Origin of the sequence: Butyricicoccus pullicaecorum (assembly GCF_002160355.1) — a bacterium.
Lineage (GTDB): Bacteria > Bacillota > Clostridia > Oscillospirales > Butyricicoccaceae > Butyricicoccus > Butyricicoccus pullicaecorum.
Window position 1 is genome coordinate 1 of the sequence record NZ_NFKK01000005.1, and the last position, 57,671, is coordinate 57,671.

The 57,671-nt window shown below is 50.2% G+C and carries 48 protein-coding genes and 3 pseudogenes (1 of these 51 running past the window's edge); 32 read left to right on the forward strand and 19 right to left on the reverse strand.

Annotation, left to right across the window (positions count from 1 at the left end):
* Positions 1-582: pseudogene (locus tag B5F17_RS05825) on the forward strand (pyruvate:ferredoxin (flavodoxin) oxidoreductase); the annotation flags it as partial.
* Positions 583-877: 295 nt separating this feature from the next.
* Here the strand turns inward: B5F17_RS05825 and B5F17_RS05830 are convergent.
* The 4 genes from B5F17_RS05830 to B5F17_RS05845 are packed head-to-tail and all read right to left on the reverse strand — an operon-like array spanning position 878 to position 3,043.
* Complete coding sequence (locus tag B5F17_RS05830; protein ID WP_087371763.1) at positions 878-1,282, reverse strand: DUF2871 domain-containing protein; 405 nt, start codon at positions 1,280-1,282, stop codon at positions 878-880.
* 12 nt (positions 1,283-1,294) lie between these two features.
* Positions 1,295-1,960 (reverse strand): hypothetical protein, encoded by a 666-nt coding sequence (locus B5F17_RS05835; RefSeq protein ID WP_087371766.1) that lies wholly within the window; start codon positions 1,958-1,960, stop codon positions 1,295-1,297.
* Positions 1,961-1,962: 2 nt separating this feature from the next.
* The gene (locus B5F17_RS05840; RefSeq protein ID WP_087371769.1) at positions 1,963-2,415 is read right to left on the reverse strand and encodes a hypothetical protein; all 453 of its coding nucleotides are present in this window, start codon (positions 2,413-2,415) and stop codon (positions 1,963-1,965) included.
* Positions 2,416-2,473: 58 nt separating this feature from the next.
* Entirely contained in the window at positions 2,474-3,043 is a 570-nt protein-coding gene (locus B5F17_RS05845; protein ID WP_087371772.1) for a TetR/AcrR family transcriptional regulator, read from the reverse strand.
* A 461-nt stretch (positions 3,044-3,504) separates the two neighbouring features.
* Between B5F17_RS05845 and B5F17_RS05850 the strand changes: the two genes are divergently transcribed.
* From B5F17_RS05850 to ade, 3 genes are all read left to right on the forward strand, one after another.
* The gene (locus B5F17_RS05850) at positions 3,505-6,114 is read left to right on the forward strand and encodes a polysaccharide lyase 8 family protein (protein ID WP_087371775.1); all 2,610 of its coding nucleotides are present in this window, start codon (positions 3,505-3,507) and stop codon (positions 6,112-6,114) included.
* A 452-nt stretch (positions 6,115-6,566) separates the two neighbouring features.
* The gene (locus B5F17_RS05855) at positions 6,567-7,946 is read left to right on the forward strand and encodes an NCS2 family permease (RefSeq protein WP_087371778.1); all 1,380 of its coding nucleotides are present in this window, start codon (positions 6,567-6,569) and stop codon (positions 7,944-7,946) included.
* Positions 7,947-7,970: 24 nt separating this feature from the next.
* Complete coding sequence (gene ade, locus B5F17_RS05860; protein WP_087371781.1) at positions 7,971-9,671, forward strand: adenine deaminase; 1,701 nt, start codon at positions 7,971-7,973, stop codon at positions 9,669-9,671.
* Positions 9,672-9,738: 67 nt separating this feature from the next.
* On the opposite strand, the gene B5F17_RS05865 is transcribed toward ade, so the two are convergent.
* From B5F17_RS05865 to B5F17_RS05885, 5 genes are all read right to left on the reverse strand, one after another.
* Positions 9,739-10,215: a GNAT family N-acetyltransferase gene (locus tag B5F17_RS05865; protein ID WP_016147044.1), complete on the reverse strand. Its 477-nt coding sequence runs from the start codon at positions 10,213-10,215 to the stop codon at positions 9,739-9,741.
* 117 nt (positions 10,216-10,332) lie between these two features.
* Entirely contained in the window at positions 10,333-12,192 is a 1,860-nt protein-coding gene (locus tag B5F17_RS05870; protein WP_162608094.1) for an S-layer homology domain-containing protein, read from the reverse strand.
* Between the two features lie 670 nt (positions 12,193-12,862).
* The gene (locus B5F17_RS05875; RefSeq protein WP_087371788.1) at positions 12,863-13,591 is read right to left on the reverse strand and encodes an ABC transporter permease; all 729 of its coding nucleotides are present in this window, start codon (positions 13,589-13,591) and stop codon (positions 12,863-12,865) included.
* A 3-nt stretch (positions 13,592-13,594) separates the two neighbouring features.
* The gene (locus B5F17_RS05880) at positions 13,595-14,344 is read right to left on the reverse strand and encodes an ABC transporter permease (RefSeq protein ID WP_087371791.1); all 750 of its coding nucleotides are present in this window, start codon (positions 14,342-14,344) and stop codon (positions 13,595-13,597) included.
* Positions 14,341-15,252, reverse strand: a complete 912-nt coding sequence (locus tag B5F17_RS05885) for an ABC transporter ATP-binding protein (RefSeq protein ID WP_087371792.1) — start codon at positions 15,250-15,252, stop codon at positions 14,341-14,343. Before B5F17_RS05885 ends, B5F17_RS05880 begins: the two co-directional genes overlap by 4 nt.
* A 154-nt stretch (positions 15,253-15,406) precedes the next feature.
* Between B5F17_RS05885 and B5F17_RS05890 the strand changes: the two genes are divergently transcribed.
* The 3 genes from B5F17_RS05890 (at position 15,407) to B5F17_RS05900 (ending at position 18,260) form a co-directional block, all read left to right on the forward strand.
* Complete coding sequence (locus B5F17_RS05890; RefSeq protein ID WP_087371796.1) at positions 15,407-16,093, forward strand: response regulator transcription factor; 687 nt, start codon at positions 15,407-15,409, stop codon at positions 16,091-16,093.
* Positions 16,090-17,322: a sensor histidine kinase gene (locus tag B5F17_RS05895; RefSeq protein ID WP_087371799.1), complete on the forward strand. Its 1,233-nt coding sequence runs from the start codon at positions 16,090-16,092 to the stop codon at positions 17,320-17,322. The genes B5F17_RS05890 and B5F17_RS05895 overlap by 4 nt, the downstream gene beginning before the upstream one ends.
* Before the next feature lie 314 nt (positions 17,323-17,636).
* On the forward strand, positions 17,637-18,260 hold the full coding sequence (locus B5F17_RS05900; protein WP_087371801.1) for a CatB-related O-acetyltransferase: 624 nt from the start codon (positions 17,637-17,639) through the stop codon (positions 18,258-18,260).
* A gap of 96 nt (positions 18,261-18,356) precedes the next feature.
* Here B5F17_RS05900 and B5F17_RS05905 read toward each other — a convergent pair whose 3' ends face one another.
* Together B5F17_RS05905 and B5F17_RS05910 are read right to left on the reverse strand one after the other, a co-directional pair.
* On the reverse strand, positions 18,357-18,740 hold the full coding sequence (locus tag B5F17_RS05905; protein ID WP_087371804.1) for a rhodanese-like domain-containing protein: 384 nt from the start codon (positions 18,738-18,740) through the stop codon (positions 18,357-18,359).
* Positions 18,737-19,270 (reverse strand): GDSL-type esterase/lipase family protein, encoded by a 534-nt coding sequence (locus tag B5F17_RS05910; RefSeq protein ID WP_087371808.1) that lies wholly within the window; start codon positions 19,268-19,270, stop codon positions 18,737-18,739. The genes B5F17_RS05905 and B5F17_RS05910 overlap by 4 nt, the downstream gene beginning before the upstream one ends.
* 476 nt (positions 19,271-19,746) lie before the next feature.
* Between B5F17_RS05910 and B5F17_RS05915 the strand changes: the two genes are divergently transcribed.
* The 4 genes from B5F17_RS05915 to B5F17_RS05930 all read left to right on the forward strand — a co-directional run bounded on the left by B5F17_RS05915 (position 19,747) and on the right by B5F17_RS05930 (position 31,442).
* Positions 19,747-22,827 carry a diguanylate cyclase domain-containing protein gene (locus B5F17_RS05915; RefSeq protein ID WP_087371811.1) on the forward strand — a complete coding sequence of 1,027 codons (3,081 nt, stop codon included), beginning with the start codon at positions 19,747-19,749 and terminating at the stop codon, positions 22,825-22,827.
* Positions 22,828-23,042: 215 nt separating this feature from the next.
* Positions 23,043-23,327, forward strand: a complete 285-nt coding sequence (locus B5F17_RS05920) for a zinc-ribbon domain-containing protein (RefSeq protein WP_087371814.1) — start codon at positions 23,043-23,045, stop codon at positions 23,325-23,327.
* A 31-nt stretch (positions 23,328-23,358) separates the two neighbouring features.
* Positions 23,359-27,798, forward strand: a complete 4,440-nt coding sequence (locus B5F17_RS05925) for an S-layer homology domain-containing protein (RefSeq protein WP_143287687.1) — start codon at positions 23,359-23,361, stop codon at positions 27,796-27,798.
* A gap of 116 nt (positions 27,799-27,914) precedes the next feature.
* Positions 27,915-31,442, forward strand: a complete 3,528-nt coding sequence (locus B5F17_RS05930; RefSeq protein WP_087371820.1) for an S-layer homology domain-containing protein — start codon at positions 27,915-27,917, stop codon at positions 31,440-31,442.
* A gap of 386 nt (positions 31,443-31,828) precedes the next feature.
* On the opposite strand, the gene B5F17_RS05935 is transcribed toward B5F17_RS05930, so the two are convergent.
* Entirely contained in the window at positions 31,829-32,287 is a 459-nt protein-coding gene (locus B5F17_RS05935; RefSeq protein WP_087371822.1) for an Rrf2 family transcriptional regulator, read from the reverse strand.
* A 172-nt stretch (positions 32,288-32,459) separates the two neighbouring features.
* Between B5F17_RS05935 and B5F17_RS14650 the strand changes: the two genes are divergently transcribed.
* Genes B5F17_RS14650 through B5F17_RS05945 form a run of 3 tightly spaced genes read left to right on the forward strand, consistent with a single transcriptional unit; the run spans position 32,460 to position 34,241 of the window.
* Positions 32,460-32,615 (forward strand): hypothetical protein, encoded by a 156-nt coding sequence (locus B5F17_RS14650; RefSeq protein ID WP_206396703.1) that lies wholly within the window; start codon positions 32,460-32,462, stop codon positions 32,613-32,615.
* 5 nt (positions 32,616-32,620) lie between these two features.
* A complete protein-coding gene (locus B5F17_RS05940; RefSeq protein ID WP_087371825.1) occupies positions 32,621-33,463 on the forward strand; it encodes a nitroreductase family protein in 843 nt (280 codons plus the stop codon).
* A gap of 16 nt (positions 33,464-33,479) precedes the next feature.
* Entirely contained in the window at positions 33,480-34,241 is a 762-nt protein-coding gene (locus tag B5F17_RS05945; RefSeq protein WP_087371828.1) for a 4Fe-4S binding protein, read from the forward strand.
* Positions 34,242-34,368: 127 nt separating this feature from the next.
* Here the strand turns inward: B5F17_RS05945 and B5F17_RS05950 are convergent, their stop codons facing one another.
* Entirely contained in the window at positions 34,369-35,406 is a 1,038-nt protein-coding gene (locus B5F17_RS05950) for an aldo/keto reductase (protein WP_087371830.1), read from the reverse strand.
* A 155-nt stretch (positions 35,407-35,561) separates the two neighbouring features.
* Here B5F17_RS05950 and B5F17_RS05955 point away from each other — a divergent pair, with 155 nt between their 5' ends.
* The 5 genes from B5F17_RS05955 (at position 35,562) to B5F17_RS05975 (ending at position 38,598) form a co-directional block, all read left to right on the forward strand.
* Positions 35,562-36,428 (forward strand): LysR family transcriptional regulator, encoded by an 867-nt coding sequence (locus tag B5F17_RS05955; RefSeq protein ID WP_087371833.1) that lies wholly within the window; start codon positions 35,562-35,564, stop codon positions 36,426-36,428.
* Between the two features lie 105 nt (positions 36,429-36,533).
* Positions 36,534-36,893 (forward strand): MerR family transcriptional regulator, encoded by a 360-nt coding sequence (locus tag B5F17_RS05960; RefSeq protein WP_087371836.1) that lies wholly within the window; start codon positions 36,534-36,536, stop codon positions 36,891-36,893.
* 5 nt (positions 36,894-36,898) lie between these two features.
* Entirely contained in the window at positions 36,899-37,273 is a 375-nt protein-coding gene (locus B5F17_RS05965) for an aldo/keto reductase (RefSeq protein ID WP_087371837.1), read from the forward strand.
* Positions 37,274-37,287: 14 nt separating this feature from the next.
* Positions 37,288-37,764, forward strand: coding sequence for a flavodoxin (locus tag B5F17_RS05970; protein ID WP_087371840.1), 477 nt, complete (start codon positions 37,288-37,290; stop codon positions 37,762-37,764).
* 87 nt (positions 37,765-37,851) lie between these two features.
* Positions 37,852-38,598 (forward strand): carboxymuconolactone decarboxylase family protein, encoded by a 747-nt coding sequence (locus tag B5F17_RS05975; protein WP_087371843.1) that lies wholly within the window; start codon positions 37,852-37,854, stop codon positions 38,596-38,598.
* Between the two features lie 17 nt (positions 38,599-38,615).
* Here B5F17_RS05975 and B5F17_RS05980 read toward each other — a convergent pair whose 3' ends face one another.
* From B5F17_RS05980 to B5F17_RS14655, 3 genes are all read right to left on the reverse strand, one after another.
* On the reverse strand, positions 38,616-39,047 hold the full coding sequence (locus B5F17_RS05980; protein ID WP_087371844.1) for a hypothetical protein: 432 nt from the start codon (positions 39,045-39,047) through the stop codon (positions 38,616-38,618).
* Between the two features lie 42 nt (positions 39,048-39,089).
* Positions 39,090-40,616 carry a hypothetical protein gene (locus B5F17_RS05985; protein ID WP_087371847.1) on the reverse strand — a complete coding sequence of 509 codons (1,527 nt, stop codon included), beginning with the start codon at positions 40,614-40,616 and terminating at the stop codon, positions 39,090-39,092.
* Positions 40,617-40,962: 346 nt separating this feature from the next.
* Complete coding sequence (locus tag B5F17_RS14655; RefSeq protein ID WP_143287688.1) at positions 40,963-41,301, reverse strand: hypothetical protein; 339 nt, start codon at positions 41,299-41,301, stop codon at positions 40,963-40,965.
* Positions 41,302-41,433: 132 nt separating this feature from the next.
* Here B5F17_RS14655 and B5F17_RS05990 point away from each other — a divergent pair, with 132 nt between their 5' ends.
* From B5F17_RS05990 to B5F17_RS14665, 8 genes and pseudogenes are all read left to right on the forward strand, one after another.
* The gene (locus B5F17_RS05990) at positions 41,434-45,774 is read left to right on the forward strand and encodes a LamG-like jellyroll fold domain-containing protein (protein ID WP_087371850.1); all 4,341 of its coding nucleotides are present in this window, start codon (positions 41,434-41,436) and stop codon (positions 45,772-45,774) included.
* A gap of 81 nt (positions 45,775-45,855) precedes the next feature.
* Positions 45,856-45,948, forward strand: a pseudogene (locus B5F17_RS15055) (ethanolamine utilization microcompartment protein EutL); the annotation flags it as partial.
* A gap of 327 nt (positions 45,949-46,275) precedes the next feature.
* The gene (gene licT, locus B5F17_RS05995; protein WP_242968707.1) at positions 46,276-47,112 is read left to right on the forward strand and encodes a BglG family transcription antiterminator LicT; all 837 of its coding nucleotides are present in this window, start codon (positions 46,276-46,278) and stop codon (positions 47,110-47,112) included.
* 93 nt (positions 47,113-47,205) lie between these two features.
* On the forward strand, positions 47,206-49,074 hold the full coding sequence (locus B5F17_RS06000) for a beta-glucoside-specific PTS transporter subunit IIABC (protein WP_087371855.1): 1,869 nt from the start codon (positions 47,206-47,208) through the stop codon (positions 49,072-49,074).
* 25 nt (positions 49,075-49,099) lie between these two features.
* Entirely contained in the window at positions 49,100-50,524 is a 1,425-nt protein-coding gene (locus B5F17_RS06005) for a glycoside hydrolase family 1 protein (RefSeq protein ID WP_087371858.1), read from the forward strand.
* A 233-nt stretch (positions 50,525-50,757) separates the two neighbouring features.
* Positions 50,758-51,159, forward strand: coding sequence for a hypothetical protein (locus B5F17_RS06010; RefSeq protein ID WP_087371861.1), 402 nt, complete (start codon positions 50,758-50,760; stop codon positions 51,157-51,159).
* Positions 51,160-51,225: 66 nt separating this feature from the next.
* Positions 51,226-51,417, forward strand: coding sequence for a hypothetical protein (locus tag B5F17_RS06015; protein ID WP_087371863.1), 192 nt, complete (start codon positions 51,226-51,228; stop codon positions 51,415-51,417).
* Positions 51,418-51,482: 65 nt separating this feature from the next.
* Positions 51,483-51,914: a hypothetical protein gene (locus B5F17_RS14665; RefSeq protein WP_143287689.1), complete on the forward strand. Its 432-nt coding sequence runs from the start codon at positions 51,483-51,485 to the stop codon at positions 51,912-51,914.
* Between the two features lie 202 nt (positions 51,915-52,116).
* On the opposite strand, the gene B5F17_RS06020 is transcribed toward B5F17_RS14665, so the two are convergent.
* Positions 52,117-52,656 carry a hypothetical protein gene (locus B5F17_RS06020; RefSeq protein WP_087371865.1) on the reverse strand — a complete coding sequence of 180 codons (540 nt, stop codon included), beginning with the start codon at positions 52,654-52,656 and terminating at the stop codon, positions 52,117-52,119.
* 192 nt (positions 52,657-52,848) lie between these two features.
* Here B5F17_RS06020 and B5F17_RS15220 point away from each other — a divergent pair, with 192 nt between their 5' ends.
* From B5F17_RS15220 to B5F17_RS06035, 4 genes and pseudogenes are all read left to right on the forward strand, one after another.
* On the forward strand, positions 52,849-52,971 hold the full coding sequence (locus B5F17_RS15220; protein WP_275532120.1) for a hypothetical protein: 123 nt from the start codon (positions 52,849-52,851) through the stop codon (positions 52,969-52,971).
* 30 nt (positions 52,972-53,001) lie between these two features.
* A complete protein-coding gene (locus B5F17_RS06025) occupies positions 53,002-53,238 on the forward strand; it encodes an ester cyclase (protein WP_242968708.1) in 237 nt (78 codons plus the stop codon).
* A gap of 484 nt (positions 53,239-53,722) precedes the next feature.
* Positions 53,723-54,511 (forward strand): annotated as a pseudogene (locus tag B5F17_RS06030) (ATP-binding cassette domain-containing protein); the annotation flags it as partial.
* On the forward strand, positions 54,508-55,245 hold the full coding sequence (locus tag B5F17_RS06035; RefSeq protein WP_087371873.1) for an ABC transporter permease: 738 nt from the start codon (positions 54,508-54,510) through the stop codon (positions 55,243-55,245). The pseudogene B5F17_RS06030 and the gene B5F17_RS06035, both read left to right, overlap by 4 nt.
* A gap of 107 nt (positions 55,246-55,352) precedes the next feature.
* On the opposite strand, the gene B5F17_RS06040 is transcribed toward B5F17_RS06035, so the two are convergent.
* Complete coding sequence (locus tag B5F17_RS06040; protein ID WP_087371875.1) at positions 55,353-56,210, reverse strand: AraC family transcriptional regulator; 858 nt, start codon at positions 56,208-56,210, stop codon at positions 55,353-55,355.
* Positions 56,211-56,306: 96 nt separating this feature from the next.
* A complete protein-coding gene (locus B5F17_RS15375; protein WP_087371879.1) occupies positions 56,307-57,239 on the reverse strand; it encodes a GNAT family N-acetyltransferase in 933 nt (310 codons plus the stop codon).
* 264 nt (positions 57,240-57,503) lie between these two features.
* On the opposite strand from B5F17_RS15375, the gene B5F17_RS06050 reads away from it, so the two are divergent.
* Positions 57,504-57,671, forward strand: partial view of a sensor histidine kinase gene (locus tag B5F17_RS06050; RefSeq protein ID WP_162608095.1) — the beginning only. Its footprint extends 1,557 nt past the window's final position; 168 of the gene's 1,725 nt are visible here — the first part of the coding sequence; it begins with the start codon at positions 57,504-57,506; the stop codon falls past the right edge of the window.

A 57,671-nucleotide genomic window follows, 5' to 3' on the forward strand; every position in this document is an offset into this window, starting at 1 on the left:
AACCAGGACGTCAACCTGCTCGTACTCGACACCGAGGTTTACTCGAACACCGGTGGTCAGTCGTCCAAGGCAACCCCGACCGCTGCAGTTGCGAAGTTCGCTTCTGGCGGTAAGCACATCGCCAAGAAGGATCTGGGCGCAATTTTCATGAACTACGGTTATGTTTACGTCGCTCAGGTTGCAATCGGCTACGACCAGGCACAGACCCTCAAGGCCATCCGTGAGGCTGAGTCCTACCCGGGTCCGTCCATCATCATCGCATATTGCCCGTGCCTCGAGCAGCACATCAAGGCTGGCATGAGCTGCACGCAGAGCGAGATGAAGAAGGCTGTTGAGTGCGGTTACTGGCAGACCTACCGCTACGATCCGCGCCGCACGGCTCAGGGCCTCAATCCGTTCCAGCTGGATTCTCCCGAACCGGACACCAGCAAGGTGATGGACTACCTGATGGGCGAGAACCGTTATGCATCGCTCAAGAACAACTTCCCGGATCGTGCAGATGCTCTGTACGAGAAGGCAGTTGCCGACATCGAAGCACGCTACAAGAAGTATCGTAAGCTGGCAGACGAGTCTGCTGACTGATCGGATGCACTCCCCAAATTTCGGCTATAAGGCGGTATCCCGTTGACGCGGCTTGCTATGCTCCGTGAAAACATCTCCTACTCTTCCAATGAAAAGCAACCCTCACCACTGCGTAGTATTTTGAATACTAACGGCAACGCAGTTTCTTCTTTTCAAATCAATAGCATACTGTGTTGAAGGTACCACCTTTTATGGCGAAGATCGCGTAAAGCAAAAGATCCCCCGGTGCAGATAATCTGCATCGGGGGATCGACTTTTTACCGGAAAACGGTAGAAAACATGGTAATATTTAATTTCACACCTTGCGCTTTATCTGAAGCAGTACAAGCACCAAAGAGATTCCGAGCAGGATGTGTCCAATGCCGGCCATACCGGAGATGGCTGCGCTTGCAGCAGGGGAGAGCTGCATGGCTAAAACCTGGGCAATACCGCGCACGGCGAGCATGATAACCGTCAGATTCAAACCGATGTGATAAACGGTCAGGATTCGTCCGGTTTTCGCATTTGTGAAAGAAAAGTTCTTTTCTAACACGAGAAGTAGCAGGAAAAATACCATGCCCAGCATAAAATAATGGGTATGCAAGAAAGCAAGTGTGGTTTTGGCAGTGAAACCGTTGAATTTGGTGAATTCTCGATAGAACACACCGCCAATCATTGCGAGAATCGCATATACCAATGCGGTATTGATGTATCGTTTCATAAAAGTCCTCCGTTACTTACATTCCTGCTTCATGGCGAAATATCCGATGAGTACCGTCCATACATAAGCGCAGGTTTTAGGGATCATCAGCATTCCGATCATCGGAATGGTATCTGCCCACAGAACAACCGGGATATAGAACGCAAAGCTCAATACGATCGTCAGCCACATCCAGCGAAATGCTCGATCGTTGTGCTGCTTTGCGCTGCGATAAAACAGGACGATAATCAGCAGACCAAGCAGAGCAAAGGGGATGTTACGATAAATACCCCAGGAGAGTGGCGCTTCAGCAGAGAGCCATTCGTTTTGCGGCATCATGCATAGGATGATACGCAGCGCAGATAGGAGGTAGACAGCAGCGGTCAGGTTGTTTTGACCATGTACTTGATAACGCTGCCGCCAGACATAGTAGAGCAGGACATAGAAAATAGTCATCGTGACCGATGTGATCCACTTGCCAAGGCCCAGAGCAACAGTGTAGTTCTCCAGACCAGTGGTGCACAGAGCCAGCGCACGTGGTACCAGATGAAAGGCATCACCAGCACCCAAGATTACAGCCATCCAGCCAAACAGACGAAACTGACGGTTTCCTTTGCTGCCGCGGATCATCAGACAGCCGATTGTAATGACTGATGTTAGATAGACAACGTCAAACAGGGTTTCCATAATTGCTTGCATGGTTAATTTCCTCCATTTTCTAATTTGCTGCCGGTTGCAGGTGCGGACAAAACTGCCTTAATGTAGTTTCGGCCAAACAGCAGCCCGGCCAGCAGCAGAGACGCACCAAGACCGGTGTAGAATACGGCGATAAAGCGATCGGGCGCGATGTCGCTTGTTCGCAGACCGATTCCTCCGCTCATCATGATTGCCATGATGAGAAATGCTTTTCGGTCAAAAAACTTGAGAAAGAAGTGTTTTTCTTCCACGTAAGTACCGATTCTGGTCGAATGTTTGTTGACCAGTCTTCCAAAGATAAATTTTTGAAAGACGGCAAAGACAACGACGGATAAGCACAGATTCAGCGCGGTCAAATAGGGTGGGTAGGCGAGCAGTCCAATGCGCAGGATGTTGAATCCCGCAGCGCTCCACACCAGACAGGCGAGGAGCAGGAGGGTGTTGCGTTTTACTTTCATTTGTATATCTCCTTTAAATGAACAATGTTCAATTTGGTGGATGAAAAATCCCACAGCTTTAGTGGGACGATTCATACAGGGTTCTGCGGGTGAGTTCCAATACCGTACTTGGGTCATAATCTTGCCGGAGCAAAGCGGACAGCATGAGTGAGAATAAAATATCCGCGAATTTCTCCGGCGTGAACGCATCGGTAAAGGTATCCGGACGGACGTTGGGGTCACGCTTCAAGACCGTGCATAGACCTTGTAAAATGTGCTGCCAGGTTTGCTGCATGCGTCGTTTTCCGTCCGACTTATCTTCTCGCATGAACCCCAGAGAATGCAGGGTGAAAAAGCCGGGGTATTGTTTGCAGCCGTACGCCATGCGCTCGTAGATCCAGACGATGCAAGCTAGCGTATCGTGGAAGATTGCGCCGTCATCCGGACGGTGGAAAATCTCGCACCACACGCTTTCAACGGTGGCAGAAACCAGATCGGATTTGGAGTCGAAGTAATTGTAAATTGATCCCACCGATACGCCGCAGGCGGATGCAACAGATCGGATATTGACCGCAGACCAGCCTTGCTGCCGAATCAATTCACGGCTGATTTTTAGAATTTCGTCTTTGGATGTCACAACAGTATTCATTCGATCACCTCAATATGAACAATGTTCATTATAAGCAGCACAGCACCTCTTGTCAAGCGTTCTGGGGCGTTCGGTGAGCATGCTCAGAGCGAAAATTTGGTAGAATAGAGCGGTCTGACTGGGCTGGAAAAGGTCTATTTTGTCCATTCAATAAAAGAAGACTGCATCCTTTTCTCACTTTTGGGAAATTGCTGCAAAGCACATGGTTTTGTGTCTGTTCGGCTGGAAAAATGTGTACATTTCGTGAAGATTTCAGATAAAATGTTGCAAAAACGACGAAAAGACAGTGGGGATATAAGATTATGAATTACTGACAAAAAATCAAAAGTAAATCTGTTTACTTTGCGAAAATAGAATTTTTAAGCGAGAAATAATATTGACAAATCGGTTTACTAATAGTAACCTGTACACATGCTGATTCGGTCAGTAAGGAAAGAGAAAGAAAGGTGTTTTGTGGGACTATGAAGAAACTGATTTCGAGCGTTTTGCTTTCGTCCATGCTGCTCAACGCCGGTATGGCACCCGCGCTGGCAGTCTCCAATTACAGCCAGACAGCAACCGCGAATGAAACCAAGAGCGCGGTAAATGCACAGGAAGCGGCCAATACGCTGATTCGCAATCATTGCCAGTATCTGGCCGGCAATGCAGAGATGAATCAGAATGCGGTCGTAAAGTCCAAGCTCAGCGCGATTGAGAAGAACGCTGAGAAGGCACTCGCGGCATACCAGGGCGTAAAGAATCCGTATGTGATGTTCTCGGGTGACGGTTATGACATGAGCGATGCCAAGACTGTGAACGCCACCCCGGTTACCTCTGATCCTTTCTACAAGAATGCGCAGTATCTCTACGATATGGCACTGGCGTACGCGACCAGCGGCACCAAGTATTACCAGGATGCAGCGCTCAAGCAGAAGCTCATCGATGCGCTCAAGGCATTCTATGAGGTCTATAACAAGCACACTTCCTATAAAAATGAAGAGGGTAAGCTGTTCGGCAACTGGTGGAACTGGGAAATCGGTGTACCGACCAAGATCACTTCGATTCTGGCACTGATGCAGAAGGATGTACAGGCAGCCGACGCCAATCTGATTGCAAACTACATCAAGGCGTTTGACAATCATCTGCGTAACGGTAAGAATGGCGACGTAGATTTGACCTCGGCTACCCATACCGGTACCAACCTCATCGATATCACGGCAAACCGTATGGTACAGGGTGCGCTGCTGGGCGATACCAAGCGAATCGAAAAGGCTGTCAGCGACATGATGACCGTCTTTAACACCATCGATCCTTACCACATCGTCAACAATAACACCGACGGTGTGTACGCGGACGGCTCGTTTATCCAGCACCATCGCGTTGCATATACTGGCTCGTACGGCAAGCTGCTCCTGCAAAAGGCAGTATCCTCGCTGTACGTGCTCAAGGGAACTCCGTGGCAGCCGCAGGATAAGGTTTCGACCATTGAGAACTGGATTTATAACAGCTTCCTGCCGCTTATCCACGAGGGCTATATGTCCGAGGTTGTAAAGGGACGTGCGGTATCGCGCAGCACGACCGGCTATGCGGATGCAGTCGGCGTCGTCGAGGCGATGACCCTGCTGACCACCTTCCTGTCCGAGAGCAACAGCAAGAAGATGCAGCAGCAGATCAAGTATGTGGTACAGTCCATGCCGGTCAAGTTCAACGAAGCGGGACTCAACCTGCCGGCAATCGAGCCCTACATGGCGATTATGAACGATGCGACCATCACGCCTGCAAATGCAGTCAAGCCGGGAAGTGTCGTATTCAATGCGATGGATCGTAACTTACAGCTCGGCGAAGAGTTCACCTTTGCACTGTCGCGCAGCTCCAACCGTATCGCAAAGTACGAGTACATGAGCGGCGAGAACCTCAAGCCTTGGTTCCAGGGCGACGGCGCGTTCTATCTGTACCTGTCCGGTGTTGACCAGACCAAGCAGTACGGCATTGACTATATGACGACCGTCAATCCCTATCGCCTGCCGGGTACGACCGTTCCGAATGAGGCACGCAAGACCATTATGGAGCTGTATGACGGCAGCCAGTTCTATCCCAAGTACACGGCAAGCAGCACCGAGCAGAATGATTACGTGTACTTCCCGGTTGGCACCAATACCTTCTCGGGCAGCGTATCGCTGAAGGCAGACGGTGTCAGCATGGCTGGCATGCAGCTGGGCGATGACAACGGCTATGTTGCAAAGCAGAAGGGCCTTCTGCCCGACGACTTTGTCGCTTATAAGAACGCAACCGGCAATAAGTCCTGGTTCCTGATGAACGATCAGATCGTCTTCCTGGGTTCGGGTATCGGCGACACGCAGAAGCGTGACGTGACGACTACCATTGACAACCGTATGTCGGCACCCGATGCCAAGATCACGGTCACGGCACAGGATAAGGCAGGCAAGGCGGTTGCCGTGAAGGAAGGCAAGTACAGCAACCTGCAGTGGCTGTGCTATCAGGATGAGTCGCTCAAGACCGGCGTGGGTTATTACTTCCCGCAGATCAAGGAAATCAAGATCGAGACCCCGACCATTACGGCAAATCAGAAGGATATCCGCAATGTGTCCAGCCAGACCGATAACATGATTACCGAAAAGTACTTCACCATGACCTATGAGCATGGAAAGAAGACCGATGATTCGTATAGCTACGTTCTGGTACCCAACGCAACCGCAGAGGAAATGAAGCAGTATGCAGCTGCGCCCTCGATCGAGATTGTAGAAAACTCCAAGACCATCCACGCAGTACGTGATACCAAGGACAACATCACGGCGATCAACTTCTTCGAGGCCGGCAAGACCGCAGGTGTACAGTCGTCCAAGCCGCTGTCTCTGCTGATGAAGCAGGCAGATGGCAAGACCACCATTGCACTGTCCGACCCGCTGTTTACGCAGGACACCATCAAGGTTGTTCTCGATCTGCCCAATGCAAAGGTTGTTACCAAGGATGACCGCATTCAGGCAGCTTGCACGAAGGATCAGGTAACCCTGACCTTTAACGCCAAGGAGTTCTATGGCGGCAGCGCAGAGATCACTTTACAGCAAGCCTAATCAACAAAATCCATGCAAATAAAGAAAAACGGAAAGCTACCTCCTCCTTTCAGACCTACCGTTTTTCACGCCGGTATCAATTTGTGATGCCGGCGTCTTTTTTTCATTTTTCCTGTCAAATTGCAGTTGATTGAAACAGTACAATGATAAATGTTTGAGGAGCAAAAACAGTAAATATGTAACCATTGTGTCTTGCGTGGAGACGGAAGAATGCTTTGTGGAAAATGCTGGAAAAGAATGGGAGAACGTAAAAAGTGGAAGTATAATATTGACAATTTAAGTGAAAGAGAATATGATAAAGGCATATAGAAGACCTTGTGAAAACTGAGGAAATAAACTTGGGAAATGGCTGCAAAAACAGTCCCGAAAGCGTATAACATCACCGTTGGGAACTGTCTTTGGCAGCTTTTATTTTTCAATACTTTTACCACAAGAAGAAAGAAGGGGATTGTATGACCAGTCTGTTGCAACGTGTATTTCACTTGCAGGAGCATCACACCGATGTCAAAACCGAGGTAGTTGCGGGAATTACGACCTTTATGACCATGGCGTATATTCTTGCAGTCAACCCGAACATCTTGGCGGCATCGGGTATGGATTCAGGAGCAGTCTTTACTGCAACGGCACTCTCTGCCTGCTTGGCAACCATTCTGATGGCGGTATTTTCAAACTATCCGTTTGTACTTGCACCCGGTATGGGCCTGAACGCATTTTTTGCCTATACCGTCGTCATGCAAATGGGCTATACCTGGCAGGTTGCGCTCGCAGCGGTCTTTGTAGAAGGCATTATTTTTATCGTGCTTTCGCTGACCAACATTCGTGAAGCAATTTTTAACTGTATTCCGCAGTCGCTAAAATTTGGTGTTACCTGTGGTATCGGTCTGTTCATTGCATTCATCGGCCTGCAAAATGCAAAGCTGGTCGTAGACGGATCGACGCTGGTTGCGATTTATCCGTTCAAGGCAGCGATTGCCGACGGCCGTATCTTCTCGGAAGGCATGGGCGCACTGTTGGCGCTGGTCGGTATTATCCTGACCGTCATTCTGCTGGTGCGCAAGGTGCCGGGTGCAATTCTGATCGGTATTCTGGCAACCTGGGGCATCGGTATCGTGTGCCAGCTGGTTGGACTGTATGTGCCCAACCCGGAACTGGGCATGTACTCGGTATTGCCCGACCTGTCCGCGGGATTCTCTATTCCTTCGATCTCGGCAACCTTCTTTAAGATGGACTTTACCGGACTGCTCAGCTTTAATTTTGTCACCATTATGCTGTCGTTCCTGTTTGTCGATCTGTTTGATACGCTGGGCACGCTGATCGGTGTTGCGTCCAAGGCAGATATGTTGGATGCAGAGGGCAAGCTGCCCAAGATCAAGGGCGCATTGCTCGCCGATGCAATCGGCACGACGGCAGGCGCTGTGCTGGGTACTTCGACGGTCACCACTTTTGTCGAGAGCTCTTCGGGTGTCGTTGCAGGCGGCCGCACCGGTCTGACCTCGGTCGTATCGGCACTGCTGTTTGGACTTTCGCTGTTCCTGTCGCCGATTTTTCTGGCGATTCCGTCTTTTGCAACCGCACCGGCTCTGGTCGTTGTCGGCTTTATGATGCTGGAAACCATCGTGAAGATCAATTTTGACGATATGAGCGAAGCGGTACCGGCGTTCATCGCAACGATTGCCATGCCGTTTATGTATTCGATCTCCGAGGGTATCTCGCTTGGTGTCATTTCGTATGTATTCATCAATCTGATTTCGGGCAAAGTGAAGGATAAGAAGATTCACTGGCTGATGTATGTGCTTGCGATCGTGTTTATTCTCAAGTATATCTTCGTGTAAGCGCAAAGAAAGGAAAGTTTGGTTATGGAGCATTGTCTGGTTGATGTAGCGCAGAATCAGATTCCAGCCCAGCTGATTTTGCGGAATGCAAAGATTGTGGATGTCTTTACAGGCAGCATTTATCCGGCAGACATTGCGATTGCCAATGGAAAGATTGCCGGAATCGGGCATTATGAAACAGGAGAGACCGTGATTGACTTACAGGGGCGGTATGTCAGTCCGGGACTCATTAACGCGCACTGCCACGTAGAGTCCTCTATGGCTGCACCGGGCTATTACTGCATGGAGGAACTGCGCTGGGGTGTCACGACGCTGATTACCGACCCGCATGAGATTGCCAACGTTGCCGGTACGGCAGGCATCCGGTATATGCTGGATGCAACCCGTGATCTGCCCATCAATTACTATGTGCAGATGCCGTCTTGCGTACCGGCGACCCCGTTTGAGCATGCAGGCTGCGTGCTGGATGCAGAGCAGATGCGCGAGATTGCGGATGAACCGGGCGTGCTGGGACTGGGGGAAGTCATGAACGTCCCGGGTGTCCTGTCGCACGATCAAGCGGTCTGTGAAAAGCTGGATTTGTTTGCCGGACGGCCGATTGACGGACATGCACCGGGACTCACCGGTGAAGCCTTGCAGGCATATGCAGCGGCGGGTATCCAGACCGACCATGAATCTTCTACGTGGGAGGAAGCGCGCGCCAAGCTGCGTGCGGGCATCGCTGTTCTGGTGCGTGAAGGCAGCGCGTGCAGGAACTTACAGGCCATCATTGAGGGTGTCGTTGCCGACGGCGCAAGCGTCTCGCGTATGGCGTTCTGCACCGATGATAAGCACCTAGCGGACATCCACAGAGAGGGCACGATTCGATGGTGCGTTAAGCAGGCGATCGCCTGCGGACTGCCAGCCATGTCGGCCTTGCAGATGGCGACCATTCACGCGGCGCAGATTTATGGACTGCCCAGAGTCGGTGCGATTGCACCGGGCTGGTGGGCGGATTTGGTCGTATGGGAGGACTTGGAATCGTGGATGCCGCATCAGGTATACCATCACGGTGCGCCGGTCGATCCCGATGAAGAAATTTCGGTGCAGCACCCGACACAGGCCTTGCGCGAGTCGGTGCACGTCGGTGCGCTTCCCGCACACCCCTTTGCATTGCCGCGTTACCCGGATGACATGCAGCCGGTCATGGAAATGGTGCCGCATGAGATATTGACCAACACGGCTTGGATGGCACAGGCAGAGGTGCCGCAGGCGCTTGCGCAGGGAACGCTGTGTAAGATTGCTGTACTGGAACGCCACCACGAGACTGGCAACATCGGTGTGGGACTGATTCGCGGATACGGCTTGCAGAATGGCGCGATTGCGACCACAGTCGCCCATGACTCGCACAATATGATTGTCGTGGGCACCAACGATGCCGACATGCTGGCGGCGGTGCAGGAGCTTACGCGCGTGCAGGGTGGATATACCATCGTGCGGCAGGGAAAGGTCGTGGACACGCTGCCGCTTCCGATTTGCGGCTTGATGTCCGAGGACACGCCCGATCATCTGACCGTTCGGTTGGAAGAGCTGAGTCAGAAAGCGCATGAAATGGGCGTATCAGAGACTGCCGACCCATTCATCACCCTGAGTTTTATGGCATTGCCGGTCATTCCGTCTCTGCGCATTACCGACATGGGCATGTTTGATGTCGAGCGCTTCCAGTTCATCGAGCGAGCCGAGTAACAAAAGAAGAAGCAAACAGCCCTTCGGGAGCGTATCCCGGAGGGCTGTTTTGTGTCCTGTGAGATTTTCAGTCGTCCAAGCGCTTGCGCAGGACGTTTTCCCGGATACCGTCGCGGTACAGATCATCGATCAGCGCGCATTTGCGGAAGCCGAACGAGGTATACAGCGCACGGGCACGGGGGTTAAAGTGGCTGACGCAGATGAAGATTTGACGCGCACCCATCTGGCGAGAAATGCGCTCAAACGCTTGCAGCAGGCTGTGACCGACACCCTGACCGCGCCATTGCTTTTTGACACCGAGCAGAGCCAGATACGGCCACGCACCGAACATGCCCTGCCATTCGCACTGCATCAGGCCGACGGCTTCGCCGGTATGTCGATAGGCGATGAGGACCGCACCGCGTGCCAGCGCATCGGACAGGATTGCGCGCAGCGTGCGTTCTTCGTCGGGCGCATAGTAGTGTTCATAGAGTGCGCTGTCGCGCAGAATTTCCAGATATTCTTCCAGTCGTTCGGGTTGTCCGGGTGCAATCTGTACGTCCATAGATGCAGCCTCCTCGATGAGTCGTTACCATTATCTTACCATGAATACCGGTCGGACACAATGAGCGCTTTGTACAACCACAAGCGTTCTTTTTTGACAAAAGGAGAAAGGGAGGAGTTAAGCATACTGCTCGGAGAACCGCATGAGCATCATTGCGGCCTGTGCGCGGGTGGTTTCGCCCAGCGGTGCCAGTGTGTCGCCCATACCGGTGATGACACCGCTGCCGACCGCCCACTGCATCGCCGGGATGGCATATTCGCTGACAGCCGAGACATCGGTATAAGAGAGGATGTTGGTATTCTCGCCTACGCTCACATCATAGCCCTGCTTCTGTGCGAAGCGGTAGAGCATGACGGCGAACTGTTCGCGGGTGATGGGGTCGCCGGTGCCGAAGGAACCGTTGCCGTAGCCGCCGACAATGCCCTCGCTGGAAGCCCAGCGGACAGCCTCGGCATACCACTGATCTGCGGGTACGTCGGCAAAGTCCATCGCGTAGTTCACAACCGGACTGCCAGCCATACGCCAGAGGATGGTGGCGATCATGGAACGGGAGGTGGTGAGATCGGGGGAGAAGGTCGTGTCGCTCGTGCCGGTCATCAGGCCGTTTTCATAGACGTACTGGACGGCCTCTGCGTACCAGGCATCCGCCGGGACATCGGAGAAATCCGCCTTCGGGGTCTCGTCCTCGATCGGCGCGAAAGATACCTCGATGGAAACGTCGCCCTTCGGCATCTGGAAGGTAAACTTGCCGTCGCCCTTGTCGTTCAGGTCGAGCTTGTCGCCGTCCTCGTCATAGACCGCGAGCTTGTCCAGCTGATAGCCGTCGTCCGGGGTGACGGTCACGGTGACCGTGTCGCCCTTTTCGGCCTTGGAGGGACTTACCTTGACCGAGCCGTTTTCGACATCGGACGGTGTTTCGATCTCATAGCGGTCGGAAGAGGTCGTCGTTGTGCTGCCGGCATCCGGATGGTGTGCGCCACCGCTGGAATCGCGGTCAAAGACTGCCTTGACGGTCACATCTCTCGCCGGCATGGTAAAGGTGTTGTTCGTAATGGTAATCTGACCGGAAACGACTTCAAAACGGTCAAAGTGATAGCCGCTGTTCGGCGTAGCGGTCAGGGTGATGGTCGTTCCTTCCGGAGCAGAAGTCTGGGAAGCGAACGCGGTGCCGTTGCCGTCGGTTTCCATCGTTATGGAGTAGGTAGGAATGGCGGTCACGGTCAATGTGGCGGCGTCACTTGTCACTTTACCTATATTGTTTTCCACAACACAACGGTATTGCGTGCCGTTCATGTCCATTGTGGTAGTCGCAATGGTATAGGTGGCGTTGGTTTCGCCTGTAATATCCGTCCAGCTGCTTCCGTTATCGGTACTTTGCTGCCACTGATAGGACAGGTTTTCGCCAGTGACCGCAACGGTAAAGGTGGCAGTGTTTCCCTCGGTCACAGTCTGGGCTGTCGGCTGGGTCGTGATGGCGGGAGCATAAACAACTTCGCCGCCCGCATCGCCTGTTAGAGTGCCGCCGCTCTCCACATTGATGGTGCCGTTGTTGGTTAGCTTGCCATTACTGTTAAGAGAGGAACCATCCGGGATGGTCAGGCTCTCGCCCTCGCCAATGGTGATGTCCTCCTGCAAGGTCACATCGCCGTACACAGTGCCGCTCTTGCCGTCAAAGACGATACCGCCGTTGCCATCACTACCTGCACTAACCTGAACTTCACTTGCTTGTGAAGCAATCAATATTTTACTGTCTCTGGTATCCACCACTGCGTTGCCGCTGACGGTCAGGCTGGAAGTACCGCTGTCACTGGGGTTAGTCCATCGATAGTAAATTCCTATACCGCCACTGCCGCCGGCGGTCAGTTTTCCATTATTCACCACAGCAGCAGCTTTGAACCCATCACCAGCGTGTAAATCAACTCCGTAATAATACGCAGCTAAAGTCTTAACATCCGCACCGTCTATGTTAAGGTTCACATTCTTTGAACCAATAAGCGTAATTCCTGAATCGTTCCTATCCACATTGACTTCTAAGCTGCCAGGACCTGAGATAGACAAGGAGGCATCGCCAGCCTTGGACACCACACGAATTCCGCCGGTTCCCGTTATGTTACTCGTTCCTTGGGATACTACTATTTTGAGAGAAACATCAGCAGACTGACTAAAAGCGATCACACTACCGGGATATGTGAAACCTCCTCCAACAGTCACATCTTGATAGTTAACAATCTTCGCCTGATTCAGCGTAAGGGTGACGCTGTCGGCGTCATAGGAAAACTGACCATTGGCAGGTTCCGTACCGTCAACTTTTGTCCAAGTTCCGTCTTGGTTTTCATAGCATCCGCTTTCTGTAATTAGCTGACCGCCTACATAGAGTTCAATTCCGTCTGCCGCCAGCGCCGTGACGGGCAGCAGGCCCAGGCAAAGGGCCAGGACGATCAAGAGACTCAATATTCGTTTTCGCATACAGTTTGTCCTCCTTTTGTCGTTTCTTTCGGATATGATTTGGATACACAATCCCCGGATGACCCGGCTTGCGCCGCGCCCGCAGATGGCTGTCCGCGTTCCGTATGGATTCTGGTATCATAGATTCCTCCTTTTCCTATTATTGCAACCGAAAACAGACAAATTTGCAAGTTTTGGAGGGCTATTCTGCCGCAATCTCACGCCGCTTGAGATACCGAAGCGCGAGGAAAACAAAAACAATACCGTAGATCAGCACAGAGAGCAGGAAGGGAACCGGGCTGAGCACCATCTGGGGGTTGTTGGCGCGCATGCCCAGACATAACAGCGAGTAGGGAAAGGCATAGCCCAGACCGCGTGCCGTGAACAAAAGACCGGCAATGCCGCCGATCAGAGCCAAGGCCACCGGCGGGGCAAAGGCACGGATGATGAGGCTCAAAAAGAGCTGTACCGCACAGACCGCGACCCCGCCCAGCGCACCATAGAGCAGCCACGAGAGCAGTTCGGGCGGTATGGGAGCAGAGAGCCCGGCGATTTTGCCGCTGAGCAGGAACAGCACCCCGATGCAGCCTTGTGCCAGTACCGACACCCCGGCAGCGAGAATCAGCTTTGCCGCATACAGATCGCGCACCGGTACCGGGGCGGTGAGAAAGCTGTTCCAGTTGTGGTCGGTGTGCTCGAGCCGCCATTGCCAGGAACAGAACACACCCAGCAGCGCAGGCAGAAAGAACATGGAGGAGAACAGCGTGTGCTGACTCCACAGACTGTACCATCCGTTTCCCAGCGCGTCCAGATTGCTTAAATAGTTCCCGGTTCCCAGAATTGCGGGAAAGATGGGCAGTACCAGAAAGGCCAGCCATACCGGGGAACGACGGCATTTTTGCAGTTCTGCATGCAGACAGCGAAGCAGCATGTCTTACACCTCCTTTTTGACAAACAGCGCCCGGCCTGCAATCAGGAATACCGCCATCCAAAGAAGCAGCAGCGCAACATCGGTCGCCGGAAGCGCATGCCAATAGAACCGGGTCACGCGTGTGACTTCGTTCCAGTCCATAAAAACCAGCGACAGTAAACCGTAGTATCCCCAAGGCACGCACCGAACCAGAGCCGGTGGAAACAGCATGGACAGGATGCCCAGAAAGCTGCCTGCAATGCCGCACACCAGCGCGGCGGCCTGATTGGCAAAGCGCAGAGATAACCCTTGCTGGAGCGCATAGACCATCATGGACACCGCCCAGGAGAGCAGGGTAAACAGTCCAAACCGACCCCAGGGAATCGCACCTTGAAAGCCCTGCGCGATGCCTACGCCCAGAAAGAGCGCCGAGCGGATGATGAGCAGGACGGCCAGTACCAGCGCACCCCAGACGAGCTTTGCGGTGTAGAGCTGACCGGGCGTGGCCATGGTTTCGAGCAGCTTCCATGTGCTGCCCTTGTGCTCGAGTTCACAGTTTCGGCTGGCCAGCGTGGCCACACTGAGCGGCAGGATGATGGCATCTACCGTGGACAGATTGTAGAGCAGAAGCATCCAGCCCCACTTGAGATCCTCGGCGTCCTGCCGGGAGAAATACGCCGTCATCCAAATGAACTGCACGGCCAGTATGGCGGCACAGATCAGCACGATGTTCCGGCGACGGCACTTGTAAAATTCCAGTTTCAGCAGCGTCATAAGCTCGCCGCCTTTCCGGTCAGGTCGAGGAAGATGTCCTCAAGGCTCTTTTGCCGTTCTTCCAGCCGGACGATTCCCAGACGGTTGCCAGCCAGAAAACCGGTCAGCTGGGCGGCGACTTCGTCGGACAGAATGGGCAGGATGAGATAACCGTTTTCTTCCTCGCAGGGCACCGACTGTTCGGCCAGCAGACGGCGCGCGATGGCGTTGTTGGTGGTACGGAGCGCCAGATGGTGACGGCTTCTGCCGTGCAGCGCTTCCAGAGAGTCCTGAAATACCAGTTCACCCTCGCGAATGATTGCAACATGGTTGGCCATCTGGTCGATTTCGCTCAAAAGGTGACTGGACACCACTACGGTCATGCCGAACCGGCCGGGCAGGTCACAGATAAGCTCGCGCATCTCCTGAATGCCCGCCGGGTCCAGTCCGTTTGTGGGTTCGTCCAGAATGAGCAGCTTGGGATAGCCCAGCAACGCAGCCGCTAACCCCAAACGCTGTTTCATACCCAGCGAGTAATGAGCGACTTTCTTTTCCCGCTGACCGTCCAGCCGGACGATTTGCAGGACTTCACGGATGTTTTTCTCGGGAATGCCGCGAAGCGTCTGGACGATGCGCAGATTTTCCTCGCCGGTCAGATGGCCGTAGTAGCTGGGACTCTCGATGAGACTGCCCACCTGACGCAGAACTGACAGACGGTTGCTGCTGTCCATATCCTTTCCCAGTACGCGGATGCTGCCCGCTGTCGGACGCACCAAACCTAAGATCATTTTGAGCGTCGTGGACTTTCCAGCACCGTTGGGGCCGAGAAAACCGTAGATGCTGCCCTCGGGGACATTCAGATTCAGATGGGATACCCGCAGGGCATTCCCGTATTGTTTGCACAGATCGTGCGTTTGGATAATGTTCATGACAAGACCTCCTTGCGCAATCTATCATAGCGCACCTGCCTTACACATCCATGAAGCCTACCTTACGATTACCTGAAATTTCAGACGGGGCGGCTGGACGATGGGCAGGCTTTTTTCTATAATGGAGACAGAACAAAGCAAAGGAGGCCGGGAAATGGCCTATCAGATATTGATTGTGGATGACGAGCCCGCACTTCAGCGCATGGTGCAGGAGATTTTGACCCGAGCGGGCTATGCGGTCATCGCAGCCCTGTCCTGCACACAGGCGATGGAGCGGTTTTGCACGACCAAACCGGATGCAGTACTGCTGGATGTGATGCTGCCGGACGGAGACGGGTTTTCGCTGCTGGGCAAGCTGCGGGAAATCCGGGATGTACCAGTGCTGTTCCTCTCGGCACGGGACGAGGACGAAGCACGGCTGCGGGGGCTTGGCCTCGGAGCGGACGACTACATCACCAAACCGTTTTTACCGCAGGAGCTTCTGCTGCGCCTGCGTGCCGTGCTGCGGCGGGTCTATCGGGAGAAACCCAGCACACCAAAACTGGGAGACACCGAGATCGACTGGGGAAAGGGAACCGTGCGACGGGACGGTGAGGAAATCGCACTCACGGCAAAGGAATTTGCCCTGCTGAAAAAGCTGTGGGAGGCACGGGGGAACATCGTGACCATAGATGCCTTGTGCGCAGCGCTGTGGGACGGACCACTGGTCGGATATGAGAATACACTCATGGTACATATCCGCCGCTTGCGGGAAAAGGTGGAAGCCGACCCATCCCACCCCAAGTTCCTGCTGACTGTACGCGGCCTTGGCTACCGGCTCAAACGGGAGGAACTATCATGAAGCTGCGTGGATTGCTCAAAGGCGTCATGCTGGTGACCGTGTCATCGCTTTTGATCGCCGCCGTGACCCTGTTCGGAATATTTGCCTTTGTCTACTACAATACGGTATATGGGCAGGATTGGAGCATTCCTGTGTCAAAACTGTCCGATACCCTGACTTGGGACGGAACAGGCTATGCCTTTACCGGTGAAGAGCTGCTGAAAGCCAACCAATGGGCCATGCTGTTGGACGAGACGGGACAGGTGGTATGGGAATTTCGCAAGCCGGAGGATGTGCCCGAACAGTATACGATCACCGATGTGGCAGCCTTTACGCGATGGTATTTAAACGACTACCCGGTGCTGTGTCGGGTTCGAGACGACGGCTTGCTGGTGGCCGGTGCACCCAAGGGCAGCGTGTGGAAACACGACATGGCGATGAGCACTCAGACATTGCTCCAGACCCCGGCGTGGTTGATCGGATTTTTCCTGTTGGCATTGGGCAGCGTACTGGCACTCGCGTGGCTGGCGGTGCGCCGCTGGTTCCGACAAGATCAGCAGATTCGAGATGCAGCTCGCTCAAACTGGATTAACGGCGTTTCGCATGATATCCGCACACCGCTTTCAGTGGTGATGGGCTATGCCGCGCAGTTGGAAGACGCGAACGACTTGACAGTAGAACACAAGCGGCAGGCAACGGCCATTCGGGCGCAAAGTCAGGTCATTCGAGACTTGGTGAACGACCTGAATCTGACCATGCGGCTGGACTGTGAAATGCAGGCGCTGCGCAAAGAGCGGTTGCAGCCTGCAGTCTTCCTGCGGCAGGTCGCCGCAGATTTTCTCAACGGCGGCATGGCAGAAGGATTTGACTTTGAGATGGAATTGCCGGAAAATGGGCTGCCAGACATCGAGGCTGACCCGTTTTTGCTGCGCCGTGCCGTGAACAACCTGCTTGTGAACTGCGTGCGGCACAACGCACCCGGTTGTTCCATTCACTTGGGAGCCAGGGCAGAGGGAGGACAGCTCGTTCTCTGGGTCGAAGGCGGAACTGTGGCGGGAATGACACAAACAAATGCACCTCAAACCTTGGAATCGGACGGCGGAGCTGCCCACGGTACGGGACTGCGGCTGGTGTCCCAGATTGCCGCAGCACACGGCGGCAAGGCCGAGTTCCATAGCGGCACGCCTTACCGGTGCGAGCTATATTTACCGGTGAAAAATAGCCGTGCATCCAGCACAGAGCACCATTGACACAGGGGAGCAGATTGGATATAGTAATGGTGACAGCAAAGCGAGGTGAGCACCGTGCAATTCGGGAAAATTTGCATTGCTTTGGGCTCCACACAAGTTGATACCATGAAACATTGTGCGGAGCCGTTTGGGAAATTTGATCTGTAACACCGGAAACGCAGGGCAGAATCGAACTGCCTTGGTTTTTTATACCCATTTTACAGGTTAATGACATGAAATTTGTATGTAAGGTCGCAGACAATGTTTGTTTGCGGCCTTTTGTTATGCCATCATGTGGTTTTTTTCCAAACCATCCAGTCAAGGAGGACTGAAACATGAACAAAGCAAAGATTTATCCCCGCACGGGAGATGACCAGACTGTTTATCTAAACCAAGTCGTCACCAATCCGAATATCATCGTTGGCGACTACACCATGTACAATGATTTTGTAAATGACCCGACGGAATTTGAGAAGAATAATGTTTTATACCATTATCCCATCAATGGCGATCGCTTGATCATCGGCAAATTCTGTTCCATTGCCTGCGGCGCAAAATTTCTCTTTAACAGTGCCAATCACAGCCTGACTTCACTTTCTACCTATCCGTTTCCGATTTTCTTTGAAGAATGGGGACTCGAGCGGGCGCAGGTAGCCAGAGCTTGGGATTATAAGGGAGATATTGTGATTGGAAACGACGTGTGGATTGGATATGAGGCGGTTATCTTGGCCGGTGTGACCATTGGAGACGGGGCAATCATCGGAACCCGAGCGGTTGTGACAAAAGATGTTCCGCCCTATACCATCGTTGGCGGTGTCCCGGCAAAGCCGATTCGCAAGCGATTTCCTGACGATACCATTGCGTCTTTGCTTGCATTGCGGTGGTGGGATTGGCCAGAGGAACGCATTGCCGCGCATTTGGATGCGATTCAGTCCGGACAAATCGACCAAATCAAGTAAGGAGGCTATGCCTAATCTCAAAACTTTCTAGGATATAAAAAGACTCCCTCTGAAATTTTAGGTTTCAGAGGGAGTTTTCCGTAATCAGGCAATATTTTAAGATTCCGTCTCATAAGGCCAGGTGTTGATACCGCCAAATTCATAGATGTTGGTATAACCAAGTTCAGCTAACGCAGAGGACGCGGTTTTGCTGCGGTTTCCGCTGCGGCAGTACACCAAAACTGTAGAATCCTTTTCGGGAATCACAGCGGCAGCGGTGTCCTCGTCAATGGTTCCCGCGGGAAGCAGGACAGCACCGGGAATGTGACCGCTGTCATATTCGTTCTGTTCCCGTACGTCGAGGACAATGACCTCTTGCGTGTCCATCATTTCCTTGGCTTTCTCCTGGGTGATCTGTTGGTAGGAATTGTCTGCTGTGTTGCCTCCGCAGCCGGTAAACAGCAACAGAAGAGAGAAAAATAGGGGGAGAATTCGCTTCATTTGAGTACCTCCAGAAGGTTGGACGCAAAGATTTTGTGTCCCTGTTCGGTGAAATGTACGCCGTCATAGGCAAGGGGGATGTTCCACTTGCCGGCATCGGCAAAGCCCATGCCTAACTGCTGTGCGAGATCGTGACAGTATTGGGCAAATACCTTGGAATCCTCGATAAGCTGCTGCGAGCTGACCCATTCTCCCAGAGTCAGAGGCGGTGGTGCAATCAGTAAGACCTGCTTGGGGTCAAGCGTCAGACCGGAGAGAAACCGCATCAGCTTTTCCGAAGCTTCTTTCGGACTGCGCCCCTGAAGTAAATCATTCGTACCCAACATGAGGATGAGCAGATCGGTGTCTGCGGGAAAGTCGGGCGTCTCACGCGGAATTTCCCGGCCATTCTCGCCCATGTTGTAGACCGTCCATCCGGTTTCAGCAGCCAGAATATCCACCCAACGGCTGTCAGGCATATAACGGCCACCGAACCAGGAACGGGGATCGTAGCCAAAGGTGTTGGAATCGCCAAAGCAGATGACTTTCATGCTGCGGCTCCTTTCATATTCTATAAATCTCGTCGGTGAGATGAGTTTGTGTGTCTATCATACAGCGTATTCTGGGACTCTGTCAATGTGGAGAAGACCGAGAAAGAGTATTTTCATGTGACAGATAAGAATAACATTAAATACTAAAACTATAAAAATCATAAAAACCGGATAAAAAAGAAAATATTTTATTTAGGAACGCTTACGGAACGCTTTAACGGCTCGAACGGAACACGTAACCGCCTATAATGAGAGCAATCTTCTGCCACTTGAGGAAACCGAGTTGCGCATACATTAAAATGCAGGTTAAAAAAGCAAAGGAACATGCATATACGCAGAGACTGGCAAGGGTGAGCGGTCAACAGATAAATTTTCTTTTTGTCACACGATGCACTATAATTGGGATAGAAAGAGAATGGACGAGTCCTATGAAAATAGACCGAATCTGTTGAAGATATTGTGAGGAGGCGTTTTTCATGACGCATCAAGAGAAGATATATCCGGTTCAGACTTGCGCTCGGGTTGAGTTTTGTAACAATCAGGGATTCGAGCTTGCGTTTATGGATGAATTTCTGGCCAAAGAACTGGGCTATGACAGTTTTGCTGATTTCCAGCACTGTGCAGGCAGTTTTCTGTTATTCTCCATACATCCGGATGACATCGCGGCATTTCAGACATTTGTAAAAACAACTGCCTGTCCAAAGGACTGGACGGGACGGCTGCGGTGCAAAGACGGTACATTTGCGTATTATCGAATGACAAACCAGCAGCTGCGGGAAGACGGTGAACAGCAGCTGGTTGTATGCGAATGCGTACAAATGAAAGACACTGCACCGGCTGCGCAGTCCGTACAGTGCGCGAGCATAACAGATGAGAGTATTTTCCTAAAACTTGCGGATGATATTCCCTTAGGCATATTACGATGCCGATATGAGCACAGTACGCGTGCGCTGCATACATTGTTTTGCAACCCGCCTCTGTGTGCAATCACGGGGTATCCGATTGCGCAATGGCAGCGCGCAGACATGGACTGGATGAAGTCTATTGTATACAGCCAGGACCGTGCCTGCATTGCACAAGCGATGGGCAGACTGCTTGGTGATGCAGACACGACACACTGTGAGTTTCGGATTGTGCGCGGAGCAGAACATGCATGGATGCAGATGACCGTGCGGGTGACCGAACGCTGTGAAGATGGCCTGACCGCAGAGGCAGTGTTCTTGGATATCTCGCAGATCAAGCGCGCCGAGCAGGCGCTGTACCTGCAAAATTATTGTTTGGAACGGCTGAACGAATCACTCTTTTTCGGAATGATCGTCAAGGAAGTAGGACTTGACCAGCGACCGCTGTATGCTTCGGAGAATATCAAACAACTGCTGCGGCGCTTGTTCCCGGAGGAGGATCAGCCATTTTCCTACAAGGATATCATTCACCCGGCGGACTGCGCGTATATTCAAGACATTGCCCAATGGTGCAGGGAGGAACTGCCTGACAAATACGAGATCGCAAAGCGGCACAATATTCCCGATAAGATGGAAAATATGCCGTATTATCTGGTGGATAATGGATGTATTCAGCCGGAGAGTGTCGCGGATTATCTGGAGTTCTACGAAAAGATTATGCGCGGTGAGAACTGCTCGGTGGAAGTCAAGTCCAAAGGATTTGGCCGATATTGGTGGTTTTTGGGCATTGCAACGGTCATTTTCAACGAGAAGAACGAGCCGGTGTCTGCGGTGATTTCGTTTTCCGATATTACGAAGCAAAAACAGCAGGATATCGAGTTTAAGGCACTTCAGGAATCCGAGCAGCTGCTGGGAATCATCGTAGAAACTTCCACCAAACTGATTTTAAAGTACGATTTTAATACCGATGTACTGATTCCGATTAGTCCGGTATCCAAACAGGCATTTTCTCGTATTACGCATGCGCATCGTTCGCGCCAGCTGATTACCGAGCAGTACATTGCAGAAGAGAGCATCGCACAAGCGAGGGCATTTTTCCAGCGCTTGCGCTATGGCACACCGCGCGACACGACGCATTTCAAAGTGCGCCTGCCGGATGGCGGATGGGCTTGGTATCACTGTACCTATGCGACGGTTTTCGCAGAAGATCACACCCCGCTGTACGCGATCATTTTCTGTGGGGATGTGACCAATAAGCGGCAGAGCGAGCTTGCTTCTATGCGCTTTCAGAATTACACCCGTCAGGGCACCAAGGAAATCCTGTTTAATCTGGAATATAACCTGACCTTGGATACCTTTGAAGGGTATGAGGGACAGATTCCAGAACGGTATTTCAAAGACTTCACGACTTCGTATACCAAAGCGACGGAGAGAATGTGTCAGGATATCTTGCCGAAATACCGCGAGATGTTCATGGAATGTTTTTCGCGTGAGAATCTTCTGGAAGGGTTTGAGAGAAATCAGAGTTATGGAACGAAAGAATTTCAGATTGCCTACCATGATGGGGAGACAATCTGGATTCGAGCGTTTTGTCAGATTTTGAAAGACCCCTATACATCATCGACCAATGTCTGGATTTCCTGTCTGGATATCAATGAAGAGAAGCGTTCTGAGATTCGGCTGCTGGAAATGGCACGACTGGATTTGGTAACGGGAGCGTATAACCGCACAGCGTTTATAGATTATGTGACCGAGCGGTGCAGTTCGCCGGAAGGCGGACTCAATCGTGCGATGATTCTTCTGGATGTCGATGGTTTTGGAAAGGTCAACCATACATTGGGTCATGTGTATGGCGATACTGCGTTAAAAGACATCGCGCAGACATTGAAGGTCGTGGTTGATAAGGAAGATATGGTCGCGCGCATTGGCGAAGATGAATTTGCAATTTATGTCAACGACGTATCGGATATTACGATGGCCAAAGAGCATTTTCGGATTATGATTGCAGCAGTATACCGAGAATTGCAGCAGGGTGTTAAGGTGTCGATCAGTGCGGGCGTTGCATTGTTCCCGCGAGATGGCAAGGACTTCCAAACGTTGTATGAAAAAGCCGATCGTGCACTGTATCAGGCCAAGGTAACCGGCAGAAACAAGTATGTGATTTACGATGAGTCCATGCAGGAGATCGCCGAGCGGTCGGTGATTACACCCATTGAACAGCCGATCTTTGTCAATGACGGTGTATACATTCGTACATTTGGCTATTTTGAAGTTTTCGTCAACGGAGAAGCGCTGTTAATCCATAATGCCAAGGCAAAAGAGCTGCTTGCGCTGCTGGTCGATCGACGGGGCGCCTATGTATCTCAGGGCGATATCATATCCTGCTTGTGGGAAGATGAATCGGTCAATAAAGTGACGCTGGCGCGCGTGAGAAAGATCGTTATGATTCTCAGAAATACCCTGAAAGAGTATCATCTGGAAGACCTGATTGAGTCCAAAAAGGGCATGCGGCGTTTAAATACGACAAAAGTGCGGTGCGATCTCTACAATTACCTGTCCAGAAAACCGGAATATGCACATCTTTTCAAAGGGGCGTACATGGTCAATTATAGTTGGGGAGAGTTGACAATCGACGAGCTGGAACGCGGCAATTGACCAGCAGAGAGAGGTCAATGATCAAAGAAACACCGAAGTTCATAAGGAGATTGAGAAAAGACGGCACAAATCATCTGATACTGTAAACAGAACAGGCATATCGTTGGTTTTCTGGGAAAGGAGGCTGATCTATCGGTCAGCCTCTTTTTTTATAAGAAAAAATACCCAAGAGCGGGAAATTTACCGATTTCAGGACATGGAAGGAGGGGAGAACTTTGCGGGAAACACTGTATGATTTCTGTATCCGAACCGGACAGCAGACCTTGCTGCAGGAATGGGACGCTGAGCGGAATGCACCGCTGACACCCAAAGATTTAAGCTATGGCAGTAAGAAAAAGGTCTGGTGGATTTGCGAACAAGGACATGTCTGGTGCGCAAGTATCGCTTCACGAACGGGAGGAAAGCGATGCGGCTGCCCTGTCTGTGCTGGGAAGGTAAAGGCACAAAAGCAAGCCTATTATGCGGAAATGATCGCAGAACATAAGAAAAATGACAGATAAATGAAAAGTTGATTTTAAAGGAGGAATATTTTTGCATCTAAAACGATTACTTGCAAGTATAACGATGTTTATTATGCTGGTAACCGGTATGCCGATACAGGCATGCGCAGCTTATGACGCTGGAACGAGTGAAGTCCAGCTTGGAGAAACAAAGGATATCATTGCGCAGAGAGGAAACTGGGTTGTATATCATGAATGGGCATCAGAGAATCCCGATATCGCCGAGGCTGTGATGAATTGGGGCGGAAAGTCAGCTTCGGTAACCGGACATAAGCTTGGCGAGACAACGGTCACGCACCGTTATCGTACGACTATTTTTAGTAGCTGGAGTGAAGAAAAATGGCGTGTTACCGTGACAGAGCCCCGTGCTAAGTTCTTTATTTTAAAAGCGGCAGGAATTCAACCGGGAAGCAGCGGCGATCAAGGACAGTTTAACTACTATCCGAACGCCAGCGATACGATAGCGGTTGGAAATGATACATATACAGAGCAGACTGGCTTGCCGGGATTTTTGACGGTGGAAGGCTATCGAAGGGTGCCAAATGTGGGAGATGAATATTTCGCATTGGGCGAAGAGAATACCACCATGCAGGAAACCATGATCCGTGAACCGGCTCGTCAGATTATGGAGGCCTTGTACCAAAAGGCAGGACTGCAACCGGAACAGACGATTGTGTGGTATGCGATTAAGAAACTGGATGATGGGTATCATGTGGATGGATATGTCAGCAACATACCCGTTGACGTGATATATCATCGGAATGTACCGGTTTCCCAGCCGGATGATGCCGAGGATACATATATTGATGAAGTTTTGACCTCTCCAACGTATCACATTCGTTCGCTGGAAGATTGTGCATTTACAGCGCTAAAGGGTTATCGGTTTACGGGATGGAAGCTCGAGACAGGAACGACATATCAGCAAGGGGAAATTTTCTCACTCAGTCATGGAGTTACTTTTACAGCACAGTGGGAAGAAACACCTGATTTGCCGGTCAACGAAGGCGGTACAAGTGACTATGTAGTTGTAGAGACACCCGACCCTGTGGAACCGGATGCCGCAACGCAGGGCACAGCAACGGTCAAAGTTTACAGAGACGGAACCTATCTTGCCGATCAGAGTTTTTCCATTCAGTTTGCAGGCCAGAACGCCAATATCCGCTTTTCGGCGCGTGATACCGTTTCTGGTGAACAGATCGGAACGGACTATGTGCTCAGCAGCGCGGCAGTCATACGAGCAGAGGGAACACAGCCAGACACAGAGATCGAACAGATTGACTATATGGGATTAGGTACGGTCACGAGGCTGCATGACGGCGATACCTTGTATTTGCTGTATTCGAGTACGTTTACGGTGAATGGTACGGTAGAAATCGATGGGAATACCGTTGATTTTGAGCGTATCCGCAAGGAAAATTCCGATCAGAACCGTAAATTCATTGATTGGCTGAACCGACGCTACGTGATGAATTACGGATTGGGTACGGGAACGGCTGCTATTGTATACGGCGGTGACCCGACTGATTCCAGATTGATTGCGAAAGACACGCAGCCACCATTTGATACCGATGTAGACTTGAGAAGTGGACAGCTGCTGACCGAAGTTACAATCGGGTCAAAGACATATACCTTGGAAGGGAAGAAATTACAGATACGCAGTGGAGATAGCTATGAGACCGTTCTGCCCGGCGCAGAAGAAGAACATATCGACTTAGATCAGTCGGACTATCTGAAAAAGCGTTCAGGTGATTTGCGCGTGATCGAAACGGCGATGGCGCACAATTTTGTGTTTGATCTGAAGATTCAAGCCCGGCCAAAGGCGGAAACCTTTACACTGTATGCCGGGTTTGCGGATGACGGTGCAGGTCTATCCGCCCAGCAGCTGGATGAATATGCGAAAGATGGTGTTCACATTCAGCCGGGGTGGGAACAGCTGGACTTGGTCAAAGGACAGCCGCATTCGGTGGAATGGATTGCGCCGGACGGCTATGTGATTACCGGATATCAGGAAAACACGACGGCACAGGTAACCAGCCTGCTCCATGACAATCAGGGCGTTGCCCGATTCCGGTATGACACCATGGGAACGGATGAGACCACCGTCCATATTACTGCATATTTGGCTGCCGATCACAATGGAGACCTTGTCCCTGATGTAGCGCAGGTGCACTTTACTTACCAGTCAGCCGATCTGAGCAAAGGCAGTTTGATTGGCAATATGGATGAATACGTAAACAAGCAGGACGGCACAGCACATCCGCATGCGATTCCGCAGCCTGTGGCACAGTCCGGATATATGTTTGCCTATTGGCAAACAGACAGTTTGACAGATCCGGATATTGCAATGGGAACGTTCCGGGCAACGGCATACACCAAGGATACCGTGTTTACTGCGCATTTTGTTCCAGATCACAACCATGATGGCATCGCGGATGAACGCCAGGTCTTTGTGCGTTATGTGAGTGCTGACACAGAGTGTGGCACGGTACAGGGAACAGAGCAGATCATCAATTTGGATGGAGCAACGCAGTGGACGCAGGTGGAAACTGTGCCGGCAGAGGCGCAGGCGAAGGATGGCTATGTATTCGATCACTGGACGGTCGATTATGGAGACCGAACACTGTCGGATGGACAAGTATTGGGCGTTCAGACCTTCGATCAGGTTGCAGGTGGAACGGTTATTACCTTTACAGCACATTTCAGACCCGAGCAAGTCTATCAGCTGACGTTTCAGACCGCATACGGTACGATTGCCGGCGGCAGCCAGTTTGTCATGGACGTGCAGGAGCGAGCGTTAGATCCGGGACATGCATATGTGCTCAAGCTTCCGACAAATGTTGTAATTGACGCACCTGAAAATATGGTCTTTCTGCACTGGTCACAGGAAAATCCGCAGGATAAAGTCTATCGCGAGAGTGAGGAAGCAATTCCAGAAGCCTGCAATGTCGTCTTTTTTGACAGTCGGATGACGCAAACGCTCTATGAGGTATGGGCTGCTGACAGCAACCGGAACGGAATCCCCGATACGAAGGAAGCGCGATACAGTGTAACGTATGCTTGGAGCGGACAGCCTGCACAGGCACAGCTTCCGCAGGATTCCAAAACTTACCTTGCAGGTACTACGGTGACTTTGGATACCAGATACCGTGCGCAGACGGTAATTTGCGCCGAGAAAGACGGCGTGCCGGGAATCTATACGTTTTCGGGCTGGAATGGCATCGGCGAGCGGGAAGAGCAGATCAAAATGCCTACCCATGATTTGGTTTTGCAGGGGAGCTGGCAGTTTGAAGCAGACCGCAACGCAGATGGCATTGCCGACACCCGTCAGATTGTGATTCGCTATCTCTGTCGTGAGGATACGTATGGCAAAGTTGAACAGTCGGAACAAATTCTGACTTATACCCCGGAAGAGATTGCAACTGCCGGACGCGGAGAATTGCCCGAGAGACAGTTGACAGCGCGTGCGATTGCTGGTGAGAACGGACGTTTTCAGGGCTGGAGCAGCGATAGTTTGGGCAAGCAGCTCTGGCCCAGTGGTGAGGTGCTGGATATGCCGGTGAAACTGGGAGTCGATCAGCTGGGACAGCCTGTTACTGTCACCGCGCATTTTACAGCACGCACTGGTGGTGGTGCACGCCATCCGGAAGCAAACGATGCAGGCAAAAACGGCAGCAATGGAAAAGAAGACAAAACCAAGATCGACAAGGAAGTCGTTGACATTCCGGATGATGTGACGGCACATGGTATGGCAGCTCGAACGCTGTGGTTGAACACGAAAGATCATTATGCTTATCTGATCGGCTATGCGGAGGATGGCACGGTTCGACCTGATGCATCCATTACCCGTGCCGAGGTCGCGACGATTTTCTTCCGTCTGTTAACCGATGAAGCCCGGGATCAGTTCTGGATGACATCGAACAGCTTCTCGGACGTTTCGCCCAAAGACTGGTATAACAATGCAATCTCGACGATGGTGAATTTGGGTGTGCTTTGCGGCTATGAAGATGGAACGTTCCGTCCCAATGCTAGAATCACCCGTGCGGAGTTTGCAGCCATTGCGACGCGGTTTATGAACGGACAAGATACTGCGGCACAAGATCTGTTTGCAGATATCATGCACCATTGGGCACGCCGGGACATCAATATCGTGGCTGCTGCCGGCTGGGTGCATGGCTATGAGAACAATGTCTTTGCACCTGATCTCGCCATGACACGTGCAGAGGTTGCGACGGTGATCAACAACATGCTGGGACGCAAACCGCACGCGGATTACATGCTGGATGGGATGACCAAATGGCCGGATAATCCCCGAAACGCATGGTATTATGAGGCCATTCAGGAGGCCACAAATTCGCACGATTATACCATGAACGATGATCATGAAGTATGGACAGCGCTGCGGGACAATATAGACTGGGCTGCTGCGGAAAGAGACTGGACAAACAGATACCGCGCAGGCAGTGGGGGATGAAGCAAATTCCGGAACGGATGAAATCTGATTTTCCGAAGGAGGGATTGCTGCGACTCATCCTGCTGCGGCAGTGAAGTTCTGGTTGCTTAAATTGAATTGATAGGAGGATACAATGTATGAAGAAAAGATTTTTATGGCTGCTCTTGGCATTCAGCCTGCTCACATCACAAGTTTGCTCAACCGTTGCGTATGCAAATCTTGTGGTCGATGTGGAGACGGTTGATGTGCCCGATGTCGGTGGGGAGATTGCACCACCAAGCGTGCCGATGACCGGTGTTGAACTGGAGACCGAAGGGGAGCACACGGAGACAAGCACAACACCCCAACCGGAAGACAGCGTGCAGCCGACAGCAGATCCTCAGCCTGAGGACGCTGCTGAGCCGGTTGAGAATGCATCTTCCAGCGAGATTTCGGTCGATAGCTATGATGCATTGATCAAAGCAATCGACCAGATTAACGCGGAAACAGATGATGCGGGAAAGAAGTATGTCATTTCGATCACCGATGACTTTGTATGCCGGTCCAAGCAGGTTGATATCAGAAAAGATATTACGATTTTGGGCAATGGACATACCCTCACCTTTGAAGATCGGGGAGACGGTTCGCTGCTGCAGTTCCAGATGCGTACCGGCGGCACGCTGTCGCTCGGTATGCCGGACGGCGGTGCGCGCAATGCGCTGACCTTTGACGGTGAAGATCATTACAGAGCATCTGCGTTTTTAACCGTTGGAAGCCTGTCATACAAGGAAAAAGGCGAGCTGAATATTTATGACGGTGTGACAATCACCGGTCTTCAGGGTGTTCTGGGTCAACCAGGTTCGACCATTCTTGTAGAAAACGGCGTCTTCAACATGTATGGCGGAAAAATTAACGGAAATACGAAAGATTCGGCCATTCCGGTCGCGGGAACCATTGCGCACTATAACCCTGGTGTTGCGAACATTACAGCAGAAATCAACCTGTATGGTGGAGAAATCACGGGAAACACCCAGAAGTACTCGACAAGTGCATATTATGCAGGCGCTGTTATGATGATTGTAGCGGGAAATCCGGCGGGCAGTTCGGCGGCTTTTCGCATGACCGGCGGTACAATCGCAGATAATGACAGCAGCACGCGGGGCAAGGCTGGTGGTGTACACCTGTACGGTTCGGCCGTTCGCGGTACAATCTCCGGCGGACAGATTGATCGTAATACAGCCTATGAGGGTGGCGGCATCTGCGTTGGAAATGGAGCAACGCTTGATATCACGGGAGGCAGCTGCACAGGCAATAAAGCGTTAGATGGTGCGGGCATTTATATTGGCAGGGATGCAAAAGTTAATCTGAAAAACTACCGTATCGCCGATAATGTGGCAGAAAATGATGGTATTCCGGGTAATGGCGGTGGTATTTCTGTTTATTCTCATACGGATGTCAATCTGGAGGCGTGTGAAATTTCGGGAAATACGGCGATCGATATAAGCTCTTTCTCCCATGGGAGAGGACACGGCGGTGGAATTTATACATCGAGCGATACGAATGTTATTATTAAAAAGTGCACGATCTCTCGAAATACAGCCAACGTAGGCGGCGGCGTTTTGTTCGGTGGAAGTGCAAGCATTCAGAACAGCGAAATTTCAGGCAACAACGCAGGAATGGGAGGCGGCGTTCATGTGTCTCAAATGTGGAAGAGATATGACGTTGCGCTTCGAATGAACGACACAAAGATTTCAGAAAATACGGCGGTCATGGGTGGCGGCCTGTACACTGACCAAGGCGTTGTGATAAATGGCGGTGAAATATCGAACAACAAGAGTATTCGTGATGACACTGTGCCGGACCTTCAGCCTTGCGGCGGTGGTATTGCGATTCATTTGAGCAACTCGAATTCGGTAATCGGTTCTTCGGACGCGGGAGCCGAGCCGGTACGTATTTTTGGCAATCAGTGCGAAGGCGATGGCGGCGGATTGTATGTGTTTCAAATAAGAGGAGACAAAGAAAATATCCTCGTGCAGAACACAGAAATCACGCAGAATCAGGCGAACAGCGCAGCAGGCGTATGTATTGCAGGCACTGAGGTGACGCTGAAAAATACGTCGGTTATGCAGAATCACAGCACCAAGACCCCGGCAGGCGGTATTGCAGTGCGAGGTGCACATGATTACTTTTTCGGACCTGTTTCGCCGGGTGCGCTCAAGCTTGCAGATCAAGTGACGATTTGGGATAACAGCGCGGTCGGTGCAGACGGAGCGTCCGTCCGCAGTAACGTGTATTTGGCGCAGAATGATGCGAAGTACGCCGATAACGCACCGGTGAAAATTACTGTTGCGGGAAAACTGGACGAGACAAGCAGAATCGGCGTGACCGAAGAGTGTGCAGAAGCAATTAGCTATGCATTGGAGCAGAATGACGCGCCTGTACCGTCGCCTAATTTTACGACAGGATTGGCTGCAAGCTATACGCCTGATGCCATGCCGCTGCACCTCTTCAAGAGCGATAATCCGTCGTACATGGTAGACGCCAGTGAGGATAAACAGGAAGCACGACTGGTCAAAAAGACAACGCATACGATTACCTTTGATGCAAATGGCGGAGTTGTCAATCCTGCAAGCGCAGAAACCGAAGCCGACGGAACACTAGCCGTGCTGCCCACACCGACGTATGATGGATTTACGTTTGTCGGTTGGTTTACGGCGTTGGAACAGGGTGTAAAGGTGGATGCCAAGCATCAGTTTACACAGGACACTACGATCTATGCACACTGGGAAGCAAAGCCGGAGACGGAAAATTTGGACAATAAAGATCCGAACGGCGGCACGTCGGGAGGTGATACGTCCACGGAAGGCAATACCAAACCTGACCAGCCGGTGAATACGGGTGGTGGTGCGTCTCATCCCGAAGCGCCAAACACGAACCCCAAGACCGAGAAACCGAAGCCCAAGAAGGAGATTTCTGAGCCAGAGGACAAGAGAGACACGAACATTGCCGATCCGAATGATACCGGCGTTTCCAAGGTGTTTGACACCGAGCATCATAGAGCCTATATGATCGGATATGATACGGGCTTATTTGGACCGGAGTCTAATATTACCCGTGCGGAGGTTGCGCAGGTATTCTATAACTTGCTGCTCGAGCATAAAAACGATTCGTCGGTACAGTTTTCCGATGTGACTGCACAAGCGTGGTATTATAACGCGGTTGCAGAGTTGACGAAAAGCGGTGTTATCCGAGGCTATGAGGATGGAACCTTCCGCCCGGACCAGGTAATTACCCGTGCCGAGTTTACTGCGATTGCGGCTCGTTTTGCCAAGATCAGTACCGATCGAACGGTTGACTTTTATGATGTACCTGCCGATGTGTGGTACTACGATGCCGTGCGCACGGCGGTAAGCTATGGATGGGTGACCGGGTACGAAGACGGCACCTTCCGACCGGACCAGTCAATTGCTCGCGGTGAGACTGCAACTATTGTCAATCGCATGTTGGCGCGTATCCCCGATCTGAACGCCATCGATCAAGGTGCAGGCACTCGTTTTGCAGATGTTGGTTCTGGTTACTGGGGCTTCTACGAGGTAACCGAGGCAACGACCAATCATGAGTATATTCGATCGTCTAATATTGCACGAGAAGTGTGGACGAGCTGGGAAAGCTCTAAGGCTTCGTGAAAGCTTGAAAGCTAACATATAAGTACATAAAATAAACATAAGAGAACCCGCCGCAAAATCAACCTTTTGCAGCGGGTTCTTTGTCACGTTTGATGCCTTATGGCATCATTTCTTTGGCTTGAATCAGCCGTTGGAAGCCAGATTCTGCTCGTAAGCCTCGATCATCTTCTTGAACGTGTGTCCCATGCGAAGCGCGAAATACATACGCAAAGACCGCACGGCACCGGGACACCAGAGTGAAGTGCAGTATCAGACTCAGGTTGTGCTCTAAGTGCTTTCTGAGCAGAAGCGAGGCGAAAACCCATCCAGCATAGAATACGCACGTGATTGCATCTAGAAAAGAAGTTTGTGTGGAGAAGGGGAACAGCTTCTTTTGTGTAAGAGAATTATGAGCGTGCTGTGTCTGAGTCCGATGGATGAGCCAACTGCTCAAAGTCGTCAATCATGGATTGCAGGGTAATTCCTTCCATAGTTTGCTGAATGGAATCTTCAATTTTTTGGTAAGGTGTCTGCAATACCTGACGAATATTCTGCGCCACTGGGCAGGGGCGCTTTTGGCAGGGGTGGATTCCGATGATGGAGGACATGCCATCCGGCTCCAATGCGGAATAGATTTGGTATAAGGTGATCTGGGATGGGTCGGCGCACAGTTTTGCACCGCCCGTTCCGCGAGGTACTGTAATCAGCCCCGCCTTTTTCAGCGCGCTGAGAATGTTGCGGATCACAACGGGATTGCTTCCTGTACTTTCGGCCAAAAGATTACTGGTTACCTTGGCAATTCCTTTCGCTTCATGAATGAAAATCAGGCAGTGAACTGCAACAGAACATTTCATACTGATCTGCATAAATACGCGATATCCTTTCAAAGCAAATATACTTGCAACATGATGTAACTCTTGACATTACATCTACGAGGTGATAAACTGAAGAAGATGTAATTTAATTGATTACATCTAATATTTTATCGGTTCGTATGAAAAAAAGCAAGAGAGATTCCATAGAAATGAGAGGTCTTATATGAAAGCAGTTCAGATCAAAAGCTATTCAAAAGAAATCAATACAACCCTGAACGATATCCCAAAACCCCAGATTTCAGATTCCAAAGTGCTGATTCAGGTAAAGACAGCGGCGGTTAATCCGGTGGATCTGCGGATTGTGACGGGGGAGGAGTGAAAACAATGAAATTGTCGATTCCCGTTGTAGAAACCATTCAAAAGCGACATAGTGTCCGTACTTATGAGGACAAACCCTTGCTGTCACAAGATCGGGATGCGCTGCTGGAGTGTATGAAGCAGCTGGACAATCCCTTTGGGGCGCCGGTTCATACATACATCATCGATCAGAAACTGAATGCAGAGGGTGAAAAGCTGGGAACATACGGTGTCATTAAGGGAGCGAACACGTTCCTCGGGGTTTCTATTCCGGATACGAAGCTGGCACCCTTGGCGGCTGGGTATGAATTTGAAAACCTGATCCTGCTTGCCACACATAGGGGACTGGGTACGGTGTGGTTAGCGGCGACCTTCAAGCGGGACGGCTTTGTTTCTGCCATGAAGATTCCGAGGGGCGAACTGCTTCTGGCAATCTCTCCGGTAGGATATCCGGCCGCTAAGCGCAGCCTGACCGAAACGCTGATGCGCTCGGCCATGAAGTCATCCTCTCGAAAAGCGTGGAAGGAACTGTTTTATCAGGCTGATTTTCACACGCCACTGACCGAAGAGCTGGCGGGAGATTATGCCCAGCCGTTGGAAATGGTGCGGTTAGCTCCTTCAGCCAAAAATGTTCAGCCTTGGCGAGTGCGTAAAACTCAAAACGCATATCATTTCTATGTCGATTATAAGTCTGGATTGTCCAAAGAAGAAGAGATTATAAAGCAGGTAGATCTTGGTATTGCCTTGTCTCATTTCCATCAGACCGTGTTGGAGTTGGGACTGACCGGAGCCTTTGAACAGATGCCTCAGGAAGATGTAAAGCTTCCTGAGAACATACATTACATGATTTCCTGGCGTATTGGCGAATAAAAAGGAGGATGTTCAGATGAAGCTGTATGACATTGTGTTTAGTCCCACGGGCGGAACGAAAAAGGTAGCGGATTGCTTAATAAATGCATTGGAGGGAGAAGCAGCCACCGTTGATTTGACCGATAGCAAACGGGACTTCGATGCTGTTTCTCTGACAAAGGAGGATGTCGCGGTCATTTCTGTGCCGTCTTACGGTGGACGTGTTCTCGCTGTGGCAGTAGAGCGGTTGAACATGGTGCACGGCAACGGTGCCCGCGCCATTTTGGTTTGCGTCTATGGTAACCGTGCTTATGAGGATACGCTGGTAGAGCTGGAAGATGCCGCAAAACAGGCTGGCTTTCAGGTGATTGCAGCAGTGGCCGCCATTGCGGAACACTCCATTGCCCGACAGTTTGCTGCCGGTCGACCGGATGCGCAGGATGCAGCACAGCTTTCCGATTTTGCCAAACAGATTCAGTGCAAACTTTCTGCGGCAGATGGTTCGCAGCCTGCAATTCCCGGCAATCGTCCGTACAAAAAAGCCGGAGGTGTCGGTATGGTGCCCAAGGCAACCAAAGCGTGCAATAACTGCGGTGCGTGTGCAGCAGCGTGCCCCGTACAGGCGATCGACAAGGAAAATCCGAAGAAAGTGGATGAGAAGGCGTGCATCTCCTGTATGCGCTGCATCGCTGTATGTCCGCAGAATGCTCGTAAGCTCAATCCTGTCATGCTCTCTGCCGCCAGCCTGATGCTGAAGAAGGTTTGCTCTGAGCGGAAGGAATGTGAGTTGTTTCTTTAAAGCACCTGTCAAATCAACATAAATGAAGAAAGCAGGCGGATTCTATGTCCGTCTGCTTTTTTAGAGTCAGTTGAGGTCTTTATATTCACATATTATAAATAAATGCACGATAGCTGATAGGGTTAAATTATATCTTTTGATCTCCGGCAGACCATACATGGGCATCTTTTGCGGTGGCTGCCGTATTTTGCGCCATAACACCCACCAGCGGATGCGGGACATAGAGCCCTTCCAGATAGGTGCATTCTTCCGGGGTGAGTTCTAAGTCTACGGCTTTGGCAGCGCCTTCGGCGTGGTGAAACTTGGTAGCACCTACTACGGGGGCAGTCACTTTCGTGAGCAGCCAAGCCAGAGAGATTTCTGTCATGGAGACATTGCGCCAGTCGGCCAGTTCTGCTACGCGCTGGAGGATGAACGCATCCTTGTTTGCCATATTGTCATACTTCAAGCGAGCGTAGTCATCCTCTTGGAGTCGCTTGGAAGTCTCGCCGGGGTGCTTGGACAGCCGGCCACCGGCCAGAGCACTATAAGGTGTCATAGCGATATTTTCTTCCCGGCAGAAGGGAGCCATCTCCCGTTCCTCCTCGCGGAAGATCAGGTTGTAGTGGCTCTGAACGGAGACAAATTTGGCGAACCCCTCCCGCTCGGCGATGGCGTTTGCCTTGGCAAGCTGCCATGCGAAGCAGTTGGAGATACCAATATACCGAGCCTTGCCGGTTTTGACCGCATGGTTCAGGCCTTCCAAGATGTCATAGAGGGGTGTCTGATGATCCCACATATGATAGATATACAGATCTACATAATCCATGCCCAAGTTCTGGAGACTCTTGTCTAGAGACCTGCGGATATGTTCCTGTCCGCTGATACCCGCTTCGATTTCCTCGTTTGTACGGGGCAGAAATTTGGTGGCGACTACTACCTCGTCCCGCTTGGCAAAGTCGCGCAGGGCGCGGCCGAGGTACTGTTCACTGGTACCGCTCTGATAGGCGATGGCGGTGTCGAAAAAGTTGACGCCCAATTCAAGACCGTGCTTGATAATCTGTCTGGAATGCTCCTCGTCAATTGTCCAGGTGTGCTGACCATTTGCAGCATCTCCAAATCCCATACAGCCCATGCAAATGCGTGAGACGTTCAAATCGGAATTGCCTAGCTTTGTGTATTTCATGTCGTTCACCTCTTGCTGATTGCAAATTTATCATACCATGACTATTCAAAAATATCGAATACCTATTATCTATTGTCAAAAATAAGGTTTAGGCATTTTTGAGATTGCCGGCTGTATTGGCCTATGATAAAATTAAATCTTAAAGGAGGGATCGTATGGAACTACGAGTTTTGCGTTATTTTTTAACCGTAGCACAGGAGGAGAACATCACAAAAGCGGCGGCGTTGCTCCATGTGACCCAACCCACGCTCTCACGGCAGCTGATGCAGTTGGAGGAAGAATTGGGCGCTAAGCTCTTTCGGCGCAGTCAGTATCGGGTTATTCTGACCGATGCCGGAATGCTCTTGCGGCAGCGTGCACAGGAAATTGTGGAACTGGCCGATAAGACGAAGCGGGACTTTGTGCAGTCAGAGGAAGAGCTATCCGGTGAAATCGCCATCGGATGTGGTGAAACCCAAAGCATGACATTCCTCTCTCAGCATATTCGCTCATTCCGATCGCTTCATCCAAAGGTGCAGTTTCGTATTTACAGTGCCAATGCGGACGATATCAAAGAGCGTATGGAAAAAGGCTTGCTGGATATGGGACTGCTGACAGAGCCAGTGGATATTAGCAGATATGCGTTTTTGCGTCTGCCGCAGAAAGATCGCTGGGGCGTGTTGGTGCCAAAGGACTCGGCTCTGGTGAAAAAAGAGGCCGTTACTTCTCAGGACCTGGTGGGTGTACCTCTGCTTCTGAGCGGACGGGAACAAGTTCGAGGCGAACTGGCCAACTGGTTTGGGGAGGACTATGGGCGTATTGAGGTGGCTGCTACCTTCAACCTGATTTTGAATGCTGCAAATATGGTTAAGAATGGTGTGGGCGTAGCACTGTGCTTTTATTTGGAAAACATCTCCGATGCACTGGAATTTGTCCCTCTGTCACCCAAACTGGAGACAGGAACTGTGTTGGCTTGGAAAAAGGACAAGCCACTGTCTCCCGCAGTAGATCAATTCTATCAACATATCAAAAATGCTGATTGAGCATTTCTGTCTACTCAAAATAGGTATTCGACATATCAGAAACCTTATTTTAAAATGTAGGTGTCCTGAACGGGCGCCTACATTTTTTTCTTTAGGAGCGAAGATATGACCATTCAAGAAGCAAGTGACCGCTACCAGATTCCCATGAATATCTTGAAAGAGTATGAGAGCTGGGGTCTGTGCAGGGCAGTGAAAAAAGTCATGGGAGCATGGCAGTACGATGATGAGGATTTGGAACGCCTGAGCCTCATTATGACCCTCCATGACATCGGATTTACGACAGAGGAAGTGGAGACCTATATGCGCCTGACTTTGGAACAGAAGGGCGGCGAACGGGAGTGCCTTCGAATGCTCAACCGCAAGCGAGAATTCACATTGGATGAACTCCATTTCCGGGAACGGCAGCTTCAGCGGCTGGACTATCTCCGACACGAAATTCAAAAGACACAGGAACGAAAGGAGTGACAGATATGGATGTCGTTCGGCTGAACAATGATGTTCAGATGCCCTTGTTGGGACTGGGTGTTTTCCAGATAACAGACCAGGTTGTCTGTAAAGCGAGTGTTCGGACAGCCCTGGAAACTGGGTACCGTCTCATTGACACTGCCGCCTGCTATGGCAATGAACGGGCTGCAGGAGAAACAGTCAAAGAGAGCAATATCCCCAGAAAGGAAGTGTTCTTGACTTCCAAGGTCTGGATTCAGGATGCGGGCTACGATAAGACCATGCGTTCTTTTGACAAGACCCTCGAAAATCTCCAGACTGACAGAGGACACAGCCTGATTCTGGATATCTCCAGTTTGAATGAAGTCTATCGGCTCCACAACATTCGTTTTGCACAGTAAGGAGGTTGTATTTTATGAAATCCCTGATCGTTTACTTTTCCCATTCCGGTACCACGCGCCGCCTAGCGGAGTTAATTGCTAAGGAAACTGGTGGTGACCTGTTGGAACTTGTCCCGGAAATCGCATATCCAAGGGACTACAGCACCGTAGTGGCTCAGGCCAAACGAGAACTTCAAAGCGGCTACCGACCTGTGCTGAAAACGGCGTCTCCTGACTTGTCCGCCTACGATATGGTGTTTGTGGGAACCCCCAACTGGTGGAGTTCTCCGGCACCTCCGGTTCTGACCTTCTTAGAGCAGGCTGGGCAGAGTGGGGTACAGATCGCTCCATTCTGCACACACGGTGGCGGCGGTTCTGGACACATTCGACGTGACATGGAAAAAGCCAGCCACGGCGCAGTACTTTTGCCTGAACTATCCGTTTATGGTGACTCCGGCAGAGCGGCTGACGTTCAGAAGTGGTTGAAAAAAATCAACTTTGCGAAATCCTGAACCTTGGTGAAACGAAAGCAGACGCATCTCGAGATGCGTCTGCCGTCACTCATATTCGATTAAGCTTTGATAGAAAGGGAGTTTATTATGAATCGAATGGAATCTGCAAAGCAATACACTGACAAACTTGGGGTATTCTCTTCGCTGGCGCTCACCGATCCTGAATTTGCTGCCATCAAGGAGCGGCTGATTTACGGTGAGGTTTATGCAGAAGAAAAGCTGTCCGCCAAACTGCGGGAATTGATTATCCTTGTGGTTGCCACTACCAATCAGACTTTGAATGAGGTGAAGTGTCATACTTTAGCTGCACTGCGGAGTGGTGTGAAAGCGGAGGAGATCAAGGAAGCAGTTTATCACTGTGCTCCGTATATTGGTCTTGCCAAGGCGGAGGCAGCCGTAGAGGCGGTCAACGAGGTACTGACTGCTCAGGGGATTCATCTTCCGCTGCCTAGCGGTCAGACTGTCACTGAAGAGAGCCGACTCTCTGATGGCATCGCTGCCCAGAAGGCTATTTTTGGAGATAGCATTGATACCATGCGTGCCGCTGCACCGGAAAATCAAAAGAACATTCAAGACTATCTCTCTGCTTATTGCTTTGGAGACTTCTATACGAGAAAGAACTTGAATATTCAGGAGCGGGAGCTGCTGACCTTCGCTATCCTCTGCGCTCAGGGTGGATGCGAGCCTCAGGTGAAGGCTCATGTGGGCGGAAATGCTGCCGTAGGAAACGATAAGGAAGCCCTGTTGGCCGCTCTTACCATATCCTTGCCCTATATTGGATTTCCTCGCACATTGAACGCTTTGAGTTGTGTCGATGCGGTGCTGCCGGAGTAAGTAAATCGATATTTGAGCTATTGGGGGGACTCATTGAGCACCCAAGGCAGTTGGACGGAAAACATCAAATCAAAGTGCGGTTCCGGGAAATCAGGAGCGCCGTATGGATAATCGTCCTGTCCGCAGCAGCCGGAACCCCAATCAAAGCGAATGGAGTCATGCGGATGCGGGTCGTTTAACATACGCCCTGCAATGCGGTAATTGAACTGGTATAGATCACCCTGATCGGTGGAATACAGCTGACATACATAGGTCGGTTTTTCAGGCAGAACACCGAGATCCGACAAGAATTCCATGATTGCGGGCGGCAGTTGCTTTTGCCTGACAAGTGTCAAAAAGTTTTGACAGTGCCCGCAGGTGCAGCTCCAGCCTTCAGACTGTTTATACCAGTCTGCCGTGGCGGCTCGATCGACTTCAACGGAATAATCCCAAATGGTATGGGCTTGCATGATTACAGCTCCTTTCGTTGCTGGCTGCAAAGATTACGAAATTCAGATGAGTGAGAATAAGGCAGCATCAAACTGCTTGACATAGAATACCAAGTGCCATTCGATGTCATCACGTACGGGTTCAAAGTGCAGAGAGGAACATGCAGCATGGAGCTTGTCCTGCACGTCTGCTCCAAATACAATCGCGGTCGGACCGTCCGCACTGCCAATCACACCAACCAAACAAGCGTTGCTGGCAATAGACTGAAAAGAATTTTCCTTTGGTGCAACTTCCACAGGGCGGTCTCCCTCATTACAGTCAAAGAGCGCAATATCTTGAGCCGGTTCTGGTGAGATGGTATAGCTCATAGCGATGTAGTGCGTGGGATAAATCCAGCGGGTAGACGCAAAATGGTTTTGAGGAATCGTTTGCTGCTCGATTTCCTGTACGGTTAGGGTATGCGCCTTTTGACTGATCGGGTGGATGAAGGTGAACGAATCTCCAGAGGCATGAACTTTAAAATGCGGTCCGGGCAGTCGTTCTGGCTGTTGCTCCATGGTTAGGGTAAGCGATTTGATTTCGGGACGACGTTTGCTGCTCCATGGGAATGCATTTCTGTAAATTACCCACCCATAAGACGAGTCGAGACCATAATAATCAATTACCCATTTTGCTTCCAGCTCATTGATCATGCCATCCGGCAAACATGGATTGAAACTGACAGCACAACCGTGCGTCATTTTCAGTCCTTTTTCATTTAATGTTAGGGAAGAGTTAAAGTAAAAATGGAGAGGGTCGTCCCATTCCATCTGCATTTGCTGATCTTGGGTAAGTTCTCTAGGTGAATCGCTTTCCCAGTTCAGATTCCATTTTTCCATGTGGTTGCGAATTTTTTCCGAATCGACCTGCATACAAAAATCAACGACAAGTCCCTTGCTGCATGAGTAGACGGCAGGAATCACCCAATGGTATCCGGCCCAGTCAAATTGCTGATCGAGCCTGATTTCTTTTCCGGCACGGTCTCGGCCCTGGTGTCCCCAGAAATTCGCGTCAAAATAAACGTTCCAATCGGGGAGAGTAGATTCTGCTGGCACGTCCGCAATATCATAATAATCTTCTGTGTATGGAATCTTGCTGTAATCGAAAGCGGATTGCAGTGCGTTGATATATGCCCAAGGCCGTTCCATAGGGGAGAGCTTCAGCTTCTCCGAAATTTCAGATAAAGTTTGCTGCTGCTCCTCTGTGACAGGGTTCTCACGCAGGAAGGTTTCGAACTGCGAGTCATCCCACATCCATGCCTGTTCCAGTGCGGCTTCATGCCCGCAGGCAAGCAGGAGCCGCAGAAAATCTGCAAAATTTTTCGCCAGAGGATGAACATAGTTTGGAGCAGAATCCATGGGATTGACCGAGAAAACCATTGTTCCAAATCCGCGGATGGAGCAGAAATGAATGCCATCGACACCCGCACAGCCTAAAATAGATGCACCTTTAGGCGTACAAAAATACGATGCATGATCTTCGTGACGCTCAATTCCCACGGAAGCTAAATTGATACCGCTCCGCAAAAACTTTTCGAATGTCTTATCCATCAACGATCCCTCGTAAACTTAAAATGATTGCCTCTCGTATTATAAGAATTTTACCACAAGAATGTGAACAAATCTATACGAGGTACGATTCTTTGCATGTATACACGAAACAAGATTGGAAAGTACACAGGTAGCGTTATCGGTAACTGGAAAGGTGTTTTTGTCGCCGTGGTTTTTACCCATGACTGCGGAGATTGGACGGTTCAGACAGCATAGTTGTCATTCTGTCAATGAAATATAAGCAGTGCGGCCGGAGTATATTTGGCCGCACTATTTTTTACGCATGTATTACCAGTTCTTTTCATGCACGCAGTACGTGAAGTGGAATGTATGACTGGAAAATTTTCTAAAAAATGTGGGGCGTGCTCATGGAGACATGGATGATTTGATGAGATGAAGTGTAGAAGTCTGCGATTGCAGAGCTGCGAGCTGGCAAAACTGGCATGATCGGAAAGTAAGATGGCGGCTGGAGAGAAAATCGATGAGGCTGGAAAGTACTTTTGAGTTTTACGTATTGTTTGCTGTAATTTGCTTGTTTGATGTGGGAAAAGATGCGTATAATCACCTTGAAAACAGCAAATAAAAGCATAAAACGGTAGAATGAAGCAAATGAAAAACGAGGGGGGATATGGAGTACCGGCTGAGACGCTAAGATGGCGGCACGTATTAGAGCGGGAACTGCCATTCTGTTCGTATGCTGAATGCGCTGTTGTTTCAAAAAATTTTTTGTACAAAGTAAAACAAAATTTTGTAGATGAACTTCTATGATTAGAAGGAATTTCTGATATTGAGACGTATTTCTCAAAGGAGGGGCCAAATGGCACAGAAGAAACAGTGGATGCGTAAAGGTGCGGTTTTTGCACTTGCACTGACGACGGCGGCATCGATGCATGCAGGCGCACTGGCAACCATTCCCGTACAAGAAGATGGCGCGGTGGTCGCGCAGACAGAACCGGAGATGCAGGAGGAACAAACGCAGACGGCGACGATCGACAGTGCATCGATGGAAACGGCTGAAAGCGAGGAGATCGAGGCTGTAGCGGAAGAAGTGCCAACGGTACAGTCGGTCGAGGCGAACGAGCCGGAAAGCGGACTGCGATTTGATTCGGTCAAGAATGAGTATGTGCAAGTACAGGGGACGGTTCAGATTCCGAATACCGTAGAGGTTTGGGCTAAAATTGATGCGAAGGAAGACCGCCGCCAAATCATTATGAATAACTATGGCAGAGGCGGCAATACTTGGGGCATTGAGGTAACAGCTAACAATACCCTGCGCTATTGGGAAAATACCGATGATAGCTATGTCGACTGGAAGTCTGACATTGAAGTCTGTACCGGCGAGTGGATGCTGATTTCGGTTGTGCGCAACATTGAGGAAAGCAAGATTCAGGTTTACATCAATGGTGAATTCGTGGACGAATATGATGTAAGCGGCTTTGCTGAGAATGCAGATCTGGCCGATGGCTGGCTGTGCTTTGGCAGCGATTATCATTCGACACCGCTGCCGCTGGATGGTGAGATCGCCGAAGTGCGATTCTGGGATACCGCTCGTACCGAAGAGGAGATCGCGCAGAATGCTTCTTATGATGCGGTTGATGAGGCAGAAGGTCTTGCACATCTCTGGCAGCTGGATGAAGCGGAAGATTTGGGGCCGGATACGGTTTTTGAAGATCAGGCTGGCAACGTGGATGTAAAGGCGGTTGGATTCCAGGCTGCTTTCGAAGAGCCGGACGAGGAGACCAATGAGGTTGTCTCGATCGACTTTGACAACAATGAGACAGGTACTTGGACAACGCTTGACGGCAGCAGTTATAAGGGTGCATCAGTTGAAGATGGGGTGCTCAAACTCGAGCAGATGGAACAAAATGAGCCGGTATTCCTGACCGGAGATTCGGCCGCCTATCTGACAAATGCGGTCTATGAGGTGCGCGCAAAGTCGGTTGGCGGAGACGATACCTCGTTTGGTTTTGCGTTTCGTGGCTCGGTCAACGAGGGCACAGCCAACTGGCTGGTGTTTAAATCCAACGGCGAGCTGCTGGCACAGACCAGTGAGGACTGGTCGGACCCGTGGACCGATGCAGAGTATACATTGGAAAACGATACTTGGTATGATTTCCGTATTACGATGATCGGAAAGACCATCAAGGTAGAGGTCAAGAAGGCTGACGAAGACAGCTATACGATGCTAGTTGATGGTTCGGAAGATAGCTATGCTACGTTAGTTGACGGTTCGAATGATACCATTTGGGATGGCTGGATGACCAATGCGGGTTATCTGGGATTCTGCAACTGGGGCGCGGAGTCTGACGATTTCTACATTGATTCGCTCACGATCACACCGGCAGATGCATCTGAGGTCAAGCATACCGTACAGTTTGACTTGCAGCAGGGCAGTTATGCGGGAGATGATATTGAGGCGCAGACCGTTTTGGATGCCGATCTGGTGACCGAACCGAAGCAGGAGCCGACCAAGGACGGCTTTACCTTCACCGGTTGGTATCACGATGCAGCATGCACGGAACCCTGGGATTTCGCAGCTGATAGCATTTGGAAAGATACGACCATCTATGCAGGTTGGGAATATATCTATCAGTCTGCGGGATTTGAGGACATGACCGGTATCTCTTTTGATGGTCCGGCAGATCAGCTGGCGATGGAGGAGAGACTGTCCGAGGTTCCGCTGACCTTTGAGGCAACGGTTAAACTGCCGAAGGATTTGGAAGGCTGCGGCGGTGTTATTATCGGCAACTATATGGATGCCGGATACTACGACTATGATCTGGGCTATGTCAGCTTGGAAGTGTATGAGGATGGCGCACCGCGTCTGTACTGGCATCAGGAACGTCGAGATCAGCCGAATGGAGGCGTTCAGAGCGTAATCTTCTCCGGCGTGGATCTTCGTCAGGATGATTGGGTTCATGTGGCAGTCACTTTTGACCCGGATGCGGATATCGCGCGCTGCTATATCAATGGCGTGCTGGTTTCGACCGTCGAAGACTGTGCGTTCGATCCGGTTGTTCCGGCACAGGCGCTTAAAGTGGGCGGCGATTATCGCGGCAGCGGCGGACAGGTGACCGATAATGGCTACAACGCCCAGTACTTCAAGGGTGAGATCGCCAATGTCAGTGTATGGTCGAATGTGCGCACTGGCGAGCAGATTGCAGCTGATGTCGCAGCTCTGCAGCAGTCTGCCGATCAGGTACCCGGTCAGCAGGATGGTCTGCTGGCAAGCTGGCAGTTTGATGAAGAGCGCGACCTATACGAAGACCTTTCGGCAAGCGATAATGATGTGGCAGCGTTTGTGGATTGGATCGAACCGGAGTTTGCACAAGGTGATTATTCCATGATCGCCCTGCCTGATACGCAGTTTTTGTCACAGACTTTCCCTGATATTTATAAAAAGTTAACGCAGTGGATCGTGGACAATCAGGAGACCTATAATATCCGTGCCGTGATGCACATGGGCGATATGGTCAATTCGGGAAACAGCACCCAGTGGAATAACTGTGAAGACGCAATGTACATCCTTGACAGCGATAAGGACATTGCGTGGATGCCGATGCGAGGCAATCACGATGATTCCAATGGCTTTAACCAGACGTTCCCCTATGAGCGTTTTGCAAGTCGAGACTACTTCGGCGGCTCTTACGAGTACGAGGTGCTGGGAGAGGAAAAACTGGACTGCAATTATTGGGAAGTGACTGTCGGTGAACGAGAGTATCTCATCTTGTCGCTGGGATGGGCACCCAATCAGGCGGCAATCACCTGGGCTGACGGTATCATCAAGGCAAATCCGGATAAAAATGTTATCGTCACGACACATGCGTTTATGTACTGGGATGGAACCCACCTCAACGACGAAGATCTGGATTACACCAGTGCATATACCGAAGATGGTCTGGACGGTTCGGATATTTGGGAACAGCTTGGTGCACAGAATGAAAATGTTGTGCTGGCCATCGGCGGTCATATCGGTTTTCCGGATGTTATTGCACGCGCGGATGAAAACGGAGCGGGCAAGCAGGTGACTTCACTGCTGTGTGATGCACAGGGAATTGATGGCACGTATGGTCTGGGCATGCTGATGATGCTGACCTTCCATGAGGACAGCAATGCTGTAGATATCAACTGGTACTCGGCCGAGGAAGGTAAACTGTTCCGCACGCGCAATCAGTTTACCATTGATGTACCACATGTCGGTGAGTCGGAATCTGTCAGCATTACCAGCGTCGCAGCACAGGAAGCAATCACGGCAAAGACCGGAACCGAGCAGGATGAATTGAACCTTCCGGACACGGTGGAAGTTACCCTGAGCGACGGTACGGTGACAAAGCTGCCGGTCACCTGGCAGTGCGCATCGTATGACGCGGACGAGGAAGGCACGTACGTCTTTGTTGGCACGCTGCAAAATACTACGGATGTGGAAAATCCTTTGGGATTGACGGCTGAGATTACTGTAACACTGGAACGTCCCACTTCTGGCGGCGCATCCCACCCGGAAGCTGGCTATACTTCCTCTGATCGTGATGACGAGGAAGAAGACAGCAGCGAGGAGACAACCGAGGACATTGATGAGGAAGATGTACCGCTGGATGAGGGAAGCAACACGGAATTTGCTGACGTGGATTCGAATGCCTGGTATGCCGACGCAGTCGCATATGTTTGTGAAAAGGGTCTGATGAACGGTACTAGCGAGACTGCGTTCAGCCCTAACCAGACTACGACCCGCGGTATGATCGTCACTATGTTGTACCGTCTGGAAAATGAGCCGGCGATTACCGGAACCACTGCATTTGCCGACGTCGCAGCCGATCAGTACTATACAAACGCAGTTGCATGGGCAGCACAGAATGGTATCGTATCCGGTGTGGATGGAACTACCTTTGCACCAAACAATGCGATTACCCGCGAACAGATGGCAGCAATTTTGTACCGCTATGCACAGTTCAAGGGCTATGATGTATCGGCAAAGGCTGATCTGTCGACTTACGCCGATGCTGCAAGTGTTGGCACGTATGCAGCTGATGCAATGGCATGGGCAAATGGTGCGGAGCTGATTACCGGTACCAGTGCAACCGCGCTGAGCCCGGCAGGTCAGGCAACCCGCGCGCAGGTTGCAGCTATCCTGATGCGTTTCTGCGATAATATCGCAAAGTAAGTTATATTTTTTAAGGGAGACTGGCCTTCGGGCTAGTCTCTTTTGCATTTGATCAAGGCACTTTAATATACTGTATGAAGTGATGACAGCATCGTCTACTATGCACAGTGTATTTCCCGTACCGGTTCGTACCTGTCCGAAGGTGCGGGTATTCCAGAAGGAGAGGCACTGGCTAGGGGTAAGAATTTTTAAGTGCACCCCATTTGTGAAACCATATGGCATTTACAAGTGGGGTGCTTTTTCGTGTCAGAAGGGTGAGAAGACGGACTTTTCACACTGAAATACCGGATTTCGTGTAAAACGTACAAAAAGTTTTAAAATATTTGTTCACAATCGCAGTAGACAAGCGTCCCTAAAGTGAATATACTATGTACAGTAATCAAATACTTGGATTGTCACTGGTAATGCAGGCAAGACCGCTATGAAACCTCATATTGGGAGGTTTTTATGGTGGTGCTTGCTTTTTTTGTATTCTTTTTTAGAAAAAAGAGGGGGATTTGGTTGGGAAACTTTATTGTGCGGCGTATCCTGAACAACAATGCGTTTGTGTCCACGGACGAGCAGGGGCAGGAAATTGTCGTCATGGGCAAGGGCATTGTGTTTCAAAAAAGCGCTGGTGACCGCGTTCCATTCGCGAGAGCGGAACAGGTCTTTCAGCTCTCACAGGAGAACACCAGCCGCTTTCAGGAACTCATCGCCCGGATTCCGATGAATTACATGGTTCTCAGCGAAAAAATCATCCAGATGGCCGAGAATAAACTCGGAAAGAAGCTGGATGAGAGCATTTACATCACCATCACCGATCATATTTATTCGGCTGTCCAGCGCTATCAAAATGGCCTGGTGATTCGCAATACCATGCGCTGGGAAATCCAGCGCTATTACCCGGATGAGTACGCTGTCGGCTTGCAGGCCGCGCAGATCATTCGGGAAGCCTTGTCGGTTTCCTTTGCCGAGGACGAGGCCGCATTTATGGCGCTGCATTTTGTCAACGCCGAAACCGGCATCGAAATTGGGCAGATGTATGAAGTAACCGAACTGATTCACGCCATCTGTGACCTGGTGCACCAGCACTTCCAGATGGACTTCGATACGACTTCTATGGCCTACTACCGTTTTTTGACGCATGTCAAATTTTTCGCTCAGCGTCTGATGCTGGGCACCTATTACGAGGATGACGACAGCGAGTTGCTGGACGCCGTCCGCAGCAAACACCCCGAAGCCTACGCCTGTACGCAGAAAATCGCGGCTTATATCGCTAAGACTCGCGGTCAAAAGCTGGGCGAGGAAGAAGAACTCTACCTGACCGTGCACATCGCACGCGTCGCCAAGTCCTGATAAGAAAACCGATCTCAAGCGCGCGGAGGTTTGGTTTTTTGATAAAAAAACAAAAAGTTCCTCTGTCTTCAGAGCAGAAAGGTTGAATCGTTCATGGATTGGAAAGAAACAGCAAAACTGATCACCGAGCGGGTGGGCGGCAAGTCCAACATCCGCGGTGCGACATATTGTACCACTCGTCTGCGCCTGACCCTGGCCGATGAAAGTCTGGCCAATGACGACGCAGTATCCGAAGTTCCCGGCGTCATCAGCGTCGTACATGCCAGCGGCCAGTACCAGATCATCATTGGCAATCGCGTTCCGCGTGTCTTTCAGGCAATGCAGGAACTCGGTATTCTGGATCAGGCTGCCGCTCCCGAACCCGAAAAGAAGAAAAAGAGCATTCCGGCTGCCATGATGGACGCCTTGCTGGGCTCCATGACCCCGGTTATCCCGGCGGTTATTGGCTGTGCTATGATGAAGGTTCTGCTCGTCCTGCTGCCCATGCTGGGTGTGTTGACGAGCGAGAGCATGACTTATCAGGTATTGACCGTCATCGGCGATGGCTCGTTCTACTTCCTACCCATTCTGGTTGCCGCATCGGCTGCTCGTTACTTCAAGGCAAACCTGTTCCTGAGCATCACCATTGCAGGCATTCTCATTCATCCGACCCTGCAAACCCTGTTTTCGTCCGGTGACCCGGTATCGCTCTTTGGTATCCCGGTAACCGCTGCAAACTATCCCTATTCCATTCTCCCGGCCATCATTATGGCTTGGGTACTGTCCAAGGTAGAAAAGGCGGTTGACCGCATTACCCCTGCAATCACCAAAACCTTCCTCGATCCCATGCTGATCGTGCTCATCTGCGCACCGATCGCTCTGTGGATTGTCGGCCCTGCCGGTGCCATCGCTGGCGATGCACTGTCCGGTGCACTGGTATGGATTCAGGAGAATTTGGGCTGGCTGGCTGTCGGCATCATCGGCGGCATTTATCCGGTACTCGTTCTCTTCGGCATGCATCACGTCCTGACCCCGATTGCCATTGCATCCCTGAGCTCTCTGGGCTTTGAAACCATCGTTATGGTTGCACAGCTGGGTGCAAACCTGGCACAGGGCGGCGCTTCGATGGCTGTCGCGCTGCGCTCCAAGAATAAGAATATGCGCCAGACAGCTGCCGCCGCTGGCTTCTCCGCACTGGTCGCTGGTATCACCGAGCCTGCCATGTACGGTGTTACCCTGCGCCTCAAGCGCCCCTTTATTGCCGTTCTCATTGCATCGTTCACCTCGGGCTGTTTTGCCGGTCTCATGCAGCTCAAGAGCTTCTCAACCGCATGCCCCGGTCTGGTTACTACCATTCAGTACATTGAGGCTGACCGCCCGATCTCCATTCTGTACATCGCACTGACCTGCGTCATCGCGATCGCAGTTTCCTTCGTTCTGACCTTGATTCTGGGCTTCCGTGATCCGGAATCGGCTTCCGCAGAGACCGCTCCGACCGCTGCTGCACCGGCAGCTCAGTCACTGACCACCGAACGCCGCCTGGTCGATTGCCCGATGGATGGCAAGCTCATTCCGCTGGGTGAAGTTGCTGACGAGACCTTTGCATCCGGTGTTCTGGGTGCAGGTGTCGCACTCGAACCCACCGACGGCACGGTTTACGCACCTTTTGACGGCACGGTTGAAACCCTGCTCGACTCGCATCATGCCATCGGCCTGCGCAGCACGGACGGTGTGGAACTGTTGGTACACATTGGCCGCGACACGGTTGCACTGAATGGCCAGCACTTCACCGCCTTTGTCAAGGTAGGCGACACTGTGAAAAAGGGTCAGCGCCTGCTCGCATGCGATCTTGACGCAGTGCGTGCAGCTGGATATGATATTACTACCCCGGTAATCGTTACCAATACCGACGAATTTCTGGACATTGTCCCGGTACAGCAGCCGGCCGTCAAGCACGGAGACCGCCTGCTGACCATTCTGTAAAACCAATCGGAAAGGAAAGATAATCATGCAGATGCAGTTTCCAAAAGATTTCCTTTGGGGCGGCGCGACCGCTGCCAATCAGTACGAAGGCGGCTGGGATGAAGGCGGCCGCGGTCCGTCAATCGACGACGTGTTTACCGGTGGTTCGGTCAATACTGCTCGCCGTATTACCATCCCGCCCGAGGCGGATGCCTTCTATCCCAACCACGAGGCAACCGACTTCTATCATCACTGGAAGGAAGATATCGCACTTTTTGCCGAGATGGGATTCAAGGTCTATCGTATGTCGATTTCCTGGTCGCGTATCTTCCCGAATGGAGATGACGCACAGCCCAACGAGGAAGGTCTGGCATTCTACGATGCTGTGTTTGACGAACTGGCAAAGTACGGCATCGAGCCGTTGGTCACGCTGTCGCACTACGAGAATCCGCTGCATCTGACTACGAAATACGGCGGCTGGAAAAACCGAGCACTCATTGACCATTTCGTGCGCTATGCGGATACCGTTCTGCGTCGCTATCGCGGCAAGGTTCGTCGCTGGCTGACTTTCAACGAGATTAACATGCTGTCGGTTCCTTTCGGTTCGTTCATTGCAGGCGGTATGCTGCCTGAGACCTGCACCGCGCAGGATCGCTGGGATGCGATGCACAATCAGCTGGTTGCCTCGGCACGCGCTGTACGTCTGACACATGAGATCGACCCGGAAAATCAGATGGGCTGCATGATTGCCTATATGTGCGTCTATCCGCGTACCTGTTCGCCTGAGGATCAGCTCACCCAGCTGTCTGTCGATCGTCTGCACAATCTGCTTGCCGGTGACGTGCACGTGCGGGGTGCATATCCCAGCTATGCCGAGCGCCTGCTGGCAGAGGAGGGCGTGACGCTGAAGGTTTCCGAGCAGGATGCCGCAGACCTCCGTGCGGGCACGGTTGATTTCTATACCTTTAGCTATTATGATTCCCGCTGTGTCGGTACGGCACAGGAGGGTGATCCTTCGACTGGTAACGGTGCACTGGGCGGTCTGCGCAATCCCTATCTGCAAGCGACCGAATGGGGTTGGCAGATCGATCCCAAGGGACTGCGTTGGGTGCTCAACCATCTGTATGATCGTTACCAGATTCCGCTTATGGTCGTCGAAAACGGTCTGGGTGCAATGGACGAGGTCGCACCCGATGGTCAGATTCACGATCCCTACCGTATCGACTATCTGCGTCAGCATATTGAATCCATGCGGGAAGCCATCACCGACGGCGTAGACTTGATCGGATACACACCTTGGGGCTGTATCGATCTGGTATCGGCCAGCACGGGCGAGATGCGAAAGCGTTATGGTATGATCTACGTGGATAAGCACGATGACGGAACGGGAGATCTTTCCCGCCATCGCAAAGATTCGTTCTATTGGTATCAGAAGGTAATCGCAACCAATGGCTCTGATTTGAACGATTGAGGTCATCTTTTTAAAAAGTGAAAACGAAATAAAAATAGAACCCTCGGCTTAGCCGGGGGTTCTTTCTGCTTATGCGCGGCGGGAAAAGTAGAAATCAGAGATAGAAGCTACAAAAATCTATTGATTTTTGTGAGGTTATGTTATACTGACCCTATAATGTATGCTTGATTTTGCGATAAATGAATTTGGGTTGGTTGAACTTGGTGATTGAAGAGGTTAAAAGGAGGTTGTGTATGCCCGGTGTCTTATATAGTTTAACGCTGTTCAATCAATGGCAGGAAGGATTTTTTATTGGACTGTTTGAGTCGCATGAGTACGCCCAGCAAACAGCAGAGCGTTACTTGTCTGCCGTCCCGGGGTTTCGAGACTATCCGTGTACCTATGAGATTACAGAAAAAACAGTGCATGGCTTTGCACGATTGACTATGAAAGTCTATGTCGTTTGGGGATGGAATGAGAATTCGGAAGGATATGATACGGATATTTGGTGTAGTGACTGCTATACAGATTGGGAAGAAGCAGAAAAGGTTCTTGCAGATACGAAGCAGCGTCTGAACAGGCAGGAGTGGAGTCTAGATGGCTATCAAATAAATCAGTGCCATTGGACGGATGGTTTTGTGCGAATATTTTATTAGAACAGAAGAAAAACAGGACTGGAAAAATATTAAAATGGTAATGTTTACTGCGAAAGGAAGAGTGCTATGCGAAAAGAATTTGAAATTCAAGGGTGTATTGAAGTCCCACCCGAAGTAACAGAAGATGAATTTTGGAATACGTTTATTGGGTTTGTGGAATCCAAAGGCTGGTCATTTGGCGGCGGTATCCGAGAAATTCAAGATGGATACTATATTTTGGCTGATGGCAGCCGAGGACGGCGGGTATTGGACGAGTAGAGGATACAACTAAGATCTCTTGGCTTTTTAGGGATTTACCGTGGATATTGGGAGATGTGATTTTTGTGAAGCAAATCCAGATGCAAATGACAGATTATTCAGTATCATCAGAATGGTGGAAAAAACTGATCACACATTTTATTCAAACCAATGATGAAATAGAAATTCGCTGTTGGAAAGAGGAAATTTCAGAAATTACACAGGCTTCTTTCTATGGGACACCTGTATCTGACGGTTGGGAAGTATCCATTAAAACGATAGTTACGGGCAACCTTTTGCAAGAATTACAGACAGAAAACCCGACTGATAAAAGCATTTACAATAAAATGACAAAATATTGCACACTCCGTGTAAAAAATCCTTCTTACTCGTTTGTCAGCGAGCACTATGGAACGGAAATTTATATATCTGTGCATTCTGATTATGCCGTTGCCTGTTTTACTGAACTTATTCAGCCATATGCAAATTGTTTCAGTATCAATATCACAAGCAGTTAAAAGCGCAAAATTGTTGTTCGTTACGAACGGTTCATTTATGTGCATAAAGCGAATAAGTGCTGATCGGGTTAAATAAAAATCCCTCCTGTATTTTTAAACAGGAGGGATTTACTTTACTTTATTAAATGGTGTTGTAGTTAGCTGGGAGGGACGAGCGGTACTCGTGAGAATGCTTTTTTATTGTAACGCTGCGGATGATCGATCAATCCTGTACCAATAAATACTCGTTGAGGTTTGGGGTTGGCCTGTCTTTATATGTCCAATCTGCGATTTGTTTGAGCTGAAGTTCGACCTCTTCATCAGGCGGATATGCCCAGAGCATATATTCATGAGAGATATTTCCGATGAAGAGCTGGCCATTTGAGAAGAAACATAAGTCTTCCAATGTGGGATAAGGGGTATCTCTTTTTTTAGAACGGAAGAATATATTTGGTAAATGTTTTAAGAGGATTTCTTTCGCAGCGGATTCAGCGCGATAGATAAATGCATGTGTGCGCTCTTTGGCATAAGGGCGAGAGGTATAGTCGTAACCAAACCACTTTGGTGTTCGGACTTCCTGCATCAGGAAAGGCGTTAACTCCAGTTGTAAATCTTTGAGAATAGCCTTGAACCAAGGTGCTTCGTTGAGTGTAAAACAATCCGCGTGATTGAAACAGATATCCAGAAAGTCTTGCAGCCACTTTTTGCTTAGTATGGACGGAATGTCCTCGTAGCGTTCATCACGTGTAATAAGCTCAAGCATAGATAACTCCTTTTACACCGCAAAATTATTATACGAAGGGGATATTTCTAAACTTAGCTATATCATATTATTTGTTTCTACAAAAGTCAATATAAAATTAAATATTTCACGAAACATATCTGTAAAAATACAGTTATTAGTCTGGAATTGGGAGCTGCAAGAAGAAAAACGGTGATGAATCATTCAGCACGAATGTTATGGGAACGAAAAAAGGGAATGGATTACCATTCCCTCAATGATGCTCTGCTGGAAAGATCTATTCCCATTGGTATCGCATCGGATCCAGCGGCGTTCATGGTTTTGGCGATAGCCTGAGCGTTTTCTGTTTTTCGTCTCCGATTCCGTGTGACTTGCAACGACAGTGCAGATGGCTCATGGCATGTATCGGCTCGCTGGCGTCTGCGTGGTCTGCATGAGGGTATCGGTATGTACGGTGCACCGATCGGCAAGTCGGTCGAGATTCTGGGCATCACCCAGTATCGCTTTGAAAACGGCAAGATCGTCGAGGCATGGGAAATCTATGACGGTCTGGATGTCATGCGCCAGCTCTGCTTAGGAGACGAGCCGACAACAGAAGCATAATATAGCTCCCCTTTATTTTAAATAGGTTCAGCAAAGTACCCCCTGATGTAGAAAGTAAACTACATCGGGGGGTATCATTTTTGTAATCTGAGTTCGTCGACAGCTGTTGAGAAAACACTCATGGTTTAGGTTTAAAAAGGTTTTAAAAATTCGGATGATTTAGCTGTTTTGCTTTCAAAAGTATAAGTACAATAGTAAGTAAAAATCAAATTTTTTTGTTTTGTTGATACCATGAGGATTTCTGGAAAATAGTGGAAAGTTCATAACTTCTTAATATATCGTAAGTGAGGATAGATTATACTAAAACAAAATAAGTATTCGTCGCTTTTTGTCCGGGAATAAAGAAAAGGTGGAGATGATATGGAGTATATTTTGCAAACAGATAATCTATCGAAGGTCTATGGAGCAAAAACGGTTCTCAATCATGTGAGCATTCATGTGCCGAAGAAGTCGATTTATGGTTTGGTAGGAAAAAAACGGAGCGGGAAAAACCACACTGATGCGTATTGTCTGCGGCTTAACGCAGCAGAGTGGAGGAAACTATACTCTGTTGGGAAAGACAAATGATGATACCGTGCGGCATAACATGGGAATGCTGATTGAAAAACCGGGCATCTATGAGCACATGACGGCATTAGAAAATTTGCGCTATTTTTCACTGCTATTTGGTATCCAATCTCAAGATCATCATAAAATACTGGAAATGGTCGGACTGCAAAACGCTGAAAAAAAGAAAGCACGCCAATTTTCTCTGGGTATGAAGCAGCGTTTGGGCATTGCAATTTCGCTTCTGGGAAATCCTGAGTTCCTCATTCTCGATGAGCCGATCAATGGTCTTGACCCGGAAGGCGTATACGAGATGCGCAAAATGCTGGAGACGTTAAATCGTCAATATGGCACTACAATTATGATCGCCAGCCATATTTTAAGCGAATTATATAAACTGGCAACGGATTATGCCATTATTGATGGTGGATGCCTGATTGACGAATTCAGCAAAGAAACGCTGGAAAGTGCATGCAGCAGTGGCGTACAGGTTACGGTTGAGCCGGGATACCTGCAAAATGCAAAAGCACTCATTGCATCTCGTTATCCGGATGTTCCGTGTGAAGTCCTTTCCGAGCGAAGCTTGCGTTTGCATGAGAAAATCAACCCGGCAGACCTGAACCAATTTTTGGTGGAAAACAGAGTGCGTGTATGCGGCTTGGGAGATAATGATGGAGACATCGAGAAATTCTTTGTAGAAAAACTCTCGGGAGGGCAGGCGGTATGAAAAATTTAATTCGTGGACATATGTATCAGCTGAAAAAAGATCATCTCTTTTTCGGATGTCTTGCTCTCGGTCTTATTTTTCTGATTGCATCCATCCGGATTTCGTCTCTGGAAGCTGCATTCGGTCCTACGATGGGCATAGACAGTATGATTAGCACATTTTTGAGTGGTGACATCGTTCTGTATGGCTTTATGCTTCTGACCGCGAATATCCTTGCGGAAGCTTATCGCTCTGGTGCGATGAAGAACATTATAGGACGAGGTATCTCGAAGAAGCATTACTATTTATCCATCGTGGTTACCATATCTGCTGCATATGTATTGGTTATGCTGATTAGCGGTATTGTTATGGGCATTCTGGCAGGCAGCAAATTTGGTATGGGAACAATGCTTTATCCTGGTTATTATGCGCTTGCCATTGTAGCACGCATTCTTTTTGTGATGGCGCATATTAGCTTTGCAGTAACAATGACGATTCTCACCAGAAATGTAATTACAGGCGTTCTTTTTGCACTTGTGATTCCGAACATCCCGCAAATACTGGAAATGGTTCTTGGATTTTTAAAAATTCATCTGAGCCTTGACTTTTTCAAAATGTCTACGCATATGCCGTCTGTTTATGCAGCATCGAATGATTTGTCATCACTCTTGTCGTGCTTCGTCGTGTTCTGTGTATACCTTGTTTTATTTGTTTTTATTGGTTTTAGGCTTTTAGAGCGTCAGGATGTCAAGTGATTTGAATTTGAATATCTGGGGCTTCTTACAACAGACAAAGGCAGGAATGGGAAATCCATTCCTGCCTTTCTTTTGGCGAATGTGAGAAGCGTCAATGTTGATACATATTATTTCTTTTCTACGGGCAGCCAGATCTCGCAGTAATAATCCTGATCTTGAGCACCGTTTTCAAACTTGCTGGCGTCGCTGTACAGTTCTACGTTGATACCGGCGGCAATTTTGTAGTCCGGGTTCGTTGGCAGCCACTGAGAGAAAATTTTATGGTTCAGTCCCTGGAGAGCTTGGGGCATTCGGCCGGTGCAGGGGAATACCGCCCAAGTGTGGGCTGGAATCGTACGGGTGACAAAGCCGTCAGGAATTTCCTTGGCGGGATCGTAATTGTCGGCAATGAGGTATTCAAACTCGCTGCCGCTCATGCTCTCGTCCAGGTTGATACCGTACATACCGCATACCACTTTGCCGCCGCCTGTGCTGAAGTGTTTCGCCCAGAACTGAGGAACCTGCACAGCAGCATCTTCATACTTAAAGGTTTTTGCGCGACAGGGCACGGTAAAAGCATCTTTTTTCATAATCTTACAATCCATGTTTTGACCACCTTCCAATGTCACTTTGATTCGAAGCGGAGCAAAGGAACGCACCGCGCCTCCGCTTTTTCTAAGTGCGGTAGGTGTGAGACCATGGAAGCGGGTAAAAGCTTTGGTAAAGCTATCCGGCGAATCATAGCCGAACTCGAGCGCAATGTCGATAATCTTCCGGTCCGTCGTGAGGATTTCCAGACCGGCGACGGAAAGCCGGCGTTGACGAATGTAATCGCCAACCGTGATACCGCATAGCATGGCAAAACCTTTCTGAAAATAAAAAGGGGATAGAGCTGCTTGCTGTGCAATATCGCGGATGGATAGTTCCTCCCGGAGATTGTTCTCGATATACTGAATCGCTTGATGAATACTTGTTACCCAATCCATAGGTCACACCGTCCTTCTGTATTCAGCATACACGGAATCAGAGCACTCTGCCCGATTTTTCGTGCGAAGGTTTGTCCAATATGCAACTTCGATGACTTACCTTTTCAAGACGAATTCCTGTACAGGATAGTCAAATTCTTTGGTTAGCTTTCCTGCTGAAAAACCTAAGCTTTTGTACAAAGCTCGTGCGGCAATACCGTTTGGATCGCCTTCACGATAGGTGGAAACTGTGATGTCCTTGTGCGCGTCCATCTGTGTCAGCATAAATGATATCATCTGCTGCGCAATGTGCTGCCGCCTGTGCGCAGGATCTACAGCTAAAAAGCATAGTACGCCATCTTCTCTGGAAAATAAGAGGGTACCTACAATATGATTTTCCTTTACCGCACAGATGGCAGATGTGTTTTTTATAAAATGCAAAACCGTTGTTTTGTGTGCATTCAGAGCTTCCTGAGTTTCCAACCCCGGAAAGCTATCTTTCACACGTTCAACAAGTTCCATCCATGCGTCAATGTCTTGCGCTTGGGCTAGTCTAATTTCCAAACAAGGATACTTCAGAAGCATTAAATACTCTGTGCCTTTCTCCTCAACTATTTGGAATCCTGCTCTTTTGTACAAGCGAAAGGCAGGATTTTGTTTTTGTACAGAGAGAGATACCTGAGGAAATCCCTTTTCATGAAGCAGAGATAACAGGTTGCTTAATAGCTTTGTACCAATACCTTGGCCACGATATCCCGGCAGCAGCGAAATGGCAAGAGAGGGCGTATCTTTGTCAATGTGGCCATAATCTACCATGATACGGCTCCATGCAGCGCCTGCGATTTTCCCGTTTACTTCAGCTACAAGACAGTAATCCCCAAACCGAGTACCGAAGTCAGCAATATAGATTTGTAACTCGGGCAGATCGATAACCGATCGGGACGGAGGCACTGTCCCCTCGGGAAGAAAAATCGCCTGATAGAGAAATTCCCGTAGGAGGGGATATTCTTCTGGTTGCATTGCGCGGATGATAAAGTCTGATTGTTTCATCATTCAGCCCTCCTTTTGGCTCTTATCATAGTATATCATACAGAGGAATGGACTGTCTCGAATATAACGAAATCATATCAAGTCCATGGATAGAAAGGACGATCTTTGAAAAGCAATCGAAGAATAAGGTGTTTGCGAACCCAGCAGGATAATCGGACGATTTAGAAGAGTGCTTGAGACCTTCTCAAAAGGTGTGTTAAAATGAAACCAGCTTGGCGGGTATACTTGTCGATTCAGTCGTTGTGGGGAAAGGAGGAACCGGGTATGAAAAACCATCAGTTACAGCATCGCCTGCTTAAATATTTTATTTTTGTGGCGATCGTGCCTGCCGTATGTATTGCACTGCTTTATTTCGGTATTACGCAAGCCGACACACGTGCGCGTCTGGAACAAGACTGCAATCAACGTCTGACGCACGCGATGAATAAGATC

Coding starts and splice junctions, on each gene's coding strand:
- B5F17_RS14650 (WP_206396703.1), top strand. CDS start 32,460: ATGAAAGCAGTTCAGATCAAAAGCTATTCAAAAGAAATCAATACAACC.
- B5F17_RS05935 (WP_087371822.1), bottom strand. CDS start 32,287: ATGCAGATCAGTATGAAATGTTCTGTTGCAGTTCACTGCCTGATTTTC.
- B5F17_RS05830 (WP_087371763.1), bottom strand. CDS start 1,282: ATGAAACGATACATCAATACCGCATTGGTATATGCGATTCTCGCAATG.
- B5F17_RS05950 (WP_087371830.1), bottom strand. CDS start 35,406: ATGAAATACACAAAGCTAGGCAATTCCGATTTGAACGTCTCACGCATT.
- B5F17_RS05975 (WP_087371843.1), top strand. CDS start 37,852: ATGAATCGAATGGAATCTGCAAAGCAATACACTGACAAACTTGGGGTA.
- B5F17_RS05845 (WP_087371772.1), bottom strand. CDS start 3,043: ATGAATACTGTTGTGACATCCAAAGACGAAATTCTAAAAATCAGCCGT.
- B5F17_RS05970 (WP_087371840.1), top strand. CDS start 37,288: ATGAAATCCCTGATCGTTTACTTTTCCCATTCCGGTACCACGCGCCGC.
- B5F17_RS05965 (WP_087371837.1), top strand. CDS start 36,899: ATGGATGTCGTTCGGCTGAACAATGATGTTCAGATGCCCTTGTTGGGA.
- B5F17_RS05885 (WP_087371792.1), bottom strand. CDS start 15,252: ATGAACATTATCCAAACGCACGATCTGTGCAAACAATACGGGAATGCC.
- B5F17_RS05955 (WP_087371833.1), top strand. CDS start 35,562: ATGGAACTACGAGTTTTGCGTTATTTTTTAACCGTAGCACAGGAGGAG.
- B5F17_RS06000 (WP_087371855.1), top strand. CDS start 47,206: ATGGATTGGAAAGAAACAGCAAAACTGATCACCGAGCGGGTGGGCGGC.
- B5F17_RS06040 (WP_087371875.1), bottom strand. CDS start 56,210: ATGGATTGGGTAACAAGTATTCATCAAGCGATTCAGTATATCGAGAAC.
- B5F17_RS15375 (WP_087371879.1), bottom strand. CDS start 57,239: ATGAAACAATCAGACTTTATCATCCGCGCAATGCAACCAGAAGAATAT.
- B5F17_RS05890 (WP_087371796.1), top strand. CDS start 15,407: ATGGCCTATCAGATATTGATTGTGGATGACGAGCCCGCACTTCAGCGC.
- B5F17_RS05850 (WP_087371775.1), top strand. CDS start 3,505: ATGAAGAAACTGATTTCGAGCGTTTTGCTTTCGTCCATGCTGCTCAAC.
- B5F17_RS06010 (WP_087371861.1), top strand. CDS start 50,758: ATGCCCGGTGTCTTATATAGTTTAACGCTGTTCAATCAATGGCAGGAA.
- B5F17_RS05905 (WP_087371804.1), bottom strand. CDS start 18,740: ATGAAGCGAATTCTCCCCCTATTTTTCTCTCTTCTGTTGCTGTTTACC.
- B5F17_RS05895 (WP_087371799.1), top strand. CDS start 16,090: ATGAAGCTGCGTGGATTGCTCAAAGGCGTCATGCTGGTGACCGTGTCA.
- B5F17_RS05855 (WP_087371778.1), top strand. CDS start 6,567: ATGACCAGTCTGTTGCAACGTGTATTTCACTTGCAGGAGCATCACACC.
- B5F17_RS06020 (WP_087371865.1), bottom strand. CDS start 52,656: ATGCTTGAGCTTATTACACGTGATGAACGCTACGAGGACATTCCGTCC.
- B5F17_RS05835 (WP_087371766.1), bottom strand. CDS start 1,960: ATGCAAGCAATTATGGAAACCCTGTTTGACGTTGTCTATCTAACATCA.
- B5F17_RS06035 (WP_087371873.1), top strand. CDS start 54,508: ATGAAAAATTTAATTCGTGGACATATGTATCAGCTGAAAAAAGATCAT.
- B5F17_RS05840 (WP_087371769.1), bottom strand. CDS start 2,415: ATGAAAGTAAAACGCAACACCCTCCTGCTCCTCGCCTGTCTGGTGTGG.
- B5F17_RS05875 (WP_087371788.1), bottom strand. CDS start 13,591: ATGCTGCTTCGCTGTCTGCATGCAGAACTGCAAAAATGCCGTCGTTCC.
- B5F17_RS15220 (WP_275532120.1), top strand. CDS start 52,849: ATGTTATGGGAACGAAAAAAGGGAATGGATTACCATTCCCTCAATGAT.
- B5F17_RS05960 (WP_087371836.1), top strand. CDS start 36,534: ATGACCATTCAAGAAGCAAGTGACCGCTACCAGATTCCCATGAATATC.
- B5F17_RS06005 (WP_087371858.1), top strand. CDS start 49,100: ATGCAGATGCAGTTTCCAAAAGATTTCCTTTGGGGCGGCGCGACCGCT.
- B5F17_RS14655 (WP_143287688.1), bottom strand. CDS start 41,301: ATGGCAGTTCCCGCTCTAATACGTGCCGCCATCTTAGCGTCTCAGCCG.
- B5F17_RS05915 (WP_087371811.1), top strand. CDS start 19,747: ATGACGCATCAAGAGAAGATATATCCGGTTCAGACTTGCGCTCGGGTT.
- B5F17_RS05880 (WP_087371791.1), bottom strand. CDS start 14,344: ATGACGCTGCTGAAACTGGAATTTTACAAGTGCCGTCGCCGGAACATC.
- B5F17_RS05990 (WP_087371850.1), top strand. CDS start 41,434: ATGGCACAGAAGAAACAGTGGATGCGTAAAGGTGCGGTTTTTGCACTT.
- B5F17_RS05865 (WP_016147044.1), bottom strand. CDS start 10,215: ATGGACGTACAGATTGCACCCGGACAACCCGAACGACTGGAAGAATAT.
- B5F17_RS05910 (WP_087371808.1), bottom strand. CDS start 19,270: ATGAAAGTCATCTGCTTTGGCGATTCCAACACCTTTGGCTACGATCCC.
- B5F17_RS06015 (WP_087371863.1), top strand. CDS start 51,226: ATGCGAAAAGAATTTGAAATTCAAGGGTGTATTGAAGTCCCACCCGAA.
- B5F17_RS05985 (WP_087371847.1), bottom strand. CDS start 40,616: ATGGATAAGACATTCGAAAAGTTTTTGCGGAGCGGTATCAATTTAGCT.
- B5F17_RS05900 (WP_087371801.1), top strand. CDS start 17,637: ATGAACAAAGCAAAGATTTATCCCCGCACGGGAGATGACCAGACTGTT.
- B5F17_RS05980 (WP_087371844.1), bottom strand. CDS start 39,047: ATGCAAGCCCATACCATTTGGGATTATTCCGTTGAAGTCGATCGAGCC.
- B5F17_RS05945 (WP_087371828.1), top strand. CDS start 33,480: ATGAAGCTGTATGACATTGTGTTTAGTCCCACGGGCGGAACGAAAAAG.
- B5F17_RS05930 (WP_087371820.1), top strand. CDS start 27,915: ATGAAGAAAAGATTTTTATGGCTGCTCTTGGCATTCAGCCTGCTCACA.
- B5F17_RS05940 (WP_087371825.1), top strand. CDS start 32,621: ATGAAATTGTCGATTCCCGTTGTAGAAACCATTCAAAAGCGACATAGT.
- ade (WP_087371781.1), top strand. CDS start 7,971: ATGGAGCATTGTCTGGTTGATGTAGCGCAGAATCAGATTCCAGCCCAG.